47 protein-coding genes and 2 tRNA genes (1 of these 49 running past the window's edge) are annotated in these 54,744 nt (G+C 48.9%); 17 read left to right on the forward strand and 32 right to left on the reverse strand.

Annotated elements, in window-relative coordinates; translation table 11 throughout:
• The 5 genes from VMW30_02760 to VMW30_02780 all read right to left on the reverse strand — a co-directional run.
• Positions 1-698, reverse strand: partial view of an ABC transporter permease gene (locus VMW30_02760; protein HUW87283.1) — the 5' portion only. The gene continues 139 nt to the left of window position 1, outside the view; only the first 698 of its 837 coding nucleotides appear in the window; its start codon is at positions 696-698; the stop codon falls past the left edge of the window.
• Positions 695-1,627 carry an ABC transporter permease gene (locus tag VMW30_02765; protein HUW87284.1) on the reverse strand — a complete coding sequence of 311 codons (933 nt, stop codon included), beginning with the start codon at positions 1,625-1,627 and terminating at the stop codon, positions 695-697. The genes VMW30_02760 and VMW30_02765 overlap by 4 nt, the downstream gene beginning before the upstream one ends.
• A gap of 16 nt (positions 1,628-1,643) precedes the next feature.
• Complete coding sequence (locus tag VMW30_02770) at positions 1,644-3,296, reverse strand: ABC transporter substrate-binding protein (protein ID HUW87285.1); 1,653 nt, start codon at positions 3,294-3,296, stop codon at positions 1,644-1,646.
• Between the two features lie 42 nt (positions 3,297-3,338).
• The gene (locus tag VMW30_02775) at positions 3,339-4,190 is read right to left on the reverse strand and encodes a MurR/RpiR family transcriptional regulator (protein ID HUW87286.1); all 852 of its coding nucleotides are present in this window, start codon (positions 4,188-4,190) and stop codon (positions 3,339-3,341) included.
• A 143-nt stretch (positions 4,191-4,333) separates the two neighbouring features.
• Complete coding sequence (locus tag VMW30_02780; protein HUW87287.1) at positions 4,334-5,752, reverse strand: NAD-dependent succinate-semialdehyde dehydrogenase; 1,419 nt, start codon at positions 5,750-5,752, stop codon at positions 4,334-4,336.
• Between the two features lie 149 nt (positions 5,753-5,901).
• Here VMW30_02780 and VMW30_02785 point away from each other — a divergent pair, with 149 nt between their 5' ends.
• Complete coding sequence (locus VMW30_02785; protein ID HUW87288.1) at positions 5,902-8,271, forward strand: amino acid permease; 2,370 nt, start codon at positions 5,902-5,904, stop codon at positions 8,269-8,271.
• A gap of 13 nt (positions 8,272-8,284) precedes the next feature.
• Here the strand turns inward: VMW30_02785 and VMW30_02790 are convergent.
• The 3 genes from VMW30_02790 to VMW30_02800 form a co-directional block, all read right to left on the reverse strand.
• Positions 8,285-8,374 (reverse strand) — tRNA-Ser (locus VMW30_02790).
• A 19-nt stretch (positions 8,375-8,393) separates the two neighbouring features.
• On the reverse strand, positions 8,394-8,855 hold the full coding sequence (gene tadA, locus VMW30_02795) for a tRNA adenosine(34) deaminase TadA (protein HUW87289.1): 462 nt from the start codon (positions 8,853-8,855) through the stop codon (positions 8,394-8,396).
• A gap of 86 nt (positions 8,856-8,941) precedes the next feature.
• Positions 8,942-9,400 carry a tRNA adenosine deaminase-associated protein gene (locus VMW30_02800; protein HUW87290.1) on the reverse strand — a complete coding sequence of 153 codons (459 nt, stop codon included), beginning with the start codon at positions 9,398-9,400 and terminating at the stop codon, positions 8,942-8,944.
• Positions 9,401-9,483: 83 nt separating this feature from the next.
• Here VMW30_02800 and upp point away from each other — a divergent pair, with 83 nt between their 5' ends.
• Together upp and VMW30_02810 are read left to right on the forward strand one after the other, a co-directional pair.
• Positions 9,484-10,122 carry a uracil phosphoribosyltransferase gene (upp, locus tag VMW30_02805; GenBank protein HUW87291.1) on the forward strand — a complete coding sequence of 213 codons (639 nt, stop codon included), beginning with the start codon at positions 9,484-9,486 and terminating at the stop codon, positions 10,120-10,122.
• Position 10,123: 1 nt separating this feature from the next.
• Entirely contained in the window at positions 10,124-11,500 is a 1,377-nt protein-coding gene (locus VMW30_02810) for an NAD-dependent malic enzyme (GenBank protein HUW87292.1), read from the forward strand.
• A gap of 15 nt (positions 11,501-11,515) precedes the next feature.
• Here the strand turns inward: VMW30_02810 and VMW30_02815 are convergent, their stop codons facing one another.
• From VMW30_02815 to VMW30_02825, 3 genes are read right to left on the reverse strand one after another with little or no spacing between them, the layout of a single operon-like run.
• Positions 11,516-12,466, reverse strand: coding sequence for a DMT family transporter (locus VMW30_02815; GenBank protein ID HUW87293.1), 951 nt, complete (start codon positions 12,464-12,466; stop codon positions 11,516-11,518).
• Positions 12,466-12,999: a TIGR00645 family protein gene (locus VMW30_02820; protein ID HUW87294.1), complete on the reverse strand. Its 534-nt coding sequence runs from the start codon at positions 12,997-12,999 to the stop codon at positions 12,466-12,468. Before VMW30_02820 ends, VMW30_02815 begins: the two co-directional genes overlap by 1 nt.
• 14 nt (positions 13,000-13,013) lie before the next feature.
• Positions 13,014-14,786, reverse strand: a complete 1,773-nt coding sequence (locus tag VMW30_02825) for an ABC-F family ATP-binding cassette domain-containing protein (GenBank protein HUW87295.1) — start codon at positions 14,784-14,786, stop codon at positions 13,014-13,016.
• Positions 14,787-14,885: 99 nt separating this feature from the next.
• On the opposite strand from VMW30_02825, the gene VMW30_02830 reads away from it, so the two are divergent.
• Positions 14,886-15,524: a DedA family protein gene (locus VMW30_02830; GenBank protein ID HUW87296.1), complete on the forward strand. Its 639-nt coding sequence runs from the start codon at positions 14,886-14,888 to the stop codon at positions 15,522-15,524.
• Positions 15,525-15,734: 210 nt separating this feature from the next.
• Here the strand turns inward: VMW30_02830 and VMW30_02835 are convergent, their stop codons facing one another.
• The gene (locus VMW30_02835) at positions 15,735-16,577 is read right to left on the reverse strand and encodes an IclR family transcriptional regulator (GenBank protein ID HUW87297.1); all 843 of its coding nucleotides are present in this window, start codon (positions 16,575-16,577) and stop codon (positions 15,735-15,737) included.
• Between the two features lie 64 nt (positions 16,578-16,641).
• Here VMW30_02835 and VMW30_02840 point away from each other — a divergent pair, with 64 nt between their 5' ends.
• Complete coding sequence (locus VMW30_02840) at positions 16,642-17,565, forward strand: U32 family peptidase (GenBank protein ID HUW87298.1); 924 nt, start codon at positions 16,642-16,644, stop codon at positions 17,563-17,565.
• A 9-nt stretch (positions 17,566-17,574) separates the two neighbouring features.
• Complete coding sequence (locus tag VMW30_02845) at positions 17,575-19,308, forward strand: dihydroxy-acid dehydratase (GenBank protein HUW87299.1); 1,734 nt, start codon at positions 17,575-17,577, stop codon at positions 19,306-19,308.
• Here VMW30_02845 and VMW30_02850 read toward each other — a convergent pair.
• Positions 19,305-20,687, reverse strand: a complete 1,383-nt coding sequence (locus VMW30_02850; protein ID HUW87300.1) for an MBL fold metallo-hydrolase — start codon at positions 20,685-20,687, stop codon at positions 19,305-19,307. The two genes, VMW30_02845 and VMW30_02850, sit on opposite strands and share 4 nt — an antisense overlap.
• 88 nt (positions 20,688-20,775) lie before the next feature.
• On the opposite strand from VMW30_02850, the gene VMW30_02855 reads away from it, so the two are divergent.
• The 4 genes from VMW30_02855 to VMW30_02870 all read left to right on the forward strand — a co-directional run bounded on the left by VMW30_02855 (position 20,776) and on the right by VMW30_02870 (position 24,834).
• Complete coding sequence (locus VMW30_02855) at positions 20,776-21,816, forward strand: ABC transporter ATP-binding protein (GenBank protein ID HUW87301.1); 1,041 nt, start codon at positions 20,776-20,778, stop codon at positions 21,814-21,816.
• A 59-nt stretch (positions 21,817-21,875) separates the two neighbouring features.
• On the forward strand, positions 21,876-23,069 hold the full coding sequence (locus VMW30_02860; protein ID HUW87302.1) for an ABC transporter substrate-binding protein: 1,194 nt from the start codon (positions 21,876-21,878) through the stop codon (positions 23,067-23,069).
• Positions 23,070-23,166: 97 nt separating this feature from the next.
• On the forward strand, positions 23,167-24,027 hold the full coding sequence (locus VMW30_02865; protein ID HUW87303.1) for an ABC transporter permease: 861 nt from the start codon (positions 23,167-23,169) through the stop codon (positions 24,025-24,027).
• Positions 24,028-24,834 carry an ABC transporter permease gene (locus VMW30_02870; GenBank protein HUW87304.1) on the forward strand — a complete coding sequence of 269 codons (807 nt, stop codon included), beginning with the start codon at positions 24,028-24,030 and terminating at the stop codon, positions 24,832-24,834.
• 18 nt (positions 24,835-24,852) lie between these two features.
• Here VMW30_02870 and VMW30_02875 read toward each other — a convergent pair whose 3' ends face one another.
• The gene (locus VMW30_02875; protein ID HUW87305.1) at positions 24,853-25,329 is read right to left on the reverse strand and encodes an isoprenylcysteine carboxylmethyltransferase family protein; all 477 of its coding nucleotides are present in this window, start codon (positions 25,327-25,329) and stop codon (positions 24,853-24,855) included.
• A 46-nt stretch (positions 25,330-25,375) separates the two neighbouring features.
• Here VMW30_02875 and VMW30_02880 point away from each other — a divergent pair, with 46 nt between their 5' ends.
• A complete protein-coding gene (locus VMW30_02880; protein HUW87306.1) occupies positions 25,376-25,876 on the forward strand; it encodes a GNAT family N-acetyltransferase in 501 nt (166 codons plus the stop codon).
• Here VMW30_02880 and VMW30_02885 read toward each other — a convergent pair.
• The 10 genes from VMW30_02885 to galU form a co-directional block, all read right to left on the reverse strand.
• Positions 25,873-27,051, reverse strand: a complete 1,179-nt coding sequence (locus tag VMW30_02885; protein HUW87307.1) for a mandelate racemase/muconate lactonizing enzyme family protein — start codon at positions 27,049-27,051, stop codon at positions 25,873-25,875. The genes VMW30_02880 and VMW30_02885 overlap by 4 nt on opposite strands.
• Positions 27,052-27,064: 13 nt before the next feature.
• The gene (locus VMW30_02890; GenBank protein HUW87308.1) at positions 27,065-28,996 is read right to left on the reverse strand and encodes an acetoacetate--CoA ligase; all 1,932 of its coding nucleotides are present in this window, start codon (positions 28,994-28,996) and stop codon (positions 27,065-27,067) included.
• Positions 28,993-29,754 carry an SDR family oxidoreductase gene (locus tag VMW30_02895; GenBank protein HUW87309.1) on the reverse strand — a complete coding sequence of 254 codons (762 nt, stop codon included), beginning with the start codon at positions 29,752-29,754 and terminating at the stop codon, positions 28,993-28,995. Before VMW30_02895 ends, VMW30_02890 begins: the two co-directional genes overlap by 4 nt.
• A 16-nt stretch (positions 29,755-29,770) precedes the next feature.
• Complete coding sequence (locus tag VMW30_02900) at positions 29,771-30,610, reverse strand: SMP-30/gluconolactonase/LRE family protein (GenBank protein ID HUW87310.1); 840 nt, start codon at positions 30,608-30,610, stop codon at positions 29,771-29,773.
• On the reverse strand, positions 30,611-31,354 hold the full coding sequence (locus tag VMW30_02905; GenBank protein HUW87311.1) for an SDR family oxidoreductase: 744 nt from the start codon (positions 31,352-31,354) through the stop codon (positions 30,611-30,613).
• Complete coding sequence (locus tag VMW30_02910; protein HUW87312.1) at positions 31,341-32,261, reverse strand: DUF4432 family protein; 921 nt, start codon at positions 32,259-32,261, stop codon at positions 31,341-31,343. Before VMW30_02910 ends, VMW30_02905 begins: the two co-directional genes overlap by 14 nt.
• The gene (locus VMW30_02915) at positions 32,261-33,109 is read right to left on the reverse strand and encodes a carbohydrate ABC transporter permease (protein ID HUW87313.1); all 849 of its coding nucleotides are present in this window, start codon (positions 33,107-33,109) and stop codon (positions 32,261-32,263) included. Before VMW30_02915 ends, VMW30_02910 begins: the two co-directional genes overlap by 1 nt.
• Positions 33,102-34,034, reverse strand: coding sequence for a sugar ABC transporter permease (locus VMW30_02920; protein ID HUW87314.1), 933 nt, complete (start codon positions 34,032-34,034; stop codon positions 33,102-33,104). The genes VMW30_02915 and VMW30_02920 overlap by 8 nt, the downstream gene beginning before the upstream one ends.
• Positions 34,031-35,383 carry an ABC transporter substrate-binding protein gene (locus VMW30_02925; protein HUW87315.1) on the reverse strand — a complete coding sequence of 451 codons (1,353 nt, stop codon included), beginning with the start codon at positions 35,381-35,383 and terminating at the stop codon, positions 34,031-34,033. The genes VMW30_02920 and VMW30_02925 overlap by 4 nt, the downstream gene beginning before the upstream one ends.
• Before the next feature lie 152 nt (positions 35,384-35,535).
• Positions 35,536-36,450, reverse strand: a complete 915-nt coding sequence (galU, locus tag VMW30_02930) for a UTP--glucose-1-phosphate uridylyltransferase GalU (protein HUW87316.1) — start codon at positions 36,448-36,450, stop codon at positions 35,536-35,538.
• 73 nt (positions 36,451-36,523) lie between these two features.
• On the opposite strand from galU, the gene VMW30_02935 reads away from it, so the two are divergent.
• Positions 36,524-36,814, forward strand: coding sequence for a hypothetical protein (locus tag VMW30_02935; protein ID HUW87317.1), 291 nt, complete (start codon positions 36,524-36,526; stop codon positions 36,812-36,814).
• 5 nt (positions 36,815-36,819) lie between these two features.
• On the opposite strand, the gene VMW30_02940 is transcribed toward VMW30_02935, so the two are convergent.
• From VMW30_02940 to VMW30_02950, 3 genes are read right to left on the reverse strand one after another with little or no spacing between them, the layout of a single operon-like run.
• Positions 36,820-37,497, reverse strand: a complete 678-nt coding sequence (locus VMW30_02940; GenBank protein HUW87318.1) for a 3'-5' exonuclease — start codon at positions 37,495-37,497, stop codon at positions 36,820-36,822.
• Positions 37,476-39,290 carry a putative nucleotidyltransferase substrate binding domain-containing protein gene (locus VMW30_02945; protein ID HUW87319.1) on the reverse strand — a complete coding sequence of 605 codons (1,815 nt, stop codon included), beginning with the start codon at positions 39,288-39,290 and terminating at the stop codon, positions 37,476-37,478. Before VMW30_02945 ends, VMW30_02940 begins: the two co-directional genes overlap by 22 nt.
• A 58-nt stretch (positions 39,291-39,348) precedes the next feature.
• Positions 39,349-41,802: a cation-translocating P-type ATPase gene (locus VMW30_02950; protein HUW87320.1), complete on the reverse strand. Its 2,454-nt coding sequence runs from the start codon at positions 41,800-41,802 to the stop codon at positions 39,349-39,351.
• A gap of 121 nt (positions 41,803-41,923) precedes the next feature.
• Between VMW30_02950 and VMW30_02955 the strand changes: the two genes are divergently transcribed.
• The 3 genes from VMW30_02955 to VMW30_02965 all read left to right on the forward strand — a co-directional run bounded on the left by VMW30_02955 (position 41,924) and on the right by VMW30_02965 (position 45,320).
• The gene (locus VMW30_02955; GenBank protein HUW87321.1) at positions 41,924-42,565 is read left to right on the forward strand and encodes a DUF305 domain-containing protein; all 642 of its coding nucleotides are present in this window, start codon (positions 41,924-41,926) and stop codon (positions 42,563-42,565) included.
• Between the two features lie 545 nt (positions 42,566-43,110).
• Complete coding sequence (locus VMW30_02960; protein HUW87322.1) at positions 43,111-44,109, forward strand: NlpC/P60 family protein; 999 nt, start codon at positions 43,111-43,113, stop codon at positions 44,107-44,109.
• Positions 44,106-45,320, forward strand: a complete 1,215-nt coding sequence (locus tag VMW30_02965; GenBank protein ID HUW87323.1) for an NlpC/P60 family protein — start codon at positions 44,106-44,108, stop codon at positions 45,318-45,320. The genes VMW30_02960 and VMW30_02965 overlap by 4 nt, the downstream gene beginning before the upstream one ends.
• Positions 45,321-45,324: 4 nt before the next feature.
• Here the strand turns inward: VMW30_02965 and VMW30_02970 are convergent, their stop codons facing one another.
• Positions 45,325-46,071 carry a hypothetical protein gene (locus VMW30_02970; GenBank protein ID HUW87324.1) on the reverse strand — a complete coding sequence of 249 codons (747 nt, stop codon included), beginning with the start codon at positions 46,069-46,071 and terminating at the stop codon, positions 45,325-45,327.
• A gap of 188 nt (positions 46,072-46,259) precedes the next feature.
• On the reverse strand, positions 46,260-47,975 hold the full coding sequence (locus VMW30_02975; GenBank protein ID HUW87325.1) for a DUF885 domain-containing protein: 1,716 nt from the start codon (positions 47,973-47,975) through the stop codon (positions 46,260-46,262).
• Positions 47,976-48,154: 179 nt separating this feature from the next.
• On the opposite strand from VMW30_02975, the gene VMW30_02980 reads away from it, so the two are divergent.
• Positions 48,155-49,357: a cysteine desulfurase-like protein gene (locus VMW30_02980; protein ID HUW87326.1), complete on the forward strand. Its 1,203-nt coding sequence runs from the start codon at positions 48,155-48,157 to the stop codon at positions 49,355-49,357.
• 1 nt (position 49,358) lies between these two features.
• On the opposite strand, the gene VMW30_02985 is transcribed toward VMW30_02980, so the two are convergent.
• A complete protein-coding gene (locus VMW30_02985; protein ID HUW87327.1) occupies positions 49,359-50,111 on the reverse strand; it encodes an SDR family oxidoreductase in 753 nt (250 codons plus the stop codon).
• A gap of 215 nt (positions 50,112-50,326) precedes the next feature.
• Positions 50,327-52,129 carry a DUF262 domain-containing HNH endonuclease family protein gene (locus VMW30_02990; protein ID HUW87328.1) on the reverse strand — a complete coding sequence of 601 codons (1,803 nt, stop codon included), beginning with the start codon at positions 52,127-52,129 and terminating at the stop codon, positions 50,327-50,329.
• A gap of 431 nt (positions 52,130-52,560) precedes the next feature.
• Here VMW30_02990 and VMW30_02995 point away from each other — a divergent pair, with 431 nt between their 5' ends.
• Positions 52,561-53,805, forward strand: a complete 1,245-nt coding sequence (locus VMW30_02995) for an SIR2 family protein (GenBank protein HUW87329.1) — start codon at positions 52,561-52,563, stop codon at positions 53,803-53,805.
• 269 nt (positions 53,806-54,074) lie between these two features.
• Here the strand turns inward: VMW30_02995 and VMW30_03000 are convergent.
• Positions 54,075-54,147 (reverse strand) — tRNA-Asp (locus VMW30_03000).
• Positions 54,148-54,744: the final 597 nt, after the last annotated feature.

Here is a 54,744-nt window from a genome sequence, read left to right on the forward strand (position 1 = left end):
GTGCCCCACTCAGGTGCCGGCGGTTGTGCGCCGATTCCCAGGAAGCCCAATGCGGCAATAATGAGAAGAGCCTCACTAGCGAAGAGACTCAAAATCACCATGATCGGACCAAGGATGTTCGGAAGCACATGGCGAATAAGGATTGAGCTCGCTTTACTACCGCTTGCTCGTGCCGCCATAACATAATCAGCTGACCTAACCTGCACAGTAAATCCACGAATGTAGCGAACCATCTGAGGTGCCTGAGTCGCGACGATCGCCAGGATCAAAGTGAAAAAACCAGAGCCAAGAACGGCTACGAGAACAATCGCCAAAACCATTGCCGGAAATGTGAGCACCGAATCAGATATCCAAGAGACAACCCGATCAATCCAACCGCCACGGTAACCTGCTAGCAATCCTGCCGGTAGTGCGAGAAGAATTCCGGTTGTAACCGCAGGTAGGACCACGATCAATTCAAAACTCGTTCCATGAATTACTCGCGACAGTATGTCGCGACCAAGCGCATCAGTTCCAAAGAGATGAGTTAACGAGGGTGTTTGTAAAGTGGCGAGCAAATTTTGTGTCGTTGGGTCATAGGGCGAAATTAGCGAAGCAAAAATTGATACCAACATAAAAAATAGAACAATTCCAATTCCAATTCCAAGGCTTGCTCTTAGGTGAATGTTTCTCATCAATCTTCCTGGCAAATTATTCATGCTTTTGCTCTTTGAATTTGGATTCGTGGATCGATTCGCGACGAAACAATATCAACGCATAAATTGATAATGAGAAAACCAGCGACGAAAAAGATCGTGATTCCCTGCATCAGGGTGTAATCACGTTGGCTTACCGCAGCGAGAAGAAGTTGTCCCATTCCGGGATATGAGAAAAGGTTTTCAACAACGACAGCGCCACCAAATAGGTAGCCGGCCTGCAAACCAATAAGAACTAGAACGGATGGGAAAGCAGGCTTGAGTGCATGTACCAGAATCAACCTAACGGGTGAGACGCCACGAGAGTTTGCAGTTCGAATGAAGTCCTCACCCAGTATTTCAAGCATGGCAGCACGAGTGAGTCGTGCAATAAGTGCGACCAGCCTTGCCGAAACTGCGATCGCCGGCAGGATCAATCCGGCCATTCCGGCAGATCCATAAGCTGGAAGCCATTGCAACTTAACAGCAAATAACTGGATAAGAAGCATGCCGAACCAGAAGTTCGGAACAGCTAGTAGTAAGACCCAGAGAAGGAGTGTGCCTCTCCAAAAGAAGGATCTGGGTCTTACTGCCGCCATTACTCCGCCGACAAGGCCGATGCTCGTTGCAATGAGAAGGCTTAAAATGAGCAGGGCCGCTGTTTCATCGACCCTGCTCATAATAACTGTCATTACTGGTTGCGAATAACTTGAAGATATACCTAGATCGCCTTGCACCAGGTTCTGCAGATACTCAATAAACTGAACAAAGATCGGTTGGTTGAGACCCATTTGCTCTCTCAATACATCAACCTGACTCTGCGTAGCATTTGCACCGAGTATCAAAGCAGCAGGATCCCCTGGAGCCATTCTGAAGAGTGCGAATACCGCTGTTGCAATTACAGAAACTTGAACAGCGATATTCGCCAAGCGTCCAGCTATGAAACGTAGCATCCGCCCCCCTGCGAGGTTATTTACCTATCGTGCGTGATGGAAGCGTGAAAACAACTGGCAAGACCAGTGGAGTTGCCGCCTTGTCGTCGTACGCGCTGAGGTTATTACGCACATAGAGCCAGATATATGGTGAATCACGCCAGATTTCACGACCAGCTTGCGCTAGAAGTGTCTTCTGGGTGGCTGGGTTAACCGCCTGCAGTGATTTTGCAAGCCAATCGTCAACTTTCTTGTTGCTGTACCAGTTGAAATTCCAACCAGCAACCGGTCCGTCTGTCGCGTTTGACGTGTACATAATGTCAAGCTGCAGGGCTCCGCTTCCGTGTGATGGATTGAATCCAAAGAGTGCCATGTCGAAATCAACATTGGCTCTAGCAACTTTGATCCCACTCCAAAAGACTGCTTTATCCACTTTTTGAAGTACTACATCGATGCCGACGTTCTTTAATTGCTCTTGAACCGCAGCTGCAACGAGTAAATCATTTGGATACATGCCGTCAGGCACGCGAAGTCGGAATGAAACCGGAACACCGTTCTTTTCCAACATTCCATTCTTGCCTGGAGTGAGTCCGACTTGTTTCAACATCACCTTGGCTCGTTCTGGATCGTATTTATTGGGGCCGGCCGTCGCAAATCCGTTTGTTTTTGGTGCAAGCGGGCTGGTAAGGGGAGTGGCATACCCACGGAAGAGAGAAGCGGTAATCGATTGGACATCAACAGCGTAATTGAGTGCTTGGCGTACAGACTTAAGACGCAATATTGGATTATTGAAGTTCAGTCCTATTCCAAAGACTTGAAGGCCTGGAATATTGATGATGTTCACATTCTTACTTGCGGACAGGCTTGCAACCTGTCCCACTGGCACCGCATCAACGATGTTTACCTGTCCAGCTTGAAGCGCTGCCATGCGTGCAGCAGGATCTCCAATGTAAACGTAGGTTATCGAATCGTAAACTGGTTTAGCACCGTAGTAATTGGCATTCGCCTTAAGCACCAACTTTGTCCCGGGTTCAAATTTATCTAGTTTGTAAGGACCGGTGCCGACTGGACGGAGAGCAGCTTCCGCTGGTCCCTTAGCCGTGAGAAGTGGGCTAGGAATCAGTCCCGAACCATGTGCAAGTGTGTTCAACAATGCACCGAATGGCTTAGTAGTTGTAATCAAGACTGTATTGTCATCAACTTTGACTGTCGATTCGATTGCCGACCATAAACCATAGGCCGAGACGTTATAAGTCTTATCAATCATCTTGGTGAAATATGCAACTACTGCATCAGCATTGAAAGGCTGACCATCATGGAACTTGACACCCTTACGCAGTTCAAATGTCCACTTTCGGTCATCGTTAGAAACAGACCAAGCCGTTGCTAGATCTGGTTCGATCGTGAGGTTGCTCTTAAATCGGACCAGACCGGAATAGATGGCAAAAGCAGCCTCATAGCCAGCTGGATACACCTGAGGTTGAGTTCCCGCCGTTGCGAGAGAAGTAATAGGCACGCTTTGGGCGTACACAACGTCCTTTATTTTGGCGGCTTGCGGCTTAATTCGAACTGCAGCATTGGCTGACAGACTGCCCAGTGCCAAAGTTGGAAGAGAAATGCTGGCAAGTAAAAATCCCCCGATTAAGAGCAATTTTCGCCGTGATGACTTATGTCGATATATATCTTCCATATGAGCTATCTCGCTTTCTGGTACCCGTTGTTGTGAGTGGTTTTACTTGTGGAGCTGTTCAGTAAGTTTGCGATTTGTGTTGATTGCTTCAATGACCGTTTCGTAACGCGTGAGGGAAACCCCGACAAAGACTGCGTCAAGGAGTGCTTGATGGGCCACACGAGAAGCCATGGCTTCGGTCCGGAAAACAGTTTCCGTTGATGACGTGAATAGAACAAAATCACTTGCTTTAACAAGTGGCTGCTGACCATATTGGGTTACGGCGACACATATAGCGCCACGCTCTCGAGCTTTCTCCACCGCGAAGATAACGTCCCGAGAGCGACCAGAGTGTGAAATGACGACCACCACATCACCTTCGCCCAACATTGATACCCGACTGAGCTGCCCGCTACTGTCTGTGAGTACGTAGCACGGCACACCCAACCTCATGAACCGGTAATACGCATTCTGTGCTACAGAACCGGATGCTCCTAGCCCAAAGAAGCTGATGCTCTTGGCAGAGGAAATAACATCAATGATCGATTGGAACTGAGCGGCATCGATAATCTTTAATGTGTCATTCAATGTGTTGACGAACCCAGCAAAGACTTTGTTGAGCATCACAGATGGCTCATCATCAAGAGCAACATCTTCGTGAATTGCATCAATCTGATGACTCTTATGGTCTCGGGCTAGAGCAAGTCGTAGTTCTTGGAAACCGGAGAGATCTACTTTGCGACACAGACGAATAATCGTTGCCTCACTGGTGCCACTGGCTTCCGCCACTACGTGAAGGGGACTCTTGATTACTAGTTCGGCGTTATTAGTGATGAAATTACAGGCGCTCGCTTCCGCGACAGTCACCTGGTCTTCGACCTTTCTCAGTTTGGTGAGAATGCCAACTTGAACCATGTCGATCCCCACACCTCTCTTATGAAGTGTTACTCCACGAATTGCTTACTTTTCTGGAGTAATACTTCAGACGTGTGCGGAAAATATCAGTGTGTCTGAGAAGTGTCAAGGACTTTCTCGCTATTACGGGCAGAAATTAGGTGCTAGATCTGCACGCCGATGTACTTGGTCTCAAGGAATTCGTGGATTCCCGCGAATCCTCCTTCTCGACCGAGTCCGCTCTGCTTCGTTCCGCCAAAGGGAGCCGCCGGATCCGAAATGACGCCACGGTTGATTGCAACCATGCCAGATTCCATTGCTTCAGCCACACGGATCGCGCGAGCAAGATCGCCAGAGAATACATAACTAATGAGTCCAAAATCGGTGTTATTTGCGAGCGCAATGGCCTCTGCGTCAGTGTCGAAAATGACAACGGGGGCAACCGGACCAAACACTTCGTGGTTGAGAATGTCGTTATCTTTCTCCACTGTTAAAACGGTGGCCGGGTAGAAAGCCCCAACTCCCTCAGGAAGCTTTCCGCCAGTCTGAACCTTGGCACCCGCACTGACTGCATTGGCAACGAGGTCGGCAATCTTGTTCCGCTCTTTCATGGAAACACTTGCGCCTAGATTTACGCCTTTGGCCATTCCAGGTCCCATAACCATCTCAGACATGGCCTTGGTAAAGGCTGCTGTGAAATCCTTAGCGATCGATCGCTGTACATATACACGATTGGCCGCGGTGCAGGCTGATCCGCCATTGCGCATCTTGGCAACCATCAAACCTTCAACTGCCGTTGGAATATCTGCGTCATCAAAAACCAATACAGGGGCATTGCCGCCCAATTCCATGGAACAACGAATTACTTGATCGGCTGCCTCGCGAAGCAAGACACGACCAATCTCGGTTGAACCAGTGAAGGAAAGATTCTTGACGCGAGGGTCGTGGAGCATTTTGCTAATAAGTGACCCTACCGGGTTGGGAAGAATGAGGTTAACGACACCCTTTGGCACGCCCACTCGTTCGAGAATGTCGACGATCGCGAGCGCGGTTAAAGGTGTTTCACTGGCGGGCTTGAGAATCACGGTGCAACCAGCCGCGAGTGCCGGACCAATCTTTCGAGTCGCCATACCTGCTGGAAAATTCCAAGGAGTAATAAGAAGTGAAACACCAACTGGTTGGTGCGTGACGAGGATTCGCTTGTCGCCACTTGGGGACTTGCGGAAATCTCCAGGAACCCGAACGGTCTCTTCAGCAAACCATCGGAAAAATTCTGCGGCGTACGCAACCTCGCCCTTGGCATCCGAGAAGACTTTTCCGTTTTCGCGCGAGACTAGTTCGGCGAGCATGTCGCTCTCGGCGGTCATGAGTTCAAATGCCTTGCGTAGAAGTTCGCTCCGATATCGAGGGGCAGTGGCCGCCCACTCTGGTTGCGCGCGATGCGCTGCCGCTATCGCCGCTTCAACTTCGGCCTCGCCAGCAGTGGCGACTTCGGCAATGACAGATCCGTCACTTGGGTCATAAACCGGCATTTTCCCGCTGCCATCAACCCATTTTCCATCGATATATAGCTGTGTTCTCATGGGTCGAGCATACCCGCCCACTCAAGGAGAGTCCTTCAGAGAGTCAGTCGCCTAGAGTGAACAAAGTCAATAAAACCAATCTAGGATTACCGCAATGACCCGCAATTACCCGCTGCCAAGCAACGTAAGCAATTACCAGGGGAGAGATAGTGCCTAAATCCTGGACAGATGATGCTCCCGCCCCAGTTGCCTTGCAGGAACATGCCCATCTCAATGATCCCTTCATGTACAAAATCAAGCGATTCTTTCTGGGAAACCCTCTCAATCGCCACACTCTTGGGCACCAGCGCTTAGCCAAGAGGTACGCCCTGGGGATCCTTTCCTCAGACTGCATCTCATCATCTGCTTATGGCAGCGAACAGATCTTGATCGCGCTCCTGCCTGCTTTCGGATTGGCCTCGTTTGCACTCATGATGCCGATGACAGCGGTCATCATCGGGATTCTTACCATCATCACGCTCAGTTATCGCAATGTTATTGAGGTTTATACCAAAACGGGTGGTGCCTACATTGTCACGCGAGATAACTTTGGTCCAGGAATGTCGGTTGTTGCTGCGGTTGCCCTCATGCTTGATTACATTGTTACGGTCGCCATTCAATCAGCCGCAGGTGTGGCAGCGATCATTTCAACTTTCCCCTCGTTGCATCCCGGCAAGGTGTATATGACGTTGGGAATTATTGTGCTTATTACTTATGGCAACCTTAGGGGTGTTAAAGAAGCAGGAAAGTCTTTCGCAATGCCGACCTATCTATTCGTTGGCGCTATGGCCGTGGTATTCATTACCGGACTTTATAGAGTATTTAACGACACCCTTCCCGTCCTCTCTACTGACGTGCCGGGCACGTACCCAATCGGTGAGGCGCAAGGGTTGCTCACTTTCAGCGCCATCTTTATTCTCCTAAGGGCATTCGCAAATGGCGGATCATCCCTTACAGGACTGGAAGCGATCTCAGATGGGGTTGCTCTCTTCAAAGTCCCTGAAGCCCGAAATGCACGTCGGACTCTCGTCATCATGAGTTCTATTTTAGGAACTTTAGTCCTTGGCGTTTCTTGGTTCGCCCAAAAAATTCACGCAATGCCATTTGAAACTGGAACTCCGACTGTTATTTCGCAGATTGCCAAAGCTGCTCTGGGAGATGGACCTGGCGGGAAAATTTTCTTTATCTTTGTTCAAACTGCAACAATGTTAATTCTTTTCGCGGGGGCAAATACAACCTATAGCGCCTTCCCAATTCTCTGTAACTTCGTCGCAACCGATGGGTATCTGCCACACCAGCTCACAAAGCGCGGACACCGTCTCGCGTTCTCAAACGGCATCATCTTCTTGGCTAGTTCGGCCATCGTTCTGATTCTCATCACTGGTGCGGGCGTAGATCGTCTTGTAGCGTTCTACGCACTTGGCGTCTTTACGGGCTTTACCTTGGCTGGATTTGGAATGGCAAAGCACGCGTACCGGCATCGTCTAGGTAGCTGGAAACTCAAGATATTTATTAATGGCCTCGCTGGCGGCGTTTCGCTTATCGTCGTAATCGTTTTCGCTATTGTCAAATTTACTGAAGGTGCATGGCTGGTAATCACAATTGCTCCCATCGCCGTCTATTCACTGCTTCGTCTCAACCACCAGTATCAACGCGAGCAAGCAGCTCTTAATTTGAAAAGCGAGGAGTCACGAGCGACATCTATCAGCCGCCACGATGTGACCATTCTTGTAGACAGCGTCGATGTCGCAACAGTGGGTGCCGTTCGATATGCAAGAAGTCTCAATCCGCATTCACTTTCTGCGGTTCACTTTGTCATTGACGATCAACGTGCAGAGGAGATCAAGAAGACTTGGCAAGCAACCCATGCACTTAATGACGTCATGCTTGAATTAGTCGATTGTCCCGATCGCCGGTTACCGAATGCCGCTATGGATTACGCGATCCGTTCAACGGCGTCACAAGACGTTGAACTAACTCTCCTGCTACCCCGGCGCTCATATGCTCCGTGGCTCGGGAAACTACTCCACGATCAGACGGCTGAAGAAATTGCCCGACCTATCTCCCAACTCCCACGTGTGGTAGCCACAATTATTCCGTTTGATGTCGCCAAAATTATTTCGGATAAGGAAGTTGTTGTTCACGAACCACACGCTCCCGCATCACCAGCAGAATCGGCATCTGCAAAGAAGGAAGCGCTAACGATTCCAAAGTTGAAACCAGCTACCGCGGTTTCTTTCAAAAATAACGAGCCGGTAAGCCACTACTCAGAAAAGATCCTGCCAATCGGCAAGATCACTTGGCGCAGTAGAGCCCACGTCAAGGGCCGAGTAACTTCAATTCGCACCGCCCCCAGGGATTCAGCGCCAATCGTCGAAGTAGAAATTTGGGATGAGACCGGGGGAGTCACTTTGCAGTTCCTCGGTCGACGCGAAATCGCAGGTCTTGATGTTGGATCGCAACTACTTGCCGAAGGTATGGTCGGTGAGACGGAGGGCTCGCTGACAATTCTTAATCCGTCATACGAAATCATTATTTAAATAGAAAAATCCTTGGCGGTGGCGGTGGGATTTGAACCCACGGTTGAGTTTCCCCAACACACGCTTTCGAGGCGTGCTCCTTTGGCCGCTCGGACACGCCACCAGGGGTGACGATACCGTAACTAAATTCCTTTTCGCTTCTCCTGAAAAAAAGTAGCCAGCATCTGCGCGCACTCCCCCGCGAGAACGCCGGAAACGACCTCTACTCTATTGAGCGCTCTGGGATCACGCAAAATATCCCAGACCGAACCTACCGCACCAGCCTTCTCATCCCACGCACCGAAAACAAGCTTCGCCATCCGCGACTGGGCGATTGCTCCGGCACACATCGCACACGGTTCGAGAGTGACCACGAGGGTGTGAGCATCTAAGCGCCAATTTTCAAGAGACTTGCCTGCCTTACGCATCGCAACGATTTCCGCGTGGCCACTCGGATCGGAGTTCAATTCCCTTTCGTTGGTACCCGTCGAAACTACCTCACCAGACGAATTGAGGATTACCGCTCCCACTGGAACATCATCGGTATTTATCGACGAACTCTTGGCGAGATCAATCGCTATCCGCATGGCAGCTTCGGTGTTCATTTAGCAACTGTAATGCGAGAAAAATGTGTGAGGTGACAGATTGTGCTCTTTCTTTTAATCTGGAACTCACACATTTTCGAGCATGCTCAGATGTCAACCAGTTGACGAAATTCTTCTCCAAAACCGAGACGAGTGGCGATCGCATCCAATTGTTCATCCGGGAACAACTCGGCATCGTCGCAGAGTGCAGAGATCTCCATATGGTTCATGCCAAGATCGGCCAGAATGTCTAAGTGACCCATCGGTAGAGGTTCGTCGTCCTCCTCAGGAAATGGAAGATCGGAGAGCTCGATAAATTTGGCACCGACTTCATAGTCAATTGCACAAGTCGCATCGCTCATGAACATACTTATGTGAGATCCAAGGACTCGAATCAAAATGAAAAACTCCTCGTCAATAGCCAGCAGCGCAATCGCCCCACCGTTCGTACGCTGACTCTTTAGTTGATCAATAATGTGCTCTAAATCATATGGATCATCTAACTGCGCAAGGGTCCATCGACCATCTTCGTGCCAGGCGGCCACTGCTATGTCATCTTGGGTCATTGCGGCCTCCCTATTTCATGAGTATCCCTGGTTGCATAGTGACACTCATTTCGCCGGAAGGAAAGCCCTGTAAGGTAGGAAACATGAAAGTCCACGTCGCAGATCACCCACTTATCTCGCACAAATTGACCCTTTTACGCGACGAGAACACGGACTCTCCAACCTTCCGAAGACTTGTTGAAGAACTTGTGACATTGCTCGCCTACGAGGCGACGCGCGATGTGCGCACTAAAACAGTTGAGGTGAAAACACCGGTCGTACTCACGCAAGGCATCAAGATGGCTGGCCCAACTCCACTCGTCGTACCGATTCTCCGTGCAGGGCTTGGAATGCTAGAAGGTATGGTCCGTTTAATCCCAACTGCCGAGGTCGGATTTCTTGGAATGGTCAGAAACGAAGAGACTTTGGAAGCTAGCACTTACGCCAATCGGCTTCCCGATGATTTATCTGGGAGACAGTGCTTCGTTCTGGATCCAATGCTGGCAACCGGGGGAACACTGGTAGCAGCCCTCAATTACTTAATCGATTTGGGAGCGACAGATATCACCGCGATCTGCATTATCGCGGCACCCGAAGGAATTGCTCATATGGAGCAAGCGTTTGAGAACTCCACCGTACCAATAACAATTGTTACGGGAGCTCTCGATACGAAACTAAACGAAAATGGCTACATCGTTCCGGGTCTTGGTGACGCGGGCGACCGACTTTACGGAGTTGTATAAAATGGCATCGACTAGTCCTGGGTATGGCATAACAATTCGAGTCGAAGGCGCACCTTCGGCACAACCTGTCGCAGAAGCAACGGCGACAATCACAAAGGCGGGAGCGACAATCACAGCCTTGGATGTTGTGGAGTCATTGCTCGAACGAGTGGTTGTGGATGTCACCTGCGACACGATCAACGCAGAACACGCGGAAGAGATCACAAAGGCGATCAGCGCTCACCCTGGACTTTCCGTCCGAAAGGTCAGCGATAGAACATTCCTTCTCCACCTTGGTGGAAAGATTGAAATTCAATCCAAGGTTCCATTGAAAACACGCGACGATCTCTCCCGGGCCTACACGCCAGGCGTTGCTCGCATCTGTCAGGCAATTGTGGATGACCCTTCCGATGCTCGTCGATTGACGATTAAGAGAAACACGGTAGCTGTTGTTACTGATGGCTCAGCTGTTCTGGGTCTTGGAAATATCGGACCGGCCGCGGCACTTCCCGTAATGGAAGGAAAGGCCGCGTTATTCAAGCGTTTTGGAGATGTTGATGCGTGGCCCGTCTGTTTGGACACACAAAACGTTGATGAAATTGTTCGCACCGTCCAATTGATCGCTCCGGTGTACGGTGGGATCAACCTTGAAGATATTTCTGCCCCAAGGTGCTTTGAAGTCGAACGTCGACTGCGCGAGCTCCTCGATATCCCGGTTTTCCATGATGATCAGCACGGGACCGCGATTGTTGTACTTGCGGCGTTGCGAAATTCATTGAAACTCGTAAAGAAAGAACTCTCCGAGTGCAAGATCATTATGACCGGAGCAGGTGCGGCCGGAACCGCAATTGCGCGCTTGCTCACTATCAGCGGCGCCAAGAACATCATCGCCTTTGATACGAAAGGGGCCATTCATAGCGGTACCGTGACCAAGGATCCGGATCGTCATTGGTTCATTGACCATTGCAATCCAACCGATTTCTCAGGCACGATTTCCGAAGGATTGCAGGGAGCTGACATATTTATCGGGGTCAGTGCTCCAAATATCTTGAAGGAGTCTGACATAGCTGGAATGGGCCGAGATGCGATTGTCTTTGCTCTGGCAAATCCGGATTCTGAGATTGATCCAGTTCTCGCTCGTAAGCACGCAACAGTTGTCGCAACAGGGCGAAGCGATCAACCCAACCAGATCAACAACGTTCTTGCCTTCCCAGGCATCTTCCGAGGCTTGCTCGATGCCAACGCCCATAAGATCACGGACGAGTTGCTGGTCGCAGTGGCCGAAGCAATTGCGGATTGTGTCAGCGACGAGCAACTCAACGCCTCTTTCATCGTCCCAAGCGTCTTTGACCCGAATGTGGTTAAAGCGGTTGCGGCCGCTGTAAAGAAGTGTGTGTGATCGAATCAGCGACAACTAGTCATTCACGAGTCGACTAGGCCTGCTCCCGCCTGATGTTCGGTCATTGTTCGCAAGTACACCAAGGTATGTCATCAAGATTCCTGTTACCAGGTAAGCACCTACATGCACACCTTTAGATGGAAGGAAGATGTCAATCACAAGAGAGCCAACAAGCTGACCGCCGATGCTAAATAAAGTAAAAGTAAGCACTCCTACGTGCTGCACCACCGTCGCTGAAAAAGCAATATAGATCAAGCCCGTTACGCCACCAAGGTACATCCACCAAGGCCCGGTCGGGAATGGTGAGATATGACCATGATGCGTCACGATCGAGGCGACAAACAAAATTGCCAATAACGCAGTTCCGGTTATGAAATTAAAGAGAGATGTGGAAAAACTCTGTCCCGAATGTTCATTTACCTGACCGTTAAATGCGCGCTGGATACCGACGAGTCCTCCAGAGAAAACTCCGAGGGCTACGGCGAAGAACGAGAGGTGCTTAGCATCTATCCGATCCCACACTGACACCAACACTGCAATTACAGTAAGGGAGGCAGCTGCGATCCGATACTTTGATAGCATCTTTTTGCCGCCACCAGTAAGCCCGATTCGATCTACAACAAGCGACATCGCAGTCTGTCCCGAAATCACCGCCACTGAATAGATTGCAACACCCATAAGAGGAACAATCTGCGTCTGCACCGCAATAACAATTCCTCCGAGGGCACCACCAATAAGGCGCCATTTGGGAATGGCCCCATCACGCACCGCAGTCAGAGTCTTTCCAACCCCACGCTTGATCCCTGCATGGAACAGGGAAATTAGAAGTACTGCAAGTAACCCGGAACCAAATGAAATAAGCGCAGCTTCAAGCGCATTTCCCATGCGGTATGCGAGTTCGCCGTTTGCTCTGGATTGAATTGCAATAAATACGCCTGCAAAAGCCGCGAGTAAATCAATTCGCATTAGGGGTGGGTTCCGTGGAATTCCCTTTTATCTGCGATCCAATCCATAAGTGCGAATAGAACTCCCGATATGACAAAGGTTAAGTGAATAGCGATTCGACCGATGGTTCCTTGCCCGATTGAATCCGCACCCGATAGTTCAATGAAATCTTTTAGGAGTTCAATTACCGATATGGCAACCAAGGAGCCGATGAGTTTAATTTTCAGGCCGGAGAAATCTATTGTTCCCATCCAATGAGGGCGATCCTTTGATCCCTGCGCGACATCGATCCGTGATACGAAGTTTTCATATCCGGCGAATATCACCATAAGAATTAAATTTGCTAGAAGGGTGAGATCCAACAACGCCAACAGGTCCAGCGTGAAATCGTGCGCGTCCAAGTTGGTTATATGGCGAGCGAGAGTGATGAACTCAAAAACGAATCGATACGCTAAAAGCGCGAGCGCGCCTACGAGGCCCACATAAAGAGGAGCAAGCAACCAGCGGGCGCGGAAGAGAGTAATTTCGACAAGATTCACGACTTTATTGGACATGAGCAAACATTATCTCAATCTTCCAATTGAAGAGTCGCCGCCAGCCACTGCTCCTCGAGGTTCATCCGGAGTTTTTGAGTCTCTTCGAGTGAGTTTTGCACCTCCACCAGTGCGCCAGGATCATTTAAAGCATCATCTTGCGCCAGAAGTAATTGACGCTCCTTTTCGTGAGTTTTTTCGATCTGTCGCTCTAGACGAGCCAGCTCTTTCTTCAATTGCCGTTCGAGCGCAGCATTCGAAACTTTCCGCGTGGAGGCTTCCGTCTCGTTGGCCGCAATAATCATCTCTTCACGTTGCTCAAGATACTGGTCAATTCCGCGAGGTAAGTCGCGAAGTTGACCATCACCGAGCATGCCAACGAAACTATCACATACCCTTTCAAGAAAATAGCGATCGTGCGAAATGACAAGAACCGTACCCGTGTAACTGTCGAGTAAATCTTCTAGTTCGGTGAGGGTTTCGATATCAAAATCATTTGTCGGCTCATCTAAGAGCAGAACGTTAGGACTCTCCATTAATAGACGAGTCAATTGCAATCTTCTTTTCTCGCCACCTGACAGACTGTCGACGGGAGTCCACTGCGACTCGCGGTCAAAACCTAACCTTTCACAGAGTTGTGATGCAGAGAGGTCCTTCCCGTTTCCCAATTCCACGTGAAGCGCGACGTCTTCAACAGCCTCCAAAACCCTCCATGTCGGTTTCAATTCCGTTAGATGCTGGGAAAGAAATGCAGACTTCACCGTTACGCCCGTCACCAATTTTCCGCTGCTTGGTTTGATCTCTCCGGCAAGAGTTCTCATAAGAGTCGTCTTCCCAGCACCATTTATTCCAACGATTCCTATGCGATCACCTGGTCCTACGTTCCAATATGTATCGTGGAGAATCTCCTTCTCGCCTGCGCGAATTTGCGCGTGGTGGAGTTCGTACACGGTGTTGCCGAGTCGATTTCGCGCAAAACGCAAAAGCTCATTTCCATCTCGGGGCGCAGGCTCGGCAGCAATCAGTTCGTTGGCTGCATCCACTCTAAATTTCGGCTTCGAGGTGCGGGCGGGCGGGCCCCTTCGCAACCAGGCCAACTCTTTGCGAATGAGTTGATTTCTGCGTCCTTCCATTGCTGACGCCTGCCGTCCTCGCTCAGCTTTAGCCAGCACGTAAGCGGAATACCCGCCGTCGTATTCCTCGACAGCGCCATTCACAACTTCCCACGTTCGCTCAGTCACCGCATCCAGAAACCAACGATCGTGAGTAATGACCGCAACTGCCAAACCTTTACGGCTATTGAGGTGACGAGAGAGCCATGCAACACCTTCAACATCCAAGTGGTTTGTTGGCTCATCGAGAAGTATGAGGTCGAGATCATCGATAAGAAGTTTTGCCAGACCCACTCGCCTACGTTCGCCACCTGAGAGTGCTATGAAAGTTCGATTAAAGAACTCCTCGGAATGACCTCCAAAAAGTCCGTCGAAAACCTCTCGAATTCCAGATTCTCCTGCCCACTCATGCTCCAGGCGCTGCCCCAAAATTACGTCTCGGACAGTGGCCGAGGGATCAGCCAAGTCAACTTGGGAAAGTAGCCCGACGCGAATTCCATTTGCCTGCGTGACTCTTCCCTGATCGGCGGGCTCAACTGATGCCATTACGCGAAGGAGCGTGCTCTTTCCTGACCCGTTGCGGCCGACGATTCCAATTCGATCCCCTTCGGATATGCCGAGGGAGACTTCATCAAGTAGTTGCTTGATGTCGAAAGCCTTAGACACACCTTCGAGATTAACTAAATTGCGAGCCATAGTGCAGCAAGTCTACCGACCCAAGCGCCATCAAAAATTCGATTGAAGTGATTGGAAGACCTGAAGATAAAAATTGAGCCTGCCAATAGGCTTACCCTCATGTCCCAATGGATTCAAACTGTCGCCGAGTGGCTCGTAGCCAATAATCTAGAAGTCCCACTCTTCATGCTTCTTATTCTTCTGGCTTTTTCTGAAGCCGCAGCTTTCATTGGATTTGTACTACCCGGAGAAACATCACTTCTCATCGGTGGAGTACTGGCATATCAAGAAGTGTGGCCATTATGGCTCTTCCTTCTATGCGCAATTATTGGAGCAATTGCCGGCGACTCCGTGGGATACGAGGTGGGCAAACACTTTGGACCGAAAATTGAAATCTCGCGGATGGGCAGACTAGTTGGAGCCAAACGTTGGCGGCTTGCTCAGCACATCTTTGATAAGTATCACGGCGGAGCCATTTTTTTTGGAAGAGCGCAAGCCCTCTTACGTGCCCTTGTTCCAGCACTCGCGGGCATGAACCGGGTTCCATACTGGACTTTTCTCAAATGGAATGCCGCTGGCGGAATAGTCTTTTCAACAATAGTTGTACTTCTTGGGTATGAATTTTCAAATCAATTGGCCAAACTCGAACATGTACTCAAGTACTGGGCAATCGGATTTCTCATCGCTGTTATTTCTGTAATCTTTTACTTGAAGCGTAAGTTGGAGGGAATCATCGAACCCGACCTGGAAGAGGAGTAACCTCTGCCAATGTCCAAATTTGACCGACGCCATTTCCTCACGTTCGTTGGCGCTCTTGTGCCATCTTTTTTTCTTACTAAAGCAGAGGCATTTTCTGGATTTTCTCTAGAAAAGGCCGCAAAGTCCGCACTCGGTGCATATGTGACCAAGTCTTCCGCAATAAAAAGTATAAAGTTACTGAAAAAGCGGGCAAGATCTACATCAAATAAATTATTGAGAGACACTCTTTAATCTCTTCTTTCCGCCGAGCGCTTCGGTTATCTGGTTAGCATGCCTCAGAACCAGTTCGCCTAATCTCTGAACACTTTCTAAAGATTGATCCATCTTGATTCCAGTGGTACTGATGCCGCCAGCGCATTGTCCGGAGTGGTCAAAGAAAGCAGCGCCAACGCAGAAGACTCCTTGTGCATCCTCTTCATCGTCTACTGCAAAGCCCTGTTGTCGAACTTCTTGAATCTCAGACATTAGTCGTGAAATCGTCGTGATCGTGTTTGGAGTTCGCGCTTCCAGCCCTGATTCTTCTGCAATCGTCTGAATCCTCTCGTCCGAGAGTTCGGCCAATATGGCTTTACCGACGGAACTCACATGAGGTAATTCGCGAAGCCCAAGAGAAGTGTAAAACCGAACGGTTCCAGGACCATCAATTCGCTCTACGAAGATTGGGTAACCATTGTCATTTTGCGCAATCCGCACCGTCAGCCCCGATTTCTGACTCAGGTCAGTCAGGATAGCGCGCGAGACTCCTGCCAAGGGCTCGCGGGCACTCGCTAGATCGCCAATTCGAATGAGCGCCATACCTGGCAGGTAGCGCGGCCCGGGTTCGGAGATTCTAAGATATCCGTGGTCGACCAGGGTTCGCAGCATCGCATGAGTCGCACCCTTTGAAGCGCCCGTTAGGCGCACTATCTGAGCCAGAGTCAGACCCTCATGTGGTGCAGTAACAATATGGTCAACGAGAGTGAGAGCCCGACTAACGCTCTCTACTGTATATGGGTGCTTCTGCTTGGCTAAGGCCACGGGACTCTCCCTTCTTCGCAACTTAATCGTTGACATTGAAAGCCTATAGGGAATACTAGTACTGCCGAACAACGTTCGGCAATACCGAACGGATAATTCAATGCTCTCAGACGCACTACTGGGTGGGTTCAACCCTGAAACTCTTCCAGCGGCCAGTTCTATCCGCTTTCCGGACGGCGCAGAATTCCGAATCGAAATCCCCTCTGTTGAAGGGCCGAAGGTACTCAGTGCCGCACTTGATGAAGCCAGAAAACGTGGAATCACAATCAACCGCGTCTCTCAAGGCAGTGGTGCCATGTTGCACACAGAATCTGAATTACGGGAAATGTCGAAAATCGCTTTTGATGCCGGTCTTGAAATTTCACTCTTCATTGGACCACGTGAAGAGTGGGGAGTGGGCGCAATGTCCCGAGGACCCGAAGGCGCCGCACTCGGCGGATCTGTTCGAGGAATGCGACAACTTCGATACGCCGTTGAAGATGCACTGCGAGCATTCGAGTGCGGTATCCGCGGAATGCTTATCGCTGATCTTGGATTGCTTCAAGTTCTGTCACAGGCTCGAGCAAAGGGGCAAGTTCCAAGCGACGCTATCTTCAAGGTCTCCGTCATGAAGGCACCATCAAATCCGGCGACCGTCAAGCTACTTGAATCTATCGGCGGAGACACAATCAATCTCCCTACGGACCTGACATTGAATGAATTATCGGAAATGCGAGCGGCGACAAATCTCCCCCTTGACCTCTACGTCGAGGCACCAGACAGTCTCGGCGGCGTGGTTCGCGGAAATGAAATTGCAGATCTCGTTGAAGTTTCTTCACCACTCTATGTGAAATTCGGTTTGCGAAACTCGCGGGGAATTTATCCCTCTGGAATGCATCTTGAGAATGACGCAATCGCTTTTGCCCGTGAAAAAGTCCGTCGTGCTGAAATTTCTCTCGAATGGTTGAAACGAAGTGGTAAGCCCTTTACACAATCCAAACCTGGTGCAACTGGGCTAGGAATTCCAAGACCATCCAATCGATAAGGTATCTAAATGTCGCTTAAACACACCCTAAGAAGTAACGAGTGGTTTGCTGGCAATGACGAAGTAGCTCTGTCGCATCGGGTCGTAATGGCATCGGTTGGATTGAAGATCGAGCCCGACAACAAGCGCCCTATCATCGGAATCGCCGATTCATCTAGTGAGTTGAATCCCTGCAATCTTCCGCTACGCGACTACATCGATGACGTTAAGGCAGGAATTATTGATGCCGGCGGCATTCCAATCGTGTTTTCAGTTATGTCGCTCGGTGAAGATCTCATGAAACCTTCAGCGATGCTTTATCGCAATCTTCTTTCAATGGAAATCGAAGAATACCTTCGCTCTTACCCACTTGATGGAGTAGTACTTCTAGCAAATTGTGACAAGAGCGTTCCGGGAGCACTTATGGGCGCTGCTAGCGCCAATCTTCCGACTGTTATGTTTACGGCGGGCGCTCGCCCCGCCGCGATGTATAAAGGAAAGAGAATCGGCACGGGCACTGATCTCTGGCGCATGTGGGCGGATTATCGATCTGAGAAGATTTCCGCGCAAGAGTGGCGCGAATTTGAAGGATGCCTCAGTTGTGGACTTGGTTCCTGCAACACGATGGGTACGGCCTCTTCCGTGGCTCTCATGATTGAAGCGTTGGGTATGTCGCTTCCTGGCACATCCACCATTCCAAATGACGATATATCTCGCAAAGCAGCGGCGTTTGCGTCGGGTCGCGAAGTCGTAAAAATGGTGAATGAGCAGATCCTTCCTTCAGACATCATGACGCCACAAGCATTCCGAAATGCAATACGTGTGCTTCATGCTTGCGGAGGTTCTACAAATGCTCTCATTCATCTATTAGCTATCTCCGGTCGAATTGGTGGTGAACTCACTTTGGATAGCATCGCAAAACTTGGAGAGAACATTCCTGTGCTTGCAGATGTCGAACCTTCTGGTGTGGGGTTAATTCAAGATTTTCATAAGGCAGGGGGATTGCCTGCTCTCGTCTACGAACTTCGTGAGTTACTAGAACTCGATGCAAAAACACTTACGGGGAAAACACTCGGTGAGCATATGTCTAAACGAGATGAATCTAATAAGGCAATTAGAGCAATTGATAATCCAATGCGACCCACTGGTGCGTTTTCCGTCGTCTTCGGCAACCTTGCTCCCAAGGGGGCAGTCATCAAAGTCTCTGCCGCCTCAAATGAACTCATGACGCACGCGGGTCCCGCGGTCATCTTTACCGGCTACGAAGACATGCGATCACGAATTGATGATCCCAATCTCGATGTGACAAAAGAGAGCGTTCTTGTTCTCTCTGGCTGCGGCGCTGTAGGTGTTCCAGGAATGCCTGAATGGGGGATGATTCCAATCCCAAAGAAACTTGCCACAGAAGGTGTCGTCGACATGGTTCGCGTAACAGATTCTCGTATGAGTGGTACTTCCTTTGGAACCTGCGTTCTTCACGTTGCCCCCGAAGGTGCGGTTGGTGGAGCACTGGGATTGATACAAGACGGCGACATCATCGAACTCGATGTCCAGAATCGCACTCTTCACGTACGACTTTCTGATGAGGAACTTGAGGCGAGAAAGACTGCCTGGGTGCCGCCCGTGAGCCCACATTTGCGTGGTTGGCCAGCGCTATATCAAGCTCATGTTCTCCAAGCCGATGAAGGATGCGACTTTGATTTCCTCAAAGCACCAACTCCAGAATTGCGCAGATTCGTGCCCCCAGTCGTTGGACGATCCTAACCAACGCTAAATACATCTCCACTCTTTGGAATGGTCGCCTTCCATCCCAATTCGTCTCGCAGGCGCACGGCCAACACATCTTCTGCATCAGGTTCACCATGTACAACAAAGGTCTCTTTCGGGTGCGAGATATTTCTAAGCCAAGAAATGAGTTCGTCTGAGTCGGCGTGGACAGAAAAACTCTCCACTTTCACAACGTGAGCGTGGACTGGAACCCATTTGCCGTGAATCTTGATTTCGCGTTTACCTTCCTCCAGCGAGCGACCACGGCTACCTGCCGCTTGAAAGCCCACCAAGATGACAGTGTTTCTTGAATCGGGGAGCATGTTTTTCATGTGATGAACAACCCTCCCACCAGTTCCCATCCCGCTGGCTGAAATAATCATGCTGGTTTCGGCCAATTGATTGAGGGATTTCGATTGTTCCGTTGTACGCATCTGATTCAACTCGCCCGGATTAAATGGATCCTCTGATCTCCACCTCTCTGCCATACCCTCTCGAAGTTCCGGCGAGTTCTTCCTAACCGCCTCTCGGTAATAATCCAGTGCAGTCAACGCCATTGGAGAATCGACGTAAATTGGAATATTTGGAATTGAGTCGTTGGCAATTAATTCTCGAAGAGCCATCAAAATTACTTCAGTTCGGTCTACAGCAAAAGCCGGGATAAGAATGGATCCACCGCGTTTGATCGCAGAATTGATCTCTTCGGCGAAAGAATTTATGGGAGTCTCGTGGACTCGATCACCGTATGTCGACTCGGTAATGACTGCATCTAGGGCAATCTGTGGTGGTTTATCCGGCGAGGAAAGAAGGGGATGGTTCTCGCGTCCCATATCACTCGTAAAGAGTAAAGTCTTTCCGTCAATTTCGAGGAGGAGAAACGCTGAGCCAAGAATATGCCCGGAAGGGAAATAGGTGACCGCAGCATCTTGGGTTATCCGAGTCTTCGCTCTAAATTCCACAACCGAAAAGTGAGTGAGAGTCTTTTCAACATCATTGCTGTCATAGAGCGGAAGTGGGATCGCATGTTTCGAAAAGCCCTTTTTTGAGGCAAATTCGGCATCCTCCACCTGCAGGTGTGCCGAATCCCGAAGAATTACGGCCGACAATTTTATGGTGTAATCAGTAGCGAAGATCTGATTTCTAAATCCTTGCCGCACGAGCAGCGGTAAATACCCACAATGATCCAAGTGCGCATGGCTTAGAACTATGGCATCGATACTTGACGGGTCTACTGGGAAAGGATCCCAATTCTTCTTCCGCACTTCTTTTAGCCCCTGGAAGAGTCCGGCGTCCACCAAAATTTTGGATTTTTCGCTTGTGACGAGAAAACGGCTACCCGTAACGGTCGATGTCGCGCCTAGAAACGTTATGCTCACTTTCCCCATACTTGGATCCTACGCGCCGGCCACTCAATCCCTCCGCGAACGCTCTTTCATGCTGAAAACTCACTCTTTTTATCAATTGATGGGTAAAGTAGGTTGCATCCCCAATAGCAATATCAAAGGAACATTGGAGCTCATCAGCGTGGTCGACCCTGCATCAGTCATTGTTTCGATTCGCAATCTCTCCCGATCGTTCGGGACCGTAAAGGCCGTCGATGGTGTAAATCTTGATATCTACGCCGGAGAGTTTCTCACTCTTCTTGGGCCTTCGGGATCTGGAAAGACCACGGTCTTACGCATGATTGCCGGTTTCGAAAAGCCCGATTCAGGGACAATCGAACTCGGTGGCAAAGATGTATCTCAATTGCCACCTTATGAGCGGGACGTAAACACTGTATTTCAAGATTACGCCCTTTTCCCCCATATGGATGTCATCTCTAATATCGGTTATGGATTGCGTGTAGCGGGTGTGCCTAAGGAAGAAAGGGTCGCTAGGGCGCAGCAAGCCCTCGATCAAGTCCGACTTGCTGGTTACGGAACTCGGAAACCGGCTGAATTATCGGGTGGTCAACGCCAGAGAGTTGCCCTTGCCAGAGCGCTAGTGAATCGTCCATCCGTTCTGCTTCTAGATGAGCCACTAGGTGCATTGGATCTTAAATTGCGTGAGCAAATGCAGATTGAATTGAAGGACCTCCAACGCGAAGTTGGAATCACTTTTGTTTTTGTCACGCATGACCAAGAAGAGGCACTAACAATGAGTGACCGCATCGCTGTCTTCAACCAAGGTAACATCGAACAACTGGGGACGCCCCGAAAGGTCTACGAAAACCCTCAAAGTCCGTTCGTTTCAGAATTCGTTGGGCAAACAAACAAAATTACAATGAACGGCAAGCAGATAAATATTCGCCCAGAGTTCATCACGGTCTCCAAGATCACAAAACACGGGGACAGGTCGGTGAGGGGCAAGTTGCACGATGCGATATTCGTTGGAGCTACTACCCGATACCTGGTCGACACCGAACTTGGCGAAACCATCATCTCGACCGAGCTTGATGGGGAACTCACGGTGGGAGATGAAGTACTCCTGTCGTGGGAATCCAAAAAAGAATTCCTGGTGAAGTAAGAAACACCAGGCGAACCGCGTTCAATCGCTGGGCGCGGGCTGTATAGAGGGAGGTACAGATGCGTAAAAAGCGTCTGTTTTCACAGATCGCGGTTGCTTCCGCGATTGCACTAGTCCTGGCCGGATGTAGTTCAAGCGACAAGAAGGCATCAGAAACGACTCTTCCCGAGGTCGCCATGATGAAGACACTTGGCGCCGGCGAGGGTCAGGTCAATATTGTGGCTTGGGCAGGTTACGTCGAGAACGGTTCCAACGACCCAGCAGTTGACTGGGTAACAGGATTCGAGAAAGACACCGGCTGCAAAGTGAATGTAAAAGTTGGTTCGACTTCCGATGACATGGTTGCGCTCATGAAAACGGGCGAATACGACGTTGTTTCCGCATCCGGCGACGCTTCCCTCCGCTTGATTTACGGTGGCGACGTAGCACCAGTGAATACGGACTTGACTCCTAACTACGCTGACATCTTTGAAGGCCTGAAGATGCAACAGTGGAACTCGGTTGATGGCGTTGCCTACGGAATTCCACACGGCCGCGGCGCAAACTTGCTCGCGTACCGCACCGATATCGTCAATCCCGCACCAACCTCATGGGGTGCAGTATTTGATGCAAACTCACCATATGCGGGAAAAATCACGGCATATGACTCACCAATCTATATTGCCGATGCGGCCCTGTACTTGATGAAGACCCAACCAGACCTTGGTATCAAGTACCCATACGCCTTGGATCAGAAGCAGTTTGATGCTGCCGTTGAACTTCTCAAAGTACAGAAGCCTCTCATCGGCGAATACTGGGGCGATTATTTAAAGCATGTTGCCTCGCTCAAGTCAGGTGGAACAGTTCTTGGAACAACCTGGCAGGTAAATATCAACTTGGCACAGAGTGAAGGTGTCAAAGTTGAAGGTATCAAGCCAGTTGAAGGTTCCACGGGCTGGTCCGATACTTGGATGATTAGCAGCGAAGCTAAGAATCCAAATTGCGCGTACATGTGGATGGATCACATTGCATCCCCAGAAGCTAACGCTGCTGTGGCTGAATGGTTTGGCGAGGCTCCATCAAATGCCAAAGCATGTGACCTGACATCCGATACGAACTTCTGCACGACTTACCATGCAGCAGACGCCGCCTACTGGGATGACGTTTACTACTGGAATACCGCGGCAGAAGCTTGCTTGGATGGTCGCACCGATGTGAAGTGTGTTCCATACTCAGAGTGGGTTAAGGCTTGGTCCAGTCTGCGTAACGCTTGAAGTTAATCGGGTGCGGGGTACAACCTGCCCCGCACCCGATTATTTCTTAGGAATTCATAACATTTACAAAAGCCAATAACTGGGGGAAGAAGGGGAGATGAGTAACTCAGTAGCTACGTGGATGCACAAGCGTCCGAAAATGCGACTCCTTGCTCTCCTTACCGCACCCGGACTCTGGTTAGTGGTGGCCTACTTGGGAGCACTTGGCGCTCTACTTGTTACCGCGTTCTTCACGATTGATTCATTTACTGGAAATGTTGTTGCGCAATTCAATTTGGGTAATTTCCAAGACATGCTAACGGATCCGGCTTACAGAAATGTTGTTCTGCGAACTCTTGGCATAGCAATTTCTGTGACGTTGATCTGCGCAATTTTCGCTATCCCAATGGCATTTTTCATGGCAAAAGTTGCCAGGCCAAAGAACCAGAAGATCCTGATCGCACTCGTCCTCACGCCACTCTGGGCTTCGTACTTGGTCAAGATCTACGCCTGGCGCTCCATGCTCGAACCCGGCACTGGCGTCATAGATTGGCTGTTTGGACCGATCGGAATTCACTCTCCCGGCTTTGGTGGATCCGCAATCATCATTGGACTTTCTTACCTCTGGTTGCCCTACATGATTTTACCCATCTACGCTGGACTCGAAAGACTCCCGAATTCACTATTAGACGCATCGGGCGATCTAGGTGCCCGCAATTTCTACACCTTCAGAAAAGTGATTCTTCCTTTGATTTTCCCGAGTCTCGTCGCGGGCTCGATGTTTACTTTCTCATTAAGTTTGGGTGATTACATCACCGCACAGATCATTGGTGGCAAACTACAGATGCTCGGCAACGTGGTCTACCAAAACTTCAGCATTAATCTACCTTTCGCAGCCACCATTGCCACCATCCCAGTGACGATCATGGCTCTTTACCTCTGGCTTGTTCGACGCACAGGCGCACTGGCGAGTTTATAGATGACAATCTCATCGAAAGCTAGATACGCCCTCATGGCTCTCATGGGTGTTGGTCTCGCCTTTATTTATGCACCTCTTTCCGTAGTCATCATCAACTCTTTCAATAGCAGTCGAACATTTAGCTGGCCACCGACAAGTTTCACAACGCAATGGTGGAGTAAAGCCATCGAGAACACAGGTGTAAGGAAAGCATTGGTTTGGAGTTTTACCGCGGGCTCTATGGCGACGGTAATTGCATTGCTTTTAGGTACCTCATTAGCGTTCGCAGTAAGTCGATATGACTTCTTCGGTAAAGAGGTGATCTCCCTATTGGTCGTCCTTCCTATCTCCCTTCCAGGTGTGGTGACCGGTATCGCTCTTAGCAACGCCTTCAATCAGCAACTAGGTATATCCACGGGGCTCCTTACAATTGTTATCGGTCACGCGACTTTCTGTATTGTGGTGGTTTACAACAACGCACTAGCCCGACTCAAACGTATGGGGACTTCGCTACAAGAAGCATCCATGGATCTTGGAGCCAACGGAATAACGACCTTCAGATTAATTACGCTCCCTAACTTAGCTTCCGCACTCTTTGCGGGAGCGCTCCTTGCCTTTGGACTCTCATTTGATGAAATCGTTGTAACTACTTTTACCGCCGGACCAGGAATCGAGACCCTCCCTATATGGATTTACAACAACCTTTTCCGGCCAAATCAAGCGCCAATTGTTAATGTTGTGGCCGCCACTCTAGTCATTTTCTCCGTCATACCTATCTATTTCTCTCAACGACTGAGCCAGGATTCCACCAGTGGCGGTCGTTTTTAAGGAGAATACCCAATGGTTTTACAGCTTCCGTCTTAACCTCGGCAGGAAGCGCGGAGTGACCCTTGCGTAGTTTGAATAATCCGGATACTTCTCTGATAGAAAACTCTCTTCATACGAAGACTTAAAATAGAACAAGACTAAGAGCGATCCAACTAAAAGATATTTGTAAAGACTGCCGTAGTAGAGCGCAATACCAAAAGAGAAGAGAAGCACGCTCGTATACATCGGATGCCGCACGTATCGGTATAGACCTTGACGGGCCATCTTTCCATCCGCCTTTGGAATGGGCATCGCAGTTAGTGACCTTTTTAGGGTAAGACCTGCAGCCAGAATCCCGACTATTCCAATCCACTCACAGGTGGTTCCAAGCCAGAAAAATCTCTTCACGGACCAACCAAAGTTCAAATGAGTGAAAAGAAGTAAACCTAAAATGATTCCTTGAACGAGAACAAAGAGTCTCGACGGCCATCTATTGAGATTCTCTCGCTCGCTCATTCCCTCTCCTGACATATCTTTGCAACTACATTAACCTTCTCCTAACATGAATATAGACCTTCTCCCCATGCGCGACACTCCAGAAAGTGCTGCGCTCGTCCTGCAGTGGAGCCTTAAATTATGGCGAAGCAAGAGCATTCCTGGTTTCTCAGAAGAGGACTGGACCAACTTCTATGAACGAGCGAAAACAGCTGACTTCAATGCATGGCACGGAGATGGCCAGGAACTAATTTACATCGCCAAGAGTGGGAATAAAGTAGTTGGCACAATCGCACTGACCGACTTTGATGACCTAGAGGAATACCGAAGTCTCACTCCATGGGTCGCTGCATTTATTGTGCATCCAGAACTTCGCGGTCAAGGATACGGAACCAAGATCCTTGAAGCCCTGGAAGAGCAAGCCACATCACTCGGAATTAGAACGTTACATCTATGGACTGAAGACCACACAGGTTTTTACACCAAACGTGGATATGAGTTCATTTCTTCCGGAAAGTGGTCTCACCTGAGATTTGACGTGTTAAGGAAGAATTTGATTAACTCCTAAACAGTTGGGGTCTTGTAAAGAACCTTTCCTTCGACTTTGATTTCGACATCCTGAAGATATTTTTTAACAATATCCGTATCGAATTCAATGCCCAGTCCAGGACGCTCTGGCACAGAAATCATTCCGTCAGCACCCATCTCAATTCGGTCCTTATTCAATTCAATGCAGAGTAATTTCGGCTCCATTGGGTACTCAACAATCCATGAATCCTTCAATCCCGCGAACGGATGCATTGATGCAGCAAGAGCTGACTGCGATGTGAAAGTGTGATTTACATACTGAACACCTTTTGATTTCGCGTACTGCGCTACCCGATACGCAGGTCCAATGCCACCAATGTAACCAGTGTCGATCTGAATAAATCCGATACCGCCATTATCAATGAGATCCTCAGCTTGCATTGCATTATGCGCGCCTTCGCCACCGGCGAGTTTTACTTCGGGATTGATCTTCGAGATTTCCTTGTAAAGGGAGATAGCGTAGGCATTTACTGGCTCTTCATACCATGTCACCTTTGCCTGCGCGAGCGCGGGAATTCTCAGCGCTGCCGCGTTGGCATCTTCATCGAAGATTGTGCCCGCATCAATCATAAGATGTGCGTCCGCACCGATTCCCTCTCTCGCCGAGAGTATGTGTGCTTCGTCATCTGCGACGGTTCCTCGGCCAAACGGACCCCAGCCAAATTTGATCGCAGAAAAACCTGCTTTTCGCATGGATCTTGCCTTCTCGGCCGTCGCCTCAGGTGTATCTCCAAAGAGGACGGAGGCGTAAGGAAGTTTCTTTTCGTTCGTGGAATAGCCAAGAAGTCGGTAGACCGGAAGCTCCTTTGCCTTTCCTAAGAGATCCCAGAGTGCAATCTCGATTCCAGAGAATGTGAGATCGCTCTGAATAATTCCATAGAAGGACTGCGTGCGAACTTTTCGCGCAATACGTGCGATATCTGCGGGCGAATCGATGGTCTCACCCAGAACAGAGTCAATAACTGGATGGCAACCGCTATGTGACATCGGCGCAATCCAACTCGCAATTGATGTCAAAGGAGATGCAACTGCTTCGCCCCATCCTTCGAAACTTCCGGCACGGATACGAAATATCAGGCCATCCTGACTTCCGTCGCCGATATCTAGCACAACTGGCATGCGAAGATAGAAAAGGTCTACTGATTCGATTTTCATAGTTCTCCCATTATCAACTGGTGGATGGTGCGGTTAGAAGTTTGGAAATTTCATCCAATGTCTCAGGATTGGCCAGTGAAGTGAGATTACGCACTGCCCGTCCGTGCGCTAAATCTGCAACTGCCACTTCTGCCAATTTGCCATTAAACGTCCGTGGTAAATCCGAGACAAAGTAAATTTCACCTGGAACATGTCTTGGTGAACATGCACTCCTAATTTTGCGTTTTATTTGCGCTTTCAAATCTTCTCTATCGCTAATACCTCCAGAAAGTACTGCCAAGAGAACTATCCGTTCGTCACCATCCCATGGCTGAGTAAAAGCCAATGAGCTGGAAACTCTTTCGATTCCTTCAAGGGCACTATAAATTTCTCCAGTACCAATTCGCACTCCCGAAACATTGAGCGTGGCATCAGAGCGCCCATGAATGACGATGCCTCCTTGTGTGGTCCAGGAGGCTAAATCTCCGTGAACCCAGATTCCATCCCACGTATCAAAGTAAGTTGACTTGAATCTCTCGCCATTCTTATCCCCCCAAATCCCCAATGGAACAGAAGGAAACGGTCTTTTACATACGAGTTCGCCTAAGACATCCGGTGGGCAACTTTCCCCGTTCTCGTCCCACACATCCACATCCATCCCCAGAATCGGACCCTGCATCTGCCCTGCGTACGCTGGTTTTAGGGGATCGGGTCCGACAAAACAGCCCACTAAATCCGTTCCGCCAGAGAAAGGGGATATATGGACTCGCGATCCCAATTGGGTGCTGATCCACTGCGCGGTATCCGCAGAAAGGGGTGATCCAGTGACCATCAACGATCGAAGATGTGGGAACGGGCCAATATCGGCAGGCGAAAGATTGGATTCTTTTATGACATCAAGTAAACGTGCAGAAACACCTAAGTGAGTGATTCTCTGATTCTTTGCCAAGCGAAAGAGTTGAAGTGTATCGGGATAGCTGGGCGAGCCATCAAATAGAACAAGCGTCGCACCCGATGCAAGAACCGATATTTCCCAGTTCCACATCATCCAGCCTGTAGTCGTATAGAAGGCGACCCGATCACCTTCTCGAATATCGCAGTGAAGACGTTGTTCGGCTAAATGTTTGAGAAGCACTCCGCCTGATCTATGTATCAAACCCTTGGGTGCACCCGTTGTCCCCGAGGTAAAAAGCACATAGGCCGGATGATCAAAAGATCGTCGCGTGTAGGTTAGAGGTTCGACTGAGTGGGGGATATCCGTCCAATGAATGGCCTCAACTTCGGCAACCTCGCCATTTCCATTCACCAGGATCAAAAGCTCCAGAGAGGGAATTGCAGATGCAACTGCAGAGATCAATTCGGTGCGGTCGAAGACTTTGCCCGCCCATAAATAGGAAGTTGTCGCTACGAGCACTTTAGGTTCGAGTTGAGAAAAACGAGAAAGTATTGCCGCATCACCGAATTCTGGCGATGCACTCGCGACAACCGCTCCCAATTCAAAACCAGCGATTGCAAAAGAGAGAACTTCAAAACCAATCGGCAAAATCGAAACTATTCGATCGCCTGGTTCGACTCCTTTTCCTTTGAGAAAAGTTACAAGATTGCCAACCATCTCCTTAAGTTGACCACCAGAGTATTCAATTCCTAAACATTCTAGGTCGTTCTCATCGACGGTCGACACCCCAACTGTTCTGACAAGTAAATTCTCCGCAAGATTGATCTGCGCGTCTGGAAAAAAACGAGAGTCAGGCAATGAAACGGTTGGCTGGCTTCGTGCACCCTTTTCACCCACCACCTCGCAGAAATCCCAAAGTGCAGACCAGAATTCGTCAGAGTGTCCCACTGACCATTTCTGTAAATCTGCACTTGTCGACCCACCGTGAAGGTGATGAGTCGCTTTGATAAATTTCGAATAGGAAGTTGATTCGGGCTCTATAGGAGCCCAGATCTGAACCGCTTGCGTCATCTAGCGGTCCAACCATTATCAATAGAAAACGAAGATCCGGTGATGGATCCGGAATGTGGACCACACAAATAGAGGGCCATAGCTGCAACTTCTTCGACTTCAACAAGTCGCTTTATCGCGACTGGCGCCAACATAATCTCATCAAGTACACGCTCTTCAGAAATGTTGTTCAGCGTAGCCTGACTGGCGATCTGTTTTTCCATCAAATTGGTTCGCACAAACGCCGGCGCAATAGTGTTTGCAGTAACTCCGTAGGAACCGGCTTCCAGACTCACTGCCTTATGAAGACCCTCAAGGCCATGCTTCACTGTCACGTAGACGGATTTATATGGAGATGCGACGTGTCCATGAACACTCGAAATTCCAATGATCCGACCCCATTTGTTCTTATACATATAAGGGAGGGATTTCTTAATCAGATAAAGCGGCGTCCGTAACATCAAGGAAAACATGAAGTCGACCTTCTCCATGGGAAACTGCTCCAACGGGGATACATGTTGGATGCCTGCATTGTTGACCAAGATATCTATCTCTAGATCATCAGGAAAGAATTTCTCCGGAGTAGTGAGGTCGGCGATGACAATTTCTGCACTGCACTCTTGGCGAAGTTCATGAAGTGCTGGCTCATCTCGATCTACCGCAATCACCCTGGCTCCATTAGCAGCCAGAGTGATTGCGCACGCTTTTCCGATCCCACTTGCCGCGCCCGTAACAAGGGCGGTCTTGCCAACCAGTGAGATTGACTCGGCATCATTCACAGTAGGAAACATACACTTATTGGCGACCACGTACCCCGAGGGAAATTGCCAGGACCTCTCCTGGAAGATTAACAAGTGCCTTACTCTCATCAACATCTGAGACCGCAATGAAGAGGGTTCTTAATTCGGTACCGCCGAACACGCAGTCAAAAACACCACGACCCCGTATTTCGATTGCTCGTTCTACCACACCACTGACTGGATCCACCAGCAAGACTGCTTCGCCATACGCAGAGGCAACCCAAATATTTCCTTCTTCATCAACAGTGAGCCCATCAGGAGTCGAGTTCGCGGGCAACGTGATCCGCTTCGCAATTCTCACTTCACCAAGAGAGTCGGTTTCGATAATTGTCAATCGATCCGCGAAAGTCTCAGCGACTACAAGATGATTTGCATCTAATCGGGCCATCCCATTCGGAAAAACTAAGGAATCAATCGGGAAATCCAGTACGCCGCCTTTATACCGCGCTAGAAATGACTCCTTTGGGCTCTCCGTTTCGGGATTGAACCCATAACCTCCAATCCACGCCGTTCCGTCTTCATCCACCAACATGTCATTGGCGGGATATTGCCACGTCTCACTCAAATCCACATAAACCTTCTTTGCGCCTGCAGAATCAATTGAAATAACCTGGCGAGCTTCGCAGTCAACTGCAAGGAGATCCCCATTGGATAGCCAACCTAATCCGCTCACTACAGGAGGAATGGAAACAACCTCAAAATATCTGCCCGTATCAATATCTGCTCGAAATACCTTGCCCGCCAGGACATCTGAAAACCACAACTCGCCGTTATGCCAGCGCATCGCCTCAGGGAAAGCTAGCCCTGTCAAAACTGTTCTGAGATCCTTCAACATTTAGAACCTCGAAGACAATCCACCGTCGACAACAAGAGTTTGACCAGTGACGTACGTATTTGTCTCACTCGCCAACCAAGCAATTGTTCTGGCGATCTCAATTGGCATGGCAGCTCTCTGCAATGGAAGACGCTTATTCGCTAGATAAATATTCTTAAACCATTCCGATTCGATCTCGTCCACTCCGTCGACGACAGACATTCGCGTCATGACAAAACCTGGCGCGATGGCGTTCACAAGAACGCCTGACTCGGCCAATTCAAGCGCTGCAGTGCGCGTGGCTGCCTCCAATCCAGCTTTTGTTATGTCGTAAGCGATAGAAGCAGGCTCGCTCTGTTTCGAGTGAACACTCGTAACGCTAACGATTCGACCGTACCCTTTTTCAGCCATGACATTTCCGACAAATTTCATAAGATAAACGGGGGCGTTGAGATTCACCGCAAGGGTTTTCTGATAAGAACTTGCATCTAACTCGGAGAGAAAATTAGGGATCGAGACCCCCGCGACATTGACTAGCACTTCTATCGAACCAAACATCTTCTTCACCATCGACACGGCTTCTTCGCAAGCCTTTAGGTCAGAAAGATCGAGAATATGGCTTGTAATGTTCTCCGAAGTCTGCGCGGGCTCGCGGTCAAAGATTGCAACTTTAGCTCCAAGATCAGCCAATAACTGTGCCGTCGCACCGCCAATACCGTTTGCTCCACCCGTAACGATTGCGTGTTGTCCCTTAAACGAAATCATTTCGCTCTCCCATGCTCGTTGATGCAAGTTTCAATGCTACCCACCAATGAAAAGTTGTATGTGGCTCAAGAGTGGTGGCTGTTCCTGTCCTGATTGATTCCCCTAAACCTGCTCCATGAGGAGCTGTTGAAGGCTCGATGCCCAGACAGAAGTACTGGCCGTTCCAAGGGTCTGCCTGCGTAGCACCCATTTCTTCCCAGATCCACGCGTAAGGAAGGGTCTCCGTGTCCCAAAGAAGTGTGGCAGTGAGATTTTCCCCAACGATACTGACACCTGATGAGTCCACATTGGCTAGGAGGCCAAGACGGGCAGGCGTATCTTTTGTGACGGTGGACCAATCGCTCCGCGCCATTTCACGCCACGGTCTAAAAAGTGCGCCGTTTATGGAACCGTCGTAGTCTAATTCCATAAATTTCGCCTCTTCATTCAAAGCAAGTGTCACGCTCTCCGACAGAAGTAAGTCCCCGAAAATCACATGTTCAGTGAGAATGAACTCCCTGGGAAGATCACTTAGATTCTCCAATAATCCGGAGAGTGTTATCTGATCGCTCATTATTTTTACTTTGCGCGTACTTTTCAGCTCTTCGCCTTGCCAAGAAAGAATTACTTCATCTGGCGATACTTGCTCAACCGTCCAAGGAGACTGTGAAGCATTCCCATGAAATCCTTGCGGGTACTTTCCTTCTCTGTGTTCTCCTCCTGCATTCGGTAGAAGTGGTTGCCATCCACCATTCCATGCGCGAACCCAATCCTCTTCATTACCAAGCTCGACTGGACCAACCGCAGGCCTTGGCGGACGCGCCATAAATTGAATTCCTTTATACGAGGCCTCACTAATTGCTCCCCCACATTCGGGCAATACAACAATTTCAAGATCGCCATTCGCAAGAGTGAGGCTAGTCGGCATCACTCTCCTTTGACAGAACCAGAGGTAAGCCCGGCAACAAAATAACGTTGACCAAATAGGTAGGCAATAAGTGGGGGTACCGTGGCAATCGTCATTCCCGCCATGATTGTAGGAATCGAGAGAGAGTAGCGATTTTGAAACCCCGTGATCCCAACCATCAATGTCTTCTTCTCGTCGCTCTGCAAGAATACAAGGGCAAGTAGCAACTCATTCCAAGCCCACAGTAGATTCACAACCGTCAAGGTGATTAATGGTGGACCCGAAAGTGGCAGGACTATTGAGCGAAAGGTGCGTAAATCCGACGCCCCATCAATCTCTGCCGCTTCGATAATGCTGGCCGGAATTGCCCTGAAGAAATTAGTCAAAAGATAGACGGAGAATGGCAGCATGAGACCGACATAGATCATGATCAAAATCCGAAAGGTCGAGATCCATCCGAGTGTCGCCCCGAAGCGGAAAAGCGGAATGAGCAGCACAACTGGAGGAACCACCATCAACGAAACCAGAATTCCCAAGACTGTCTCGCGACCACGCCAGACCCAGTGAGCAAAGCCCCAGGCTGCCATCGCTGCTATCGCAACGGTTAGGACGACGGAAGAAGTCGTGACAATCAAACTATTTGTAAACCAACGAGGAAATTGATCATTCCAAGCAGCCTTGTAACCAGCAAAACTCGGATGCAGCGGAAGTGACCAAGGGTGTGAGAGGAATTCTTCCTGGGTCTTCAGAGAAGCGGTAATCATAAGATATCCGGGCACGATTGCGGTGGCCGTGAAGAGAATTTGAATTAATTGGCGTGCAGTGATTCCAACCACCACAACTGGACTCTTACGATTGTTCTTACTCATCAAAAATCCCCGATTGTGCCCTGCTCTGGAGTTTGAAGAAGCCTACGATGAAGAAAAGCGTTGAGATCAGAAGAAGGACAGCCGCAGCGGCGGCCAACTCAGGGGCTCGGTTTTGGAAGGCACTTCTATAGATGTAGAGTTCGGAGACCATGGTCGCGTTGCCAGGACCACCCTGCCCATTGGTCATGACATAAACATAATTGAATACCCATGAGACCATAACAATGGCCTCATTGATTGCGTAAAAAAGAATCACGGATCGAAGTTGAGGGATAGTGATTTTCAGATGTCTCTTAAAGAATCCAGCGCCATCGATCTGAGCCGCCTCGAGAAGTTCTGTCGGCAACGAAATAAGTCTTGCCAGAATCAGAATCGTGCCAAAGCCCACTTCTTTCCAAATAATAATTGCACTCATGGTCACTAATGCTTGATTCGGATCGCCTAACCAATCAAGAGCAAAACTTTGAAGTCCCAACGACTTAAGGCCCGCATTAAGCGCTCCATTGAGTTGTAGAAGTTGTCCGAATACAACCCCAACAACTGGGATCGGAAGCAGGTAGGGCAGAAAGACAGCACTGCGATAAAAGCGCATTCCGCGTCTAGTTTCAAAGAGCAGGATTGCAAATAGCAATGCCAGTGCAACCAGAATCGGTACCGTGAAAAGTAAGAGGGTGTTATGAAATATTGCAGTTTGAAAGAGTGGGTCAGTGACAACTAATTGAAAATTATCGAAACCCACCCAGTCACCACGATATTTGAAAGACTGTTGAAGAAGATCTACAACTGAATATCCAAAAATAAAGAGAATCCCGATGCCAGCCGGAAGGATCCATGGCCACGGGCCAAAATCTCTACGCCTACCGCGCGCCGCCCCTGATGAATCAGGGGCGGACGCGAGATATGCCGTTGTTGCGGCTGAGGTCATTTAGCCCAGGCGGTGAAGTTCTTCAGTAAGTTGCGATCCGTCTTGCGCAATCGCTCCATGACTGACTGCATATTTGCAGCCGCTTGAGCTCCCGTCCGAGTTCCCTTCAATACGAGTTGGGCATTTGCAAATACCGCATCCGTATCTAGTTGAGCGGGAATGAAGTTCTCCAAATATGGCCCACCCGAAAGAACTTTGGTGAAGAGCGCCTTCTTCACAGGATCTGCAACGCCAGCGACATTGAATCGATCATCGGCTGGCATTGAACCTGTCTTTGCAAACCAGTTATCCAATTGAGCGCTCTCATGCGAGAACATGAGGAAATCAGCTGCAACTTGTGGGTACTTCGACCACTTGGTTATACCGATCGTCTGGGAGGTCGTACCGAGTTTACCTGCGAAGGGACCAGTTCCCCATTTTGGCATTGGCATGACAACCACCTTTGACGCTCCAACTTTTGCAACAAAGTTAGGAGTGTCTGGGCCGGCAACGACGGTCATAGCCGCTTTGCCACTTACCCAGAGCTGTTGCGCTTGATACAACTCTAAGGAGTTGATATCTGCATTCCAGCAGTGGTGCTTCTGAGTCTCTTCCAAGCGTGTCCACCAAGCAGCGTGAATTGGATCCGTAAATTTCTGTGTACCGAGTACAGCAGCAATTACATCTTTGCTCGATGTAACCGACTGCGATCCAAGCATCGAGTAGAGCCAACCTCCGAACCATCCATCTTTGATGCCTCCAGCAAAGGTTGTTACGCCCTTAGCGCTGAGCACATCGCATGACTTAAGAAGAGCACTCCACGTTGTTGGAACAGTAAGCCCGTATTTTCTAAATACATCTTTGCGTGCAACAACGGGGAATGATGGATTCACATACCAGGGAGCAGTCCAAATCTTTCCTTGAAATGCCTCTTCAGTATTTGCGTTTATATAGTGAGCCAATTCCTTGGCGGGAATGTAATCTGAAACCGCCGCAATCTGTCCGTCCCATCCTGGCTGTTGCGCATAAATTCCGCCCCAGAAATACTGAAGGTCTGGGCCTTTCTTAGCAGCAGCAGCTGCCGCGAAGGCGGGGATCAATCCATCAGTTGTCTGCAGAACAGTCTGAATCGTGACATTTGGGTGTTTCACTTTATAAGCCTTAATCGTCTCCGCAAGCCAAACCTTGGCACCTGGCGCTTCTTGTTCACCCCACCACCACATGACCAGTTTTACCGGGCCAGTCGGGAATGCGGCTTTTGACGCTGCTATTGCTCCGGTTGATGTCAGTGAAGAGATCAAAATCGCGCTAGCGCAAATGATCGCGCCTGCAATTCCACGACGCTTCATAAAAGCTCCAATTCTTTTCATGGGCATTTCCAAAAGACGCCCTCACGTGGATAGGTTTCCAGTGGTCAAGATTCCTCTGTCTCGCGCTCACTTGTCAAGGATTTTCATGTACCGCTTAGGCGCCACTAAATATGTCCATCTCACTCTGAGAGATGGCACACGATCAGCGTGAGTTAGAGACCTTTTACGAAATCCTTCAACCAGGCACTGAACTTAGGGCCAAGATCTGCACGCTCTGCAGCCAACCGAACTGTCGCCTGCAGATATCCCAATTTATCTCCAGTGTCATAGCGACGACCTTTGAAAATAACTCCATGAACGGGTCCGCCATTATCGCCTCGTTGCGTGAGCACTTGTATAGCGTCAGTCAACTGCACCTCATTGCCGCGACCAGGTTTTGTTACGCGCAGAATTGGAAATATTTCGGGAGTCAGCAAATAACGACCGAGGACTGCATAATTACTCGGGGCATCTTCGAGCGTTGGTTTCTCCACCAATCCCGTTATCCGAACGACACCGTCGAATCCAAATGATGGATCTATAGGTACGACAGCCGCGACTCCATATTGGGAAATCTCCTCAGGCGAAACTTCCATCAAGGCTAGAACGCAGCCGCCAAATTCCTCATAAACTTTGATCATCGTAGGCAAAATCGGATCGCGCTCGTCTATTAAGTCATCGCCCAGTAGAACAACAAATGGTTCGTCGCCCACAAAAATCTCAGCGGTCAGTACCGCATCACCGAGACCTCGGGGTTGTGCTTGGCGCACATAATGCATATGAGCCAATTCAGTAGATTCTCGTACCGAATCCAATAGTGCAAAGTTTCCTTTTTCTTCAAGGAGAGTCTCTAATTCAGTGGCGCGATCAAAATGATCTTCAAGTGCTCGCTTATTTCGCCCCGTGATCATAATGATTTCATGCAGCCCAGCGGCCGTCGCTTCCTCCACAACATATTGGATCGCAGGCTTGTCAACAACAGGAAGCATCTCTTTGGGCATCGCCTTCGTCGCAGGTAGAAATCGAGTTCCCATTCCTGCTGCTGGGATTACGACTTTGCGGAGTGACAACTTCTCGACTTTGGACATATTGGAATATTAGTCCAGAGTGGGTGGAAGTCCATTAAACTCCAGGTTCTAAGAGTGGCTCGGGGGTAGCAGAGTGAATCGATCAACCATCACGATGGCAATGGCAGCACTTATCGGTGCTGCCATCGGCTTTATGGCTGCACCACGTGATGGCGCACCCGCAATACCTATTTGTTACAGCTACCACGACAACAAATCGACCGAGACTTTTGACGTACCCATTGGAACTACCTGTCCAGTCGGCTTCACATATGGGCGCGGGCGGATTTCAAATACCTCAGAGCTGATCACGATTCTAGATTCCGTCGCAAAGAAAAATTTCACGAACGGCACAGAATACGGAAAGTCTCTTTCCAAAAAATAGAATCTTTAATGTGCCCCATGTTTTGAAGATGTCTCCAGTAACACTTTCAGCGTGAGTTTTGAGGACCCTTTCGCTAATTCAATACGCTCAAGCTCTGTGGCAAGGGCCAGGAATACGACTGCCGTAGTGAGTGCATCGCCTAAGGCGTTATGTGGCGAATAAACAGGCAGATGCAATCTCCGTGCCAGGTATTCGAGAGATGGTTCATGACCTTTCCCCTCTGTCGCATAACCAATGGCACGCGCCAAGGCGGCCGTGTCAATAATCGACTTCGATTTTGGAAAGTCAGCACTAAGCAAATGCCGTCGCAAGAAAGCTCTCTCCATCCACGCGGCATGTGCAATAAGAACTCTCCCACTTATCTGTGTCACTAAATCGGGTGCAACTTCCTTCATAAGCAACGCCCCATCCAGGTCGCTTGTCCGTAAACCGTGAACCTGCATCGATTGAATTGATGGAGACTCCATGGGACGAACTTCGCGATAGAAATTTTCCTCCGCAGCAATTCGACCATTATGGATTTGAGCTGTTCCAATTGCCACAATTTCATCGGCATGTAGATCCAGGCCAGTTGTTTCCAAGTCAATTGCGCAGTAATCGACTTCCCGCCAATCGACATCTAAATCCGATTTGGCAAAAGGAAGATACTTGCTGAATTGAATCAACCAAGCCTCGATTGCCATTCGAGTTGAAATCGCGCCTGAATTGTTGCGACCGCACGGAAAGATTCTCGTAAATGCCTCCGCGTGAGAGCATCCAGACTTTGCGGAGAAACCCAACTCGAACCTTCCTTACCCTGACGGATGGCTTCGATTTCATTTTCAAAAGCCAGTTGGTAAATATCCTTAAATGCATTGATCAGAATGTCGGCTTCTTCGGCTTCAAGAAGTCCTGTTTTCGCTGCCCGGGTAAGTCGATCAATGGTCCCACCTCTTACATCCCCTTGCGCGATTGCCATCCACCTTGCCAAAGATGAAATCGGAGTCAAGCCACCTTGCTTAAGATCTAGTCCGCCACGATGTTCACCTGAATGTTCAACCACGAAGTCACGGACAAAGCCTAAAGGTGGCTTTTTAACCAGAGTGAAGTTAAGGAGTGCGCCTAGAAACTCATGACTCCTGGTTGTCGCTCGAATCGTGTCAGTAATAGTCCGACCAAGTGCCAATTGGGTAAGTGGTTTGCTATCAGCCACGAGTGATGAAAGGAGAAGGGCACCAGCGCGAGTGGGATCCAGCAACCATCCCCTCGAGACTTCGATCCATGATGATCGAGATCTGGTAAAGAGCAGATTGTCGGCATTTGCCCCTTGCAGACACTTCTGGAGTCCACACTGCTCCATCCGATTCAATATCTGCAACGCACTCTTCTGGATCCCTTCAGAAGGATCGACAGTATCCGCTTGATCTGCCCACACAATGGCTGTGTCGACATCAGAAATTGGAAGCGGCTCACCCCTTGCCATAGAGCCAAGCATCAACCAGGAGTGTGTAACGGGGCTTTCAATCGAATTTGAAAGTTTGAGGAGGCGAACGAGAATGGCGTCGACGATGGCGGACTGAAGCGCTCCGACATGTAGCGCAGGGATGCCGGAATCGTGTAATTCAACAAGGGATGGCAGAAGTAGTCGCGAGGCAGCGGCGAGATCATCAATAGTCCGTGCAGATTCAATTGCGGCTCGAATCAATAAGGGGTTCCGAAGTTCTACCGACGCGAGGTCCATCGCCCGAACAACGCCAACTGGGTTTTCAGATTCGTCAACAACAACTAGATGGTGGACGCCGACTTCTACCATCAATAAAAAGGCTTCGGCCAAGGTCGTGTTCGCTCGAACCGTAATTATCGGCGAACTCATTATTGATCCGACAAGAGCGTTTATGCTTACTTCGCCGATTCCGACTCTGCTTCGATAATCTCGATCCGTTACTAATCCAAGTCCGTCAGGCGATCGAACGAGTGCGCATGACTGCTCTGCTTCAGTCATGGCTTGCGCCACTTCCTTCAGTGTTGCAGATGCGTCGCTCCAAACGATCTTGCGCATGTACCGAGTGACATTGGATTGGGCATCTGACATAAGCGCGCTAGCAGTGAGGCGGTGCCGAGTTATGACAGTTCCGAAGTGATTAAAATGAAGAGCTGAGGCATCGTGCACGATAGTTCGTGGATCGGGCAAGAGATAGCAAAGAGTGTCCTCGGCTGCCCGGACTGAGAATTCGGGTGGTAGACCCGTTAGAACAGAAATGTGTCCGAAGGCGTCACCAGGACCCAGTAAATCAACAACATTGCCACGATCGAGTACCTCGACGGATCCGGTGCGCACCATATAGAGATGACTAAGCGCAGGCGAGCCCGCAGTCACAATTACTGTTCCGACTCCGAAATATTCAACTTCAACTTTTCTAGCAATGCGTTCAATATCTGCAGTCGCTAATGCATCAAACGGGGGCTGCTTGGCAAGGAAATCTGTGAACTCCTGCACAGGCGACCTCCCAATGCTCCACGTAGATTCGTCAACTATAACGAGGAGGAAGGCACGGTCAAAGCTTTCGGGTGGCCTTATATATTTCAAACCAGAGGATGCTTCCAAATCCTGCAGTGAAGACCACAAGCCACTCGCGAGCGCCTAAATAGCTAAGGTGGAAAGCTTCTCTCAATATTGGCACATTGACGAGGAGAGCCAACATACCGATAGCCCCAAGCAGAACCCACTTAATGGTCCTATTAGTTCTTTGCTTAAAAGTTTGATAGATCGAAAGACGTCTAGAGCGATTAGCCAATATGAGGGCGACATTTCCAAGCATGAGAGTTGCAAAGCTAAGGGTTCTTATCTGATCATCGCTCCTATCCGTATTCAATGCCCAGAAGTACACGAGCAGAACGGTGACAAGAACCCCCAAACCTTGAACAATTGCGGTACCCAGAATCTGTCTATTCAATATTGTTGCATCCACGCTTCGAGGCTTGCGATCCATAATCCCAGGATCTGGTTCTTCTGCTTCAAAAACCACTGAGCATGCTGGGTCGATTATTAATTCCAAGAAGGCAATCTGCGCCGGAAGTAACACAAGTGGCCAATTCGTTTGAAAAACTGGAATAAGTGCCATTCCGAAAATTGGTACGTGCACTGCTAGTGCGTAGGAGACGGCCTTTTGTAAGTTAGCATAAATTCCGCGACCTTGACGTATTCCTCCAGCAATTGAGGTGAAATCATCATCAGTAATTACCATTGATGCCGCCTCACGAGCAACGTCAGTACCACGTCCACCCATAGCAATTCCAATATCAGCGGCACGAAGTGCGGGCGCATCATTGACTCCGTCGCCAGTCATTCCCACCACTTCGCCGTTAAGTTGGAGCGCGCGCACCAGTCGCAACTTCTGTTCTGGCACCATTCGAGCAAAGACACTCACGGTTTTGATTCGCTCTGCGAGTTCGGCGTCGGTTAGTTTGAGTATTTCGGCGCCTGTAATCACTCCCGCTTCGTAATTTATGCCGACTTCTTCGGCGATCGATAGCGCGGTTCCGGGGTAATCGCCTGTCACCATCACTGTACGAACTCCCGCGCGAGCACATTCTGCGACCGCCTCAGGTACTCCTGGTCGAACCGGATCGTGCAGATGTACTAGACCAAGAAATACAAATCTAAAATCCCTTGGTGAATCTGGAAGTTTGACGTGAGAGTCAAACTCAGCTTTCGCTACGCCGAGTACGCGGAAACCTCGTTTCGTCGCGTCGTCCACATCCTTGATAATGGCTTGAACTCCATGATCGTCGAGATGACACAAACTCGCTATCGCCTCCGGCGCTCCCTTTGTGGCAACTACCAGATGCTCATTCGTAGGCGATTTCCACACGTGCGAGACGGCGAGCAATTCATCGGAAATTGGATACTCGTGGATTAACTCCCAACCTTCATCCTGGGAAGCGATGGCATGAAAGGCCTTGTCCATAGGATCAAAGGGGCTAATCGGGGATGCCAGTAGAGCATTCTGAATCACTTCCCGATGCTTACTCGGGATCTCTCCGCCATTTAGTTCGTGCAACTGACCGTCTGCATTTATTTCATGAACCGCCATCTGATTCATCGTGAGCGTGCCGGTCTTATCAACACAGATGACAGTGGCTGAACCAAGGGTTTCTATCACAGGTGCTCTGCGTGTAATCACCTTCTTCTTGGAGAGCCGCCAGGCACCAATTGTTAGAAAAAGAAGCATGATGACCGGGAACTCTTCAGGTATTAAGGCCATTGACGCCGCGATACCTGCAAGGGCACCTTGCGTCCAATCCTCGCGAGTCAGTCCATAGATGACAAACACAGATACTGCGGTTGTGATCGCCAAAATATTGACCACCCGAACGATTCGATCCACTTCTTTTTGCAGGCGGGTTCTTTCAATCTCAATTGTTTGGAGTGCTGTACCGATTTTGCCCAACTCGGTTTTTGCACCCGTTCCCTGAATGGTGGCTCGACCAAAACCCTTCACAATTAATGTCCCCGAGTAGATCGAATCGCCCGTCTTCTTGATTACCGATAAAGATTCGCCAGTCAACATTGACTCATCTGCACTTAGATTCGAGGCGATTAATAGTTGACCATCACCCGGTACTCGATCGCCTTCGCTGAGTATGACGAGATCGCCACGAACCACATCTTTCCCCGGAATTCTCATTTCAATTCCATCTCGGACCACAAGTGCCCGAGGAGAGGAGAGATCCCGAAGTGCGATGAGTGCTCTCTCTGTACGACGTTCTTGGTAAAGCGATATGCCTATCACAATACATACGGTAAGCATCAAAATCGATGCATCAAGAATCTTTGAGAGTGCAAAGTTGATTACACCGGCACAGAGAAGTAGAAGAAGCAACGGCTCGCGTAATACTAAGAAGAATTGCTGTAGGAAGCTCTTAGGTTTCGCGCTCGGAAGTAAATTCGGGCCATCAGTGAGTAAGCGACGCTCTGCCTCACTCTGCGTGAGTCCAATTGAATTCACTTAGTAAGTCTATTACTTGGCTAACCTTCATGTAATTGCTGCGAAAGACAGTCAACGCATCAGATTGCGCCTAAATTCCATTCGGGTGCTAGCCTTTTGATCACCGCTAGAAGGAGAACGAGTGCAAATTAGCATCGATAAGAAGACTGGTGTTTTAGCTGGAATTATTTTCGTTTTACTCTTCGCAGTATCGATTCTTGCTATGCCATACATCAATGGTCGCGTATATAACGATGGCATGATGGGGATGCACAACTCAAGAATTGCATCATATGACTCACTCGGCTCTTTCACTGGAAATGAAGTGATGTTCTTTCAAATGATGATTCCTCACCATCAGCAGGCAGTTGATATCTCTGATCTTGCGTTAACGACCTCAAAAGACCGTGAATTACTTGCTCTTGCCCAGGCTATTCGTGACGGCCAAGAGAGTGAGATTGTTAAAATGAGAGGTTGGCTCTCATCAACAAATGCCGGTCTGGATACAGACCACGGCATGGGCTCAGGAATGGGCGGGATGCTTTCAGATTCTGAGCTCCAAACCCTTCAAGGATTTAGCGGAGATGCGTTTGATGCCTATTGGCTTCAAGGCATGATCGTCCATCATGAAGGCGCGCTTCATATGATTCTTATGATTCAAGATAGCTCAAATAGCGAAGTCTCTACTCTCGCAAAGGAGATCGAAGCTGTTCAAACGGCCCAGATCGCACAGATGAAGAAGATGTTAAACAAGCGTGATGTGACGCAATATTTCATTGCCTAATCAATTTCTCAGGATTATGTGCGAGACACAGGTGTTCTACCTTGCTAAAGTCCTCTAGTGCGACTTGCCCATAAGGCCTCTCCTAAATTGTCGGCTGCCATTGTTTTAATTTTGGCGACGCTATCGTTTAGTTTTTCTGTAATTAACGCTTGTCACACCCCAAAGGAATCTGCCTTAGTAAATATGACGAATCCCGCCCCTCAACAAGGCATTGGATCATTGGTAGAAGCCTCACACGCGAATGACGGTCTTCAAGAGGTTTGTGTCGGGGCTGTATTTTTAATCCTTTTCCTCGGACGTAAACACCTTGTGCCCCGCATATTCAAATCGATAAAGGTCATCAGAGGCACCCCTGATTGGCGCAGCTTCGTCCAAAGCATGCCTCAAGAATATTCGTTCTCACTATCGTTGCCTCAATTGGGGGTCTCCAGAACATAGTCACTCTCTCGTAATTCGTGCATTACTCCACTTACGAGAAATGGAACTACTGTGTTCAATTTATTGGCTCTTCCTTCCACATCCCACTCTGAATTATTAAGTCAAGCATGAAGCGCGCAATGCTTGTCACGCTCGCCATTTTCTTCTCCTCGCTCACGACCCCGGCGCATGCGGCACCCAATGTTCTCACGGTGCAGCGAGAGATCGATCGCCTCCGAATACTCGCGGCCGAAAAATTTGAAGCGGCTAATGAGGCAAAGATAAAGATTACGAATTTGATGCGTGAAAGTAGGAATCTAAAATCGGGCGAGGCCTCGGTGCGCAAACAAGTGGACTCATCAAAGAAGTATTTCGCTCAAATTGCAGTTGAGAGATACAAACAAGATGGTCTCGGTGAAGAAATCGGGCTTCTATTTTCGAAAAACCCAAGTCGCTACCTCTCCGACGCTTCATCCCTAGAAGTTCTCAATCGGCGATACGCCAACGAAGTGCGCAAACTAGCCTATTCGCAACAGCGGCTTGCTGCGAGCCAACTTGTCATACGCGATAAAACCGCCGAGTTGAGATCTCAACAAGCACGACTCAATCTCGAGGTCGCTACTGCAAAAAACGCACTTGAAAAGAGTGAGAAGATACTCAAGTCCCTCAAGACTTCTGACCGCGTTTTTTTGATTAAGAGGCAGAAAGCTTCTCAAAGTGAAATTTTGAAAACCTCCAAAAAATATGCTCAAGGTTATGTCGGTGATAATTCTCGTGGATCCAAAGCGTTGCAATATGCCTTACAACAAATCGGCGACATCTACGTCTGGGGAGGTGCGGGACCGACCAGATGGGACTGTTCGGGTCTTACCTTGCGGTCATTCCAAAGATCGGGAGTCTCGCTGCCACACTCCGCAGCCGTCCAATTCAGGTATGGGAAGTTAGTTTCTTACAAGAAGTTAAAGCCCGGCGATCTTCTCTTCTTCGGTAGGCCGATCAGCCATGTATCAATCTATATGGGGGGCGGAAAAATGGTGCAGGCGCCGCGGGCGGGTAAAAAGGTTGAAGTTGTGCCTTTCACATTAATGTTCGGATACAAGCCATTCATCGGAGCGAAGAGGATATGAAACCAAGACTCCGCGAATTTACTCTCCTCACATTGCTCGCCATTTTGCTATCTACGAGTTCCGGCGGAGGCAGTTACGCCAAGACACCAAAGCCAACTCTTGCCCAAATAGAAGCGGCAAAGAAGGCCGAAGCGCTTAAACGAAGCAACGCGAATGCAGCCAATGGCAAACTACTTGAAGCAAAAAAGACCTTGAATCAACTTGGAGCTATCGTTGAGGAGACTCATCGGGAATACGTTAAGGCAAAGACCCAACTTGCAAAAACCGCGAAACGGGCGGTATTAGTTACGAAATATGCAAACGATGCCTCAGCAGTGGTTACTGCAACGCACCGAGAAATTGGAAAGCTAGCGGTCAACGCGTTTATTGACGGTGGTGGATTTACGGACTTCGAGGCCGTTCTGAGTTCAAATGGCCCTCAAGATCTTGTTGATCGACTTTCTACCCTTGAAAATCTTGGGAAAGGAAACTCTCAAGCACTTCTTAGATTTAAGAGTGCAGAAACTGCTGCAAAAGCGGCACAACGAGTCGCTGATGCAGCGAAGCGGGACCAGGAAGTTGCCACGGTTCAAGTTGCCTTGACAAAGAGGGTGGCTGAAGCCGCACGTGCTCAACAACAAGATGAAGTGGACAAACTCCAAGCAGTGCAAGATCAACTCCTGAAGGAACTTGAGTCTGCAAAGAGAGTCCGAGTCACTTTGGAACAACGTCGTCAACTCGCTTTACTTGAGGAAGCGCGCGCTAAAAAAGCCTCCACGACTGCTGGGCAGTCCAAAATTTGGAAGAGTGGAGGAGTTGCAGGTCGAAGCACCTTTAGGACAAGTGAGTCACAACGACTCAAAGCGGTGGAGTTCGCCAAAAATCAGGTTCTTGCGGGTAAGCCATATGTTTGGGGCGCGGAAGGACCGAACTCCTTCGACTGTTCGGGACTCGTGTACGCCGCCTACCGGTACGCAGGGCTAGGGTGGCCAAACTGGGATCGTCTAAACGCGTCTCTCTACTACAGCTATACAAAGCATGTAGCAATTTCTGATTTGCAACCGGGCGATCTCTTGTTCTATTCATATGATGGCAAAGTTAATTCAATTCACCACATGTCAATCTATGCTGGAAATGGAATGGTGTGGGAAGCACGCTCGACCAGGAGCGGATTGCGCTATTCCAATATGTACAGCGTCGATGGCATGATGCCATTTGGAGGCCGGGTTTAGGCGGCTAAGCCCAATGCTTTCCCAAGTCGTCGCTGCTCAGGATTGAAGCTCTCTCTCCAACTAAAGTCGCAACGAAGATTCTCGAACCAGTTACGTTGAATGCAATCGCGGATGTACCCATTGGGACCGAGAAAGCACTCCACGTTTTCCCATTGTCCTTTGTAACTCCACCAATGCCCATTCCAAGTGCAACAATTTCCTTACGATTCTTCTGATTCCAATCAATTGCCATTGCGCCTTGCGGTCCACCGAAGCGGACCCAACTCTTACCGCCATCAGTTGTTACAACCAATCCGTTACGCATATCGGGGGCTATCACCCGTAATGGATTGAGCGGATCAACCAACATTGAACCCATAAGACCCTGTCCAAATTTTGAATTTACAACTTTCCAAGATTTGCCATTATCAATCGAGCGAAGTAACCCAACTTGAGGAGATCCCAAATAAACAATTTTGCCCGCAGCTCCTAGAGAATGAATATCGGATGCTTTGCGGTAAAAGTCAAAACGCGTGAAAGTCTTCCCGCCGTTTGTTGATCTAAATAGCCCATTGTGCCCACCGGCAAGATAACCCAAATTAGTGGTCGCCCACGCCATGATGTCAGCGTTATTAATTGAAGATATGTTCCTCCACTTGATTCCTTCATCAGTGGAGTTACTCCCAGCTTGATGTCCTGTTACGAAGAGACCATTTTTGGTAAAAGTTAAGGTATGAAGGTCTCCTCCAACGAATGTCGTGGTTCTCTTCACAACCTTTGATGTACTAGTAGCGGAGGCGATACTTGTGACAGAAAGAGAGCACCCTAAAATCAAAATTAGGATTGTCGAAGCGAAAAAGATGCCTCGTTTTTTACCATATTTCATGTGCGCCTGGAGGTGTCCTGTTCCACGACATAGGTCTCTCATGTGTCGAGACAGTTTCGAGAAGATGTGAACCATCACAAAGACGCGGCGTCGATCCATTCGGAAACGACCTGCTCCAGAACTCCAAGGGGTATGGCACCATTACCAAGCACGGCGCCGTGAAAAGCGCGGATATCAAACCGCGACCCGAGTCGATCCTCAGCCATCGTTCGAAGTCGGCTAATCTCGCGGCGGCCGATCATGTAAGCCAGGGCTTGCCCCGGCCAGGAAATGTAACGGTCGATTTCGTTCCGAACGTTGGCATGTGTAGTTGCAGTGTTCTCCCACATGAACTTCATGGCCTGCTCACGCGACCAACCGAGGTAGTGCATACCCGTGTCGACCACCAGTCTGCAGGCTCGCAACGCATCGAAGGACAACATGCCGAGTCGGGAGATGTCCGAGGTGTACAGACCCATTTCGTCAGCTAGACGTTCGGTGTACAAACCCCAGCCTTCAACGTAACCACACACTTCCGCGTCGAGAAATCGGCGGTAGTCGGGCAAATGAGTCAGAGTCTGCGCAACTGAAATCTGCAGGTGGTGACCGGGCGTGCTCTCATGAAATGCCAGTGCTTCGTACTCGTAGATGAACCGATCCTGCGGGGAAGCGGTAAGTACGCAGTGCGCGCCGGGGCGAGATCCGTCACCTGCGGGAGGCCGGTAATACGCGAGCGCGGCATTACCGGCTTCGATCGGATTAATTTCCTCAATAATGCAGTCGGCGATCTGATAGACGGGGAACCAGTTATTTCGGACCTCTTCTGCGCGACGCAACGCATCCGTGACGGTGTCGACGATCTGCGAACTTTCAGTAAATCGCATCGACCGATCGTCCCTCATGCGAGAGAGAATCTCAGGGACATCGCTGGTGCCGAAAACTCGGCTACCCAAGTCAGCCCACTCCACCTGCAGGTCGGTTATGCAGTCCAGTCCGATCTGGTGAATCTCCTCTGGGGTCAGATCAGTTGTGGTGTGTCGTCGCACTGCCGCGAGATATCCCTCTTCACCACCTGGTACAAATCGAATACCAACCTGGTCATCAGGGCGAGCGACTGGTAGGAGTTCATCCTGCAGACCAATGAGTAATCGTTGCAAGGCAGGGCGAATGAACTTGGCAATGATTTCCGATGCCCGAGCCTTAACCTGATCGTGATTCACTTCGTTAGGCAACTTAAGACTCAAGAACGTGTCATCGGCCAGACTCAATGAAAGATGTCCAGTGAGTTGGTCAATGGCCTGACCAACGCCAACGCGCGTAGGTACTCGACCATCCGACTTGGCCTGCCGGTACCGGTCGAGAATCGCGTCTATAAAAGCGGGTAAGCCCTCCAAGCGCCGAATGTAATCTTCAACACCCGCCGCATTAGTAATAGATGCAGTGGGGACTGACATAAACATCATTGCCTGCGGCGAGGAATATCCGTTCGCTGACGCACCCGTCTCCCAGAGTCCATGCTCAAGGTCGGACCTAGCACCCCAGGCGAGTCGGCCGAGAACAGCATGGTTGATCCGGTCAACCGAGTTCAATCCGGTCGGATCGATAGCGTGCAGCCGTCGTTCGAGATTCGCGAATTTGGCAACGTTGGCAGCTGAGCCTGCACGGCTGGGATCTGGAACTAAACCATCAAAGCCAGAGACACCCAACAGCGTCGCACTGAACGGATCCGCACTATGTTGGAGTTGAAAGAACTCAGCACTCAATTGGGCAAGTTCGTCATTGGATTCAATTATGGATTTACTGTCGGCCACTATTTATTGCTCCTCAGTTTGAAGGAATTGGGTAAGACAACTACATGTCGTAAATGGCATCTGGGACCTAACCCACACTATCAATGTCGCTGACAGGAGCCAAAAGGCTCTCTAGAGATCGCGAGGTGGTCAAAGAACTGCTGTTGATTTCAGGCCCGATAACGACTTCAATTACCTACGTGAATTACGATGTTTGGAAGATTCGAGCAGACTTTCCCGCGTTAAATTCTGGAATTGCTTTTTTTGACGGTCCCGGAGGAAGCCAAGTTCCATCCCAAATTGGTAAGGCAATATCAGATGCAATCACTAAGCCAATCTCAAACCGGAATCTCACAACCGAATCTGAAAGAAACGCGGAAGAAATAGTTATTAATTTTCGCGATGCGGTCGCGGATTTGATAAATGCCGATCCAAATGGCGTAATTTATGGGCGAAGCTGGACCCAGATCACCTATGACTTTTCGAGGACATTGGCCAAAACCTGGAAACCTGATGATGAAATCATTGTCACCTCACTCGATCATGATTCGAATATCCGGCCGTGGATTCAAGCAGCGGAATCGGTAGGAGCGGTTGTTAGATGGGCTAAGTTTGATATCGAGACCGGGGAATTGCCTACTTCAGCAATTTCTGAATTACTCAGTAACAAGACACGCTTGGTTGCCGTAACCGGTGCGGGGAATACCTTGGGAACAAGGCCCAATATTCGAGAAATAGCTACTGAAGTACACAGGGCAAATGCACTGCTTTACGTAGATGGAGTTCATTTGACTCCTCACACTTCGGTTGATATTCAGGCTATGGGCTCGGACTTTTATGGATTCTCTTTCTATAAATTGCTTGGTCCTCATTGTGCTGCCATAGCCGCAAAACGAGAATTACTAGAGACCTTGGATAATGACAAATTATTACCTTCTACAGGAGCAGTTCCCGAACGTTTTGAACTCGGAACGCTCCCATACGAACTTATGGCTGGTTGTACCGCCACGATTGACTACATTGCTAATTTGGTTGAAAGCGATCAACCAAATCGACGGCAGAGAATCATTCATTCGATGCAGGAACTAGAAAAGTACGAAGAAGATCTATTTAGGCTCATGGAAAATGAAATTAAGTCCCTACCCGGTGTGAGCACGTATGGTCATGCGTCTAAACGCACTCCTACAATTTATTTCAAGCTCATGGGCTTAGAAGGCGTTGAGGTATCTAGGCAATTGTCGAGGCAGAAAGTAAATGCCCCCGCTGGAAATTTCTACGCACTCGAGGTCTCCCGAGCACTTGGACTTGGTGATTCTGGCGCGGTGCGTGTGGGATTAGCGCCCTACAGTACATTCGATGACGTCACCCGTTTACTCAATGGATTACGTGAATTAGCGAAGTAAATTACATACGTAAATAGGATGCTCCGTTGAAGTCCAAAACTGCACCACTTGCCCATTCGCTATCAGCAGACGCCAGGAAGTAAACAGCTTTTGCCAATTCTTCTGGTTTTGCAACACGATTAAATGGACTTTGAGCACGAATCCCATCGCCCTCGGGGCCATCTAACAATCTCGACGCCATTTTAGTTTCAACAAATCCTGGCGCCAATGTTGTGACACCAATATGCATCGGCGCCAATGCCTTCGCAATGGACTGACCAAAAGCGACGATTGCAGCTTTAGATGCACCATATGCGGGGCTCGCTGGTTCTCCACGGAAAGCCCCTCGTGAACCAATGTTTACAATACGTGATGCAGCGTTTTTAGGCATATGTTGCAATGCGCACCAAGAGACATTAGCAGCGCCAATTAGGTTCACTCCTATAGTTTGCTCCCAAGCACGTTGCCATTCCTCATAGGTTGTAGATTCGATGGGATGGTCAATGAAGATACCGGCATTGTTGATGAGCACATCAATTTTTCCAAATTCGTGAGCGACGTGGTCAACCATTGTTCGGATTGCCTGAGGCTCGCGCAGATCAGCTTGGGCGGTGATATGGCCCTCACCTGATAGAGATTTAACGACGCTCTCAGCATCCGCATTCGACGACACGTAATGAATAGCAATGCGATCACCAGCCCCCGCGAATTCGCGAGCGATGGCAGCCCCGATGCCTCGAGATCCCCCTGTTATGAGTACTGCGCGTTTAGTCATTACCGAACTCTAATAGTTAGTTCGCAAAAAAATAGAAGAAGGCCATGTAGACAAGAAAAATGCTAATCCCAAAGTGCGCCCGAGGGGACGAAACTGGGCACTGGGAGTCGAGTCTCATTTTGAAATGTTGACCCAATTGAAGATCGAATCCGCCTGTACGTCATTGCGGATCAACACTCCGCGCCAGATCTCCAAAGCCATGGTTAATTAGACACTCACGGGTTGCTCACCAACCATGTCGAAAAGGTCTCAATTGTGCCAGAACTTGAATTTATCAGTTTATTAACTTGATCCATGAACCATTTAGTACGTCTTTCGATGGAAAGGTTTTCCCAAGACGGTAAGGTAGCAAGGTCACTACTCATATTGGTTCTAGATCTGGCATACTCACTCACTTTGTCAACGCCAGATGCATCCTTAAAGGGGCGCTGTTGTATCTGTCTATTAATCGGGGCATCTAGTAGCGTTAGATTTCCAGGTCGCTCGATCATCTCCTTATAATCTTCACCAGTGAGGCGAAGTACCGCTTCCCAATGGGGGGTAGCAGTCTGAGGAGCAATATGTTCAATCTGATAATGTTCTGGATTGAGCACTACGGCTCGACCACTTATCGCGTCTTCAATACTTAGCAACATCGCTTTTGCCCACGCTGAACTTATGCCGTCAGAAAAATAACCCTGCGCATCCGCGGCCGTAGGGGCGAGAGCAGTTAAATCGGCTACTACTTCTCCCACATCTTGTACTGATTTTAGCTTTTGACAAATAGTTTGGAACTCCCCTTCTAGCACTTGAGCATTACGCCCTAGAATCGGCCAACTCAATGCAACGCGAAAAACCAAACCCACTATCTCCTCTTGATGTCTCTTGGATAGAGCGATTGCAGGATCCAAAACCTTAAGAAGCAAGACACGATAACTATCGGCAATTATGTTCAGTGCGTGTAACTGTGTTTGGCACTTGCCTACAGGGGGTGTTTTTAGGTCACTGTAAATAAGGCTTGCGCTCTGAATTTGAGACCACAGATCATCAGCGTTCTGCGAGGGAGTCTTACCGCCCCTCACATCTCCTATAAGTCCAATAGCAGTACTGGAGATTGCGCGAGACGTCACTTTCCTGGGTTGAATCGAAAGCAAAAAATGTCGAAGAAACTTATCAGGATCCGATCCAGCAATATTAGTGAGCACCACTTCCCACTCTTGGTGCACCTGGCGAAATTTTGCGAGTCTTTGGGTTTCCGGAAGATTAGCGGTGGTCGTAGTAAGAATATATCCACGGACTAAATCAAAAACTCCAAGTGGGAGTCCACGATCATTAATAGTCATGAAGACATCAAGAGATTCACCGGTGCTACTTGTCATAATAGGCAACACATTCATGTGCATAACAAGTCCGTCTGCGAGAGCTTTTATTCTTAGCAACTTCTCCTCTTCCGCCACATGAGCGGTGAGATCATCCTCCACTAATTTCTTGATTTGCCAATATGCCTTTCGAAAATCAAGAGTGATTCCTCGACTTTCGCTACTATCTCGCCGCGGGATCGCATTGTTGTTTCTTGGGATAACAGGAAAACCAGATTCTGGCTTAAGCGCCTCATCAAAATGGGTTTTGATCAGTAAATTGGAATTGTATTTGGATCTTGTGCTACTCCCCACGTAGAGGAATTTTTCAATTTCCGATAATACGGGAATATCTCGTTCAGTCGCTGAACTCGCACGTATTGTTTGGGAACTCAACCGTCTAACTTCATCCCGAAGTCTTGCCATCAAGATAAATATCGTGGTCAATCTCTGTTGCCCATCAACAATTTCACACTTAACCGGATTGTCGGCATCAATCTGTAGAATTAGACTTCCAAGGAAGTGTGACTTCCTGTCACTTGTCACTAAAAGTAGATCCGACCACAATTCTTCAATATTATTGGAATTCCAACTATAATTTCTTTGATAGTCCGCGACGCTAATGGTATCAAAACCACTAATCGCAGTGAACAAACTCGATATATTTGTAGAAGAGACCATTTGGAAACGATATACGATAATTTCCCTCTTTTGAATGCTTCGAACGATCGGTTTTGATTAATAAATTCGTTTGATCTCAGATTCAAGATATGGGCACTCCACTTCGTCCTATCAGATGAAGAGCTCTAGCACTTGATCGATTCAATCCGGAATCGTGTGGCTTAAATGATGGGAATTCAAGGGAATACTGGAGGATGGAGTACTTCCCAATTGACGGAAGCAGGCCCTTGTCATTACGCCTCGTAAACAGAATACGAACTTCAGGAATCTAGAAAGTCGAGGCCTCAGCTAGTCTTTGCAAAAAGTGCCCCCGGAGGGACGTAACTGGCACTGGGAATCCAGGGTGGCTCTGGCGTAAAACGAGGAAGTTCTGTACCTTCACGAGGGCATGACGCGAAGATGCGCGCATATCTCAGAAGGAGGTTCGATACTTGGATCGAGGTATTCTTTTTTTGTTAGGAGCGGGAGCCTCTAGGGACGCTGGCTTACCTCTAGCAAGCGAGTTGACTCAGCACATCGTTGGGGACATAAATAACACGATCCAGAATGCTAGTCTCCGTCGAGTCATTAACTACGTCGTCGCAACCATGATTGGTCATCGTGGTAAATCGGGATTGAATCCTAAAACAATGCCAGATATCGAATCCGTAGTGAGCGCAGTTGAATTACTCAGTAACCGCACGACGATTGAATTGGTTCCATTTATTCAGAACTGGGATCCCGCGATTGATTTACTTGACCAAGGCTCAGTGTGGAATCCCGGTTGGGTCGAGGACGTGCGACAAGGAGTACTCAATGAATCTGGTCTTATGGGCGGAAAACTTGAACAAGGACTCAAAGGTTTTATGGAACAACATTACAAAATGGGGATTGACGGTAATCAGTACTCCACACTTATGGATGAACTACTTCGTCAATTAAAAAAGCAACTCGCGCTTTCGGATTCTTCACCTATCCAATATCTTGAGCCGCTGATAGATCTTGGCAAGACTGGAAGAATCACGATTGCATCGATCAATTATGATCTCACAATCGAGACAGTAGCGAAGAATCAGGGAGTGAAGATTTGCAGGGGAATCGACAGCTGGAATGAGAAATGGAAAATGGAATGGTGTGATTCGGGAATTCAACTCATAAAACTTCACGGCTCGATTGATTGGGGCAAGGGTGAACGCAAGAATCCCGACTTCAAGACGAATCTGCTAATGCCCGAAGACACGATCGTCATAATGGACGATCCAAGTTCAACTCCTTCACTTCCGTTTGTCGTGTATGGGAAAAGAGAAAAATTAAGGCCGCAAGGACCCTTTTCGGAATTGAGAACCGAATTCATTTCGGAACTCCGAAAAACGAGTCACTTAATCATAGTTGGATACTCATTCGGTGACGATCACATAAATGAACTCATCACGAAATGGCTTAATTCCGATCCAAACCGCAAGTTAGTGATCCTCGACCCAAATGTTCCGGACCGGAGCCGTTGGAATCGAAATACATTTCTCAATCAAATATTCTCAAGCCTTCAAAGAGTAGAAAGGGGGAATCCCGCCAAGGTTAATGTATCTCGCGTTCTTCCGATTCAGAGTTCTGCCAAGTTGGCATTAGCAGATCTATGCATGGGAATCGACCGAATAGACAATATGTTTGAGGAGTACTTAGCGAAGGTGCATAACTGAAGACCGCACTCTATTTTCCGCTCAATCCGCAAATACGGTCAATTGGTTTGACATCTCGTAGGTAGAAATTGGCAAAATTACGTAGCCACTTAGATACGGACAGAACAAGCTGGAAGTGAGTAATCAGAAGGCACCGAAATTATTTGCCATTCAGTACAATTTGGATGAGTACGGCTATCCGAATTTCGGTTAGTGATGCTGACCACTCAATAAACATTATGTGCATAGTAAACTCATGCCATGACTTCGAATGAGTATCGATACGGGTGTGGAGGCAACGGGATTTGAACCCGTAATTCCTAGGTGACAGCCAGGCGTTTTGCCAATTAAAACTATGCCCCCACCCGCGTTGAAAGTGTACAGCCATTCATTGACAAACAAGGGCATTTGGGTGGCTACCCAGGCGTTATATGCAGCCACGGCCAAATCAAGGATTTTCCTGATTATTTTTTGAATCCAAAATTGCGGGATTTGCTTTCAAAAACTTCGTGCCTATTCTTATCTCGAAATATCTTTGGAAATGGCCCTTCATTATTAATTGTTCAAATTAAAGTGGCAAGCCTTATCAAATTGCCTGTTGATATCCTGTGTAGAACTTAGGCAGAGTTGTGGGAGACGGCGCCGTTGGTAACCGTTTGATCGCGCGCGGCGCCGTTGGTAACCGTTTGAAGCAATTAATTAATGGGGGTTAATTCGGCGCCGTTAATTAATAGGAGTTAATTCGGCGCCGTTAATTAATAGGGGTTAATTCGGCGCCGTTAATTAATAGGGGTTAATTCGGCGCCGTTAATTAATAGGAGTTAATTCGGCGCCGTTAATTAATAGGAGTTAATTCGGCGCCGTTAATTAATAGGGGTTAATTCGGCGCCGTTAATTAATAGGGGTTAATTCGGCGCCGTTAATTAATAGGGGTTAATTCGGCGCCGTTAATTAATAGGG

It is taken from the genome of Candidatus Paceibacterota bacterium, assembly GCA_035530615.1.
Classification (GTDB): Bacteria; Actinomycetota; Actinomycetes; order Nanopelagicales; family Nanopelagicaceae; genus QYPT01.

What these genes read in the sequence shown, in the direction of transcription:
- VMW30_02830 (HUW87296.1), top strand. Translation starts at nt 14,886, where the DNA reads ATGTCCCAATGGATTCAAACTGTCGCCGAGTGGCTCGTAGCCAATAAT.
- VMW30_02800 (HUW87290.1), bottom strand. Translation starts at nt 9,400, where the DNA reads ATGACCCAAGATGACATAGCAGTGGCCGCCTGGCACGAAGATGGTCGA.
- VMW30_02880 (HUW87306.1), top strand. Translation starts at nt 25,376, where the DNA reads ATGAATATAGACCTTCTCCCCATGCGCGACACTCCAGAAAGTGCTGCG.
- VMW30_02905 (HUW87311.1), bottom strand. Translation starts at nt 31,354, where the DNA reads ATGATTTCGTTTAAGGGACAACACGCAATCGTTACGGGTGGAGCAAAC.
- VMW30_02985 (HUW87327.1), bottom strand. Translation starts at nt 50,111, where the DNA reads ATGACTAAACGCGCAGTACTCATAACAGGGGGATCTCGAGGCATCGGG.
- VMW30_02960 (HUW87322.1), top strand. Translation starts at nt 43,111, where the DNA reads ATGAAGCGCGCAATGCTTGTCACGCTCGCCATTTTCTTCTCCTCGCTC.
- VMW30_02765 (HUW87284.1), bottom strand. Translation starts at nt 1,627, where the DNA reads ATGCTACGTTTCATAGCTGGACGCTTGGCGAATATCGCTGTTCAAGTT.
- tadA (HUW87289.1), bottom strand. Translation starts at nt 8,855, where the DNA reads ATGAACACCGAAGCTGCCATGCGGATAGCGATTGATCTCGCCAAGAGT.
- VMW30_02835 (HUW87297.1), bottom strand. Translation starts at nt 16,577, where the DNA reads ATGTCAACGATTAAGTTGCGAAGAAGGGAGAGTCCCGTGGCCTTAGCC.
- VMW30_02825 (HUW87295.1), bottom strand. Translation starts at nt 14,786, where the DNA reads ATGGCTCGCAATTTAGTTAATCTCGAAGGTGTGTCTAAGGCTTTCGAC.
- VMW30_02870 (HUW87304.1), top strand. Translation starts at nt 24,028, where the DNA reads ATGACAATCTCATCGAAAGCTAGATACGCCCTCATGGCTCTCATGGGT.
- VMW30_02875 (HUW87305.1), bottom strand. Translation starts at nt 25,329, where the DNA reads ATGAGCGAGCGAGAGAATCTCAATAGATGGCCGTCGAGACTCTTTGTT.
- VMW30_02910 (HUW87312.1), bottom strand. Translation starts at nt 32,261, where the DNA reads ATGCCGACTAGCCTCACTCTTGCGAATGGCGATCTTGAAATTGTTGTA.
- VMW30_02915 (HUW87313.1), bottom strand. Translation starts at nt 33,109, where the DNA reads ATGAGTAAGAACAATCGTAAGAGTCCAGTTGTGGTGGTTGGAATCACT.
- VMW30_02815 (HUW87293.1), bottom strand. Translation starts at nt 12,466, where the DNA reads ATGCGAATTGATTTACTCGCGGCTTTTGCAGGCGTATTTATTGCAATT.
- VMW30_02900 (HUW87310.1), bottom strand. Translation starts at nt 30,610, where the DNA reads ATGTTGAAGGATCTCAGAACAGTTTTGACAGGGCTAGCTTTCCCTGAG.
- upp (HUW87291.1), top strand. Translation starts at nt 9,484, where the DNA reads ATGAAAGTCCACGTCGCAGATCACCCACTTATCTCGCACAAATTGACC.
- VMW30_02890 (HUW87308.1), bottom strand. Translation starts at nt 28,996, where the DNA reads ATGACGCAAGCGGTTCAGATCTGGGCTCCTATAGAGCCCGAATCAACT.
- VMW30_02775 (HUW87286.1), bottom strand. Translation starts at nt 4,190, where the DNA reads ATGGTTCAAGTTGGCATTCTCACCAAACTGAGAAAGGTCGAAGACCAG.
- VMW30_02940 (HUW87318.1), bottom strand. Translation starts at nt 37,497, where the DNA reads ATGGCAATCGAGGCTTGGTTGATTCAATTCAGCAAGTATCTTCCTTTT.
- VMW30_02845 (HUW87299.1), top strand. Translation starts at nt 17,575, where the DNA reads ATGTCGCTTAAACACACCCTAAGAAGTAACGAGTGGTTTGCTGGCAAT.
- galU (HUW87316.1), bottom strand. Translation starts at nt 36,450, where the DNA reads ATGTCCAAAGTCGAGAAGTTGTCACTCCGCAAAGTCGTAATCCCAGCA.
- VMW30_02860 (HUW87302.1), top strand. Translation starts at nt 21,876, where the DNA reads ATGCGTAAAAAGCGTCTGTTTTCACAGATCGCGGTTGCTTCCGCGATT.
- VMW30_02810 (HUW87292.1), top strand. Translation starts at nt 10,124, where the DNA reads ATGGCATCGACTAGTCCTGGGTATGGCATAACAATTCGAGTCGAAGGC.
- VMW30_02990 (HUW87328.1), bottom strand. Translation starts at nt 52,129, where the DNA reads ATGGTCTCTTCTACAAATATATCGAGTTTGTTCACTGCGATTAGTGGT.
- VMW30_02820 (HUW87294.1), bottom strand. Translation starts at nt 12,999, where the DNA reads ATGTCCAATAAAGTCGTGAATCTTGTCGAAATTACTCTCTTCCGCGCC.
- VMW30_02920 (HUW87314.1), bottom strand. Translation starts at nt 34,034, where the DNA reads ATGACCTCAGCCGCAACAACGGCATATCTCGCGTCCGCCCCTGATTCA.
- VMW30_02925 (HUW87315.1), bottom strand. Translation starts at nt 35,383, where the DNA reads ATGAAAAGAATTGGAGCTTTTATGAAGCGTCGTGGAATTGCAGGCGCG.
- VMW30_02840 (HUW87298.1), top strand. Translation starts at nt 16,642, where the DNA reads ATGCTCTCAGACGCACTACTGGGTGGGTTCAACCCTGAAACTCTTCCA.
- VMW30_02965 (HUW87323.1), top strand. Translation starts at nt 44,106, where the DNA reads ATGAAACCAAGACTCCGCGAATTTACTCTCCTCACATTGCTCGCCATT.
- VMW30_02855 (HUW87301.1), top strand. Translation starts at nt 20,776, where the DNA reads ATGGGTAAAGTAGGTTGCATCCCCAATAGCAATATCAAAGGAACATTG.
- VMW30_02780 (HUW87287.1), bottom strand. Translation starts at nt 5,752, where the DNA reads ATGAGAACACAGCTATATATCGATGGAAAATGGGTTGATGGCAGCGGG.
- VMW30_02865 (HUW87303.1), top strand. Translation starts at nt 23,167, where the DNA reads ATGAGTAACTCAGTAGCTACGTGGATGCACAAGCGTCCGAAAATGCGA.
- VMW30_02770 (HUW87285.1), bottom strand. Translation starts at nt 3,296, where the DNA reads ATGGAAGATATATATCGACATAAGTCATCACGGCGAAAATTGCTCTTA.
- VMW30_02885 (HUW87307.1), bottom strand. Translation starts at nt 27,051, where the DNA reads ATGAAAATCGAATCAGTAGACCTTTTCTATCTTCGCATGCCAGTTGTG.